The organism is Actinoplanes sp. ATCC 53533, from assembly GCF_003947245.1.
Map to the genome: position 1 here is coordinate 224,647 of NZ_QHHV01000010.1, position 57,671 is coordinate 282,317.

General features: G+C 71.7%; 46 protein-coding genes (1 of these 46 running past the window's edge). 17 read left to right on the forward strand and 29 right to left on the reverse strand.

The window, feature by feature from the left end; translation table 11 throughout:
- The 6 genes from DMB66_RS04150 to DMB66_RS04175 form a co-directional block, all read right to left on the reverse strand.
- A protein-coding gene (locus tag DMB66_RS04150) for a DUF4082 domain-containing protein (RefSeq protein WP_125802639.1) crosses the window boundary here: on the reverse strand, positions 1 to 1,381 show its start. The gene continues 3,092 nt to the left of window position 1, outside the view; 1,381 of the gene's 4,473 nt are visible here — the first part of the coding sequence; the start codon lies at positions 1,379 to 1,381; the stop codon falls past the left edge of the window.
- Between the two features lie 11 nt (positions 1,382 to 1,392).
- Positions 1,393 to 4,590 (reverse strand): N,N-dimethylformamidase beta subunit family domain-containing protein, encoded by a 3,198-nt coding sequence (locus tag DMB66_RS04155; protein WP_199751903.1) that lies wholly within the window; start codon positions 4,588 to 4,590, stop codon positions 1,393 to 1,395.
- A gap of 292 nt (positions 4,591 to 4,882) precedes the next feature.
- The gene (locus DMB66_RS04160; protein WP_125802700.1) at positions 4,883 to 5,551 is read right to left on the reverse strand and encodes a polysaccharide deacetylase family protein; all 669 of its coding nucleotides are present in this window, start codon (positions 5,549 to 5,551) and stop codon (positions 4,883 to 4,885) included.
- 6 nt (positions 5,552 to 5,557) lie between these two features.
- On the reverse strand, positions 5,558 to 6,439 hold the full coding sequence (locus DMB66_RS04165) for a glycosyltransferase (RefSeq protein WP_125802640.1): 882 nt from the start codon (positions 6,437 to 6,439) through the stop codon (positions 5,558 to 5,560).
- Positions 6,439 to 7,707, reverse strand: coding sequence for a glycosyltransferase family 4 protein (locus tag DMB66_RS04170; RefSeq protein WP_125802641.1), 1,269 nt, complete (start codon positions 7,705 to 7,707; stop codon positions 6,439 to 6,441). The genes DMB66_RS04165 and DMB66_RS04170 overlap by 1 nt, the downstream gene beginning before the upstream one ends.
- A gap of 438 nt (positions 7,708 to 8,145) precedes the next feature.
- Positions 8,146 to 9,210, reverse strand: a complete 1,065-nt coding sequence (locus tag DMB66_RS04175) for a glycosyltransferase (RefSeq protein ID WP_125802642.1) — start codon at positions 9,208 to 9,210, stop codon at positions 8,146 to 8,148.
- A gap of 440 nt (positions 9,211 to 9,650) precedes the next feature.
- Between DMB66_RS04175 and DMB66_RS04180 the strand changes: the two genes are divergently transcribed.
- The 5 genes from DMB66_RS04180 (at position 9,651) to DMB66_RS04200 (ending at position 18,715) form a co-directional block, all read left to right on the forward strand.
- Positions 9,651 to 10,607: a hypothetical protein gene (locus DMB66_RS04180; protein ID WP_125802643.1), complete on the forward strand. Its 957-nt coding sequence runs from the start codon at positions 9,651 to 9,653 to the stop codon at positions 10,605 to 10,607.
- Positions 10,604 to 11,989, forward strand: a complete 1,386-nt coding sequence (locus DMB66_RS04185; RefSeq protein ID WP_125802644.1) for an O-antigen ligase — start codon at positions 10,604 to 10,606, stop codon at positions 11,987 to 11,989. The genes DMB66_RS04180 and DMB66_RS04185 overlap by 4 nt, the downstream gene beginning before the upstream one ends.
- A 286-nt stretch (positions 11,990 to 12,275) precedes the next feature.
- Complete coding sequence (locus tag DMB66_RS04190) at positions 12,276 to 15,968, forward strand: DUF4082 domain-containing protein (RefSeq protein ID WP_233624295.1); 3,693 nt, start codon at positions 12,276 to 12,278, stop codon at positions 15,966 to 15,968.
- A gap of 57 nt (positions 15,969 to 16,025) precedes the next feature.
- Positions 16,026 to 17,249: a glycosyltransferase family 4 protein gene (locus DMB66_RS04195; RefSeq protein WP_125802645.1), complete on the forward strand. Its 1,224-nt coding sequence runs from the start codon at positions 16,026 to 16,028 to the stop codon at positions 17,247 to 17,249.
- A complete protein-coding gene (locus DMB66_RS04200) occupies positions 17,246 to 18,715 on the forward strand; it encodes a lipopolysaccharide biosynthesis protein (protein ID WP_125802646.1) in 1,470 nt (489 codons plus the stop codon). The genes DMB66_RS04195 and DMB66_RS04200 overlap by 4 nt, the downstream gene beginning before the upstream one ends.
- Positions 18,716 to 18,852: 137 nt before the next feature.
- On the opposite strand, the gene DMB66_RS04205 is transcribed toward DMB66_RS04200, so the two are convergent.
- Positions 18,853 to 19,998, reverse strand: a complete 1,146-nt coding sequence (locus tag DMB66_RS04205; protein WP_125802647.1) for a right-handed parallel beta-helix repeat-containing protein — start codon at positions 19,996 to 19,998, stop codon at positions 18,853 to 18,855.
- A gap of 429 nt (positions 19,999 to 20,427) precedes the next feature.
- On the opposite strand from DMB66_RS04205, the gene DMB66_RS04210 reads away from it, so the two are divergent.
- The 5 genes from DMB66_RS04210 to DMB66_RS04230 are packed head-to-tail and all read left to right on the forward strand — an operon-like array spanning position 20,428 to position 25,487.
- Positions 20,428 to 21,288, forward strand: a complete 861-nt coding sequence (locus DMB66_RS04210) for a hypothetical protein (RefSeq protein WP_125802648.1) — start codon at positions 20,428 to 20,430, stop codon at positions 21,286 to 21,288.
- 37 nt (positions 21,289 to 21,325) lie between these two features.
- Positions 21,326 to 22,894, forward strand: coding sequence for an acyl-CoA ligase (AMP-forming), exosortase A system-associated (locus DMB66_RS04215; RefSeq protein ID WP_125802649.1), 1,569 nt, complete (start codon positions 21,326 to 21,328; stop codon positions 22,892 to 22,894).
- The gene (locus DMB66_RS04220; RefSeq protein ID WP_125802650.1) at positions 22,891 to 24,117 is read left to right on the forward strand and encodes a pyridoxal-dependent decarboxylase, exosortase A system-associated; all 1,227 of its coding nucleotides are present in this window, start codon (positions 22,891 to 22,893) and stop codon (positions 24,115 to 24,117) included. The genes DMB66_RS04215 and DMB66_RS04220 overlap by 4 nt, the downstream gene beginning before the upstream one ends.
- 25 nt (positions 24,118 to 24,142) lie before the next feature.
- The gene (locus DMB66_RS04225) at positions 24,143 to 24,406 is read left to right on the forward strand and encodes a phosphopantetheine-binding protein (protein ID WP_125802651.1); all 264 of its coding nucleotides are present in this window, start codon (positions 24,143 to 24,145) and stop codon (positions 24,404 to 24,406) included.
- Positions 24,407 to 24,413: 7 nt separating this feature from the next.
- Complete coding sequence (locus DMB66_RS04230) at positions 24,414 to 25,487, forward strand: hypothetical protein (protein ID WP_125802652.1); 1,074 nt, start codon at positions 24,414 to 24,416, stop codon at positions 25,485 to 25,487.
- 3 nt (positions 25,488 to 25,490) lie between these two features.
- Here the strand turns inward: DMB66_RS04230 and DMB66_RS04235 are convergent, their stop codons facing one another.
- From DMB66_RS04235 to DMB66_RS04275, 9 genes are all read right to left on the reverse strand, one after another.
- Positions 25,491 to 26,507 (reverse strand): PD40 domain-containing protein, encoded by a 1,017-nt coding sequence (locus DMB66_RS04235; RefSeq protein WP_199751906.1) that lies wholly within the window; start codon positions 26,505 to 26,507, stop codon positions 25,491 to 25,493.
- Between the two features lie 85 nt (positions 26,508 to 26,592).
- Positions 26,593 to 27,840: an MFS transporter gene (locus DMB66_RS04240; protein WP_125802653.1), complete on the reverse strand. Its 1,248-nt coding sequence runs from the start codon at positions 27,838 to 27,840 to the stop codon at positions 26,593 to 26,595.
- A gap of 320 nt (positions 27,841 to 28,160) precedes the next feature.
- Positions 28,161 to 29,273, reverse strand: a complete 1,113-nt coding sequence (locus DMB66_RS04245) for a DegT/DnrJ/EryC1/StrS aminotransferase family protein (RefSeq protein ID WP_125802654.1) — start codon at positions 29,271 to 29,273, stop codon at positions 28,161 to 28,163.
- A gap of 85 nt (positions 29,274 to 29,358) precedes the next feature.
- The gene (locus tag DMB66_RS04250) at positions 29,359 to 30,393 is read right to left on the reverse strand and encodes a methionyl-tRNA formyltransferase (RefSeq protein WP_125802655.1); all 1,035 of its coding nucleotides are present in this window, start codon (positions 30,391 to 30,393) and stop codon (positions 29,359 to 29,361) included.
- Positions 30,380 to 31,417, reverse strand: coding sequence for a hypothetical protein (locus tag DMB66_RS04255; RefSeq protein ID WP_199751909.1), 1,038 nt, complete (start codon positions 31,415 to 31,417; stop codon positions 30,380 to 30,382). The genes DMB66_RS04250 and DMB66_RS04255 overlap by 14 nt, the downstream gene beginning before the upstream one ends.
- Entirely contained in the window at positions 31,414 to 32,559 is a 1,146-nt protein-coding gene (locus tag DMB66_RS04260) for a DegT/DnrJ/EryC1/StrS aminotransferase family protein (protein ID WP_233624283.1), read from the reverse strand. The genes DMB66_RS04255 and DMB66_RS04260 overlap by 4 nt, the downstream gene beginning before the upstream one ends.
- Positions 32,556 to 33,521, reverse strand: coding sequence for an NAD-dependent epimerase/dehydratase family protein (locus tag DMB66_RS04265; protein ID WP_199751912.1), 966 nt, complete (start codon positions 33,519 to 33,521; stop codon positions 32,556 to 32,558). Before DMB66_RS04265 ends, DMB66_RS04260 begins: the two co-directional genes overlap by 4 nt.
- Complete coding sequence (locus tag DMB66_RS04270; protein WP_125802656.1) at positions 33,518 to 34,594, reverse strand: Gfo/Idh/MocA family protein; 1,077 nt, start codon at positions 34,592 to 34,594, stop codon at positions 33,518 to 33,520. Before DMB66_RS04270 ends, DMB66_RS04265 begins: the two co-directional genes overlap by 4 nt.
- A 358-nt stretch (positions 34,595 to 34,952) precedes the next feature.
- Entirely contained in the window at positions 34,953 to 36,146 is a 1,194-nt protein-coding gene (locus tag DMB66_RS04275; RefSeq protein ID WP_125802657.1) for an RNA-guided endonuclease TnpB family protein, read from the reverse strand.
- Positions 36,147 to 36,267: 121 nt separating this feature from the next.
- Here DMB66_RS04275 and DMB66_RS04280 point away from each other — a divergent pair, with 121 nt between their 5' ends.
- The 3 genes from DMB66_RS04280 (at position 36,268) to DMB66_RS04290 (ending at position 38,883) form a co-directional block, all read left to right on the forward strand.
- Complete coding sequence (locus DMB66_RS04280) at positions 36,268 to 36,882, forward strand: acyltransferase (RefSeq protein WP_125802658.1); 615 nt, start codon at positions 36,268 to 36,270, stop codon at positions 36,880 to 36,882.
- 114 nt (positions 36,883 to 36,996) lie between these two features.
- Positions 36,997 to 37,647: an adenylate kinase gene (locus DMB66_RS04285; protein WP_125802659.1), complete on the forward strand. Its 651-nt coding sequence runs from the start codon at positions 36,997 to 36,999 to the stop codon at positions 37,645 to 37,647.
- A gap of 93 nt (positions 37,648 to 37,740) precedes the next feature.
- Positions 37,741 to 38,883 (forward strand): LacI family DNA-binding transcriptional regulator, encoded by a 1,143-nt coding sequence (locus DMB66_RS04290; protein WP_158647140.1) that lies wholly within the window; start codon positions 37,741 to 37,743, stop codon positions 38,881 to 38,883.
- A 44-nt stretch (positions 38,884 to 38,927) separates the two neighbouring features.
- Here DMB66_RS04290 and DMB66_RS04295 read toward each other — a convergent pair whose 3' ends face one another.
- Genes DMB66_RS04295 through DMB66_RS04310 form a run of 4 tightly spaced genes read right to left on the reverse strand, consistent with a single transcriptional unit; the run spans position 38,928 to position 43,917 of the window.
- Positions 38,928 to 40,808 carry a glycoside hydrolase family 127 protein gene (locus tag DMB66_RS04295; protein WP_125802661.1) on the reverse strand — a complete coding sequence of 627 codons (1,881 nt, stop codon included), beginning with the start codon at positions 40,806 to 40,808 and terminating at the stop codon, positions 38,928 to 38,930.
- A complete protein-coding gene (locus DMB66_RS04300) occupies positions 40,805 to 41,713 on the reverse strand; it encodes a carbohydrate ABC transporter permease (RefSeq protein WP_125802662.1) in 909 nt (302 codons plus the stop codon). Before DMB66_RS04300 ends, DMB66_RS04295 begins: the two co-directional genes overlap by 4 nt.
- A complete protein-coding gene (locus tag DMB66_RS04305) occupies positions 41,710 to 42,552 on the reverse strand; it encodes a carbohydrate ABC transporter permease (protein ID WP_233624284.1) in 843 nt (280 codons plus the stop codon). The genes DMB66_RS04300 and DMB66_RS04305 overlap by 4 nt, the downstream gene beginning before the upstream one ends.
- A 51-nt stretch (positions 42,553 to 42,603) precedes the next feature.
- The gene (locus DMB66_RS04310) at positions 42,604 to 43,917 is read right to left on the reverse strand and encodes an ABC transporter substrate-binding protein (RefSeq protein ID WP_233624285.1); all 1,314 of its coding nucleotides are present in this window, start codon (positions 43,915 to 43,917) and stop codon (positions 42,604 to 42,606) included.
- Between the two features lie 382 nt (positions 43,918 to 44,299).
- Between DMB66_RS04310 and DMB66_RS04315 the strand changes: the two genes are divergently transcribed.
- From DMB66_RS04315 to DMB66_RS04325, 3 genes are read left to right on the forward strand one after another with little or no spacing between them, the layout of a single operon-like run.
- Positions 44,300 to 45,433: a sugar ABC transporter substrate-binding protein gene (locus DMB66_RS04315; protein ID WP_125802664.1), complete on the forward strand. Its 1,134-nt coding sequence runs from the start codon at positions 44,300 to 44,302 to the stop codon at positions 45,431 to 45,433.
- Positions 45,434 to 45,466: 33 nt separating this feature from the next.
- A complete protein-coding gene (locus tag DMB66_RS04320) occupies positions 45,467 to 46,486 on the forward strand; it encodes an ABC transporter permease (RefSeq protein WP_125802665.1) in 1,020 nt (339 codons plus the stop codon).
- A 1-nt stretch (position 46,487) separates the two neighbouring features.
- Complete coding sequence (locus tag DMB66_RS04325; protein WP_125802666.1) at positions 46,488 to 47,252, forward strand: ATP-binding cassette domain-containing protein; 765 nt, start codon at positions 46,488 to 46,490, stop codon at positions 47,250 to 47,252.
- On the opposite strand, the gene DMB66_RS04330 is transcribed toward DMB66_RS04325, so the two are convergent.
- Both DMB66_RS04330 and DMB66_RS04335 read right to left on the reverse strand, forming a co-directional pair.
- A complete protein-coding gene (locus tag DMB66_RS04330; protein ID WP_125802667.1) occupies positions 47,236 to 47,682 on the reverse strand; it encodes a MarR family winged helix-turn-helix transcriptional regulator in 447 nt (148 codons plus the stop codon). The two genes, DMB66_RS04325 and DMB66_RS04330, sit on opposite strands and share 17 nt — an antisense overlap.
- A 4-nt stretch (positions 47,683 to 47,686) precedes the next feature.
- Positions 47,687 to 48,388, reverse strand: a complete 702-nt coding sequence (locus DMB66_RS04335; protein WP_125802668.1) for an alpha/beta fold hydrolase — start codon at positions 48,386 to 48,388, stop codon at positions 47,687 to 47,689.
- Positions 48,389 to 48,507: 119 nt separating this feature from the next.
- On the opposite strand from DMB66_RS04335, the gene DMB66_RS04340 reads away from it, so the two are divergent.
- Complete coding sequence (locus tag DMB66_RS04340) at positions 48,508 to 49,023, forward strand: VOC family protein (RefSeq protein WP_125802669.1); 516 nt, start codon at positions 48,508 to 48,510, stop codon at positions 49,021 to 49,023.
- Here the strand turns inward: DMB66_RS04340 and DMB66_RS04345 are convergent, their stop codons facing one another.
- From DMB66_RS04345 to DMB66_RS04375, 7 genes are all read right to left on the reverse strand, one after another.
- Positions 49,024 to 51,072: an ATP-binding protein gene (locus tag DMB66_RS04345; protein ID WP_125802670.1), complete on the reverse strand. Its 2,049-nt coding sequence runs from the start codon at positions 51,070 to 51,072 to the stop codon at positions 49,024 to 49,026.
- Between the two features lie 44 nt (positions 51,073 to 51,116).
- A complete protein-coding gene (locus DMB66_RS04350; RefSeq protein ID WP_125802671.1) occupies positions 51,117 to 51,650 on the reverse strand; it encodes a hypothetical protein in 534 nt (177 codons plus the stop codon).
- A gap of 139 nt (positions 51,651 to 51,789) precedes the next feature.
- Positions 51,790 to 53,094 (reverse strand): hypothetical protein, encoded by a 1,305-nt coding sequence (locus DMB66_RS04355; RefSeq protein ID WP_125802672.1) that lies wholly within the window; start codon positions 53,092 to 53,094, stop codon positions 51,790 to 51,792.
- On the reverse strand, positions 53,091 to 53,888 hold the full coding sequence (locus DMB66_RS04360) for an ABC transporter ATP-binding protein (RefSeq protein WP_125802673.1): 798 nt from the start codon (positions 53,886 to 53,888) through the stop codon (positions 53,091 to 53,093). The genes DMB66_RS04355 and DMB66_RS04360 overlap by 4 nt, the downstream gene beginning before the upstream one ends.
- A complete protein-coding gene (locus DMB66_RS04365) occupies positions 53,885 to 54,928 on the reverse strand; it encodes a zf-HC2 domain-containing protein (RefSeq protein ID WP_125802674.1) in 1,044 nt (347 codons plus the stop codon). Before DMB66_RS04365 ends, DMB66_RS04360 begins: the two co-directional genes overlap by 4 nt.
- Complete coding sequence (locus DMB66_RS04370; RefSeq protein ID WP_125802675.1) at positions 54,925 to 55,464, reverse strand: RNA polymerase sigma factor; 540 nt, start codon at positions 55,462 to 55,464, stop codon at positions 54,925 to 54,927. Before DMB66_RS04370 ends, DMB66_RS04365 begins: the two co-directional genes overlap by 4 nt.
- A 112-nt stretch (positions 55,465 to 55,576) precedes the next feature.
- Positions 55,577 to 57,628 (reverse strand): AAA family ATPase, encoded by a 2,052-nt coding sequence (locus DMB66_RS04375; RefSeq protein ID WP_125802676.1) that lies wholly within the window; start codon positions 57,626 to 57,628, stop codon positions 55,577 to 55,579.
- Between the last annotated feature and the right edge of the window lie 43 nt (positions 57,629 to 57,671).

The window sequence follows — 57,671 nt, forward strand, 5'->3', positions numbered from 1 at the left end:
AGTTGCTCGCCTGGTACGAGTTGGTGGGGAACGCGCTGGCGCCGTACCGGTAGATGCCGTTGGCGCCGTTGCCGCCACCGTTGGCCAGGGCGGTCAGCGGGCCGCGGGAGACGGCCGAGGCCAGGCCGCTGCCGGTGAGTGAGTAGAAGCCGGCGTCGGTGTGGTATGACGCCACGTAGGTGGTGTTCGCCGCCACGGCTACCGGGCTGGGCAGCGTGGCGGCCTGCCAGCCGGAGCCGCTCTCGCCGGTGAACGTCACGGTCGCGAGCCGGGTGCCGGTGTTCGTCCAGAGCGACCCGGTGTGCGTACCGGTGTTGCTCGCGCCCTTGTAGAACCGCAGGCCGCTGATGAATCCCGCCGTGCTGGTGCGGAAGCGCACCCCGACCTCGACCGCGGAGTCGTCGTTGACCGAGGCGGTGGCCGGCGCGGCGGTGGCCGGCCAGATCGTGCACGGGCAGCCGGATCCGCCGGCCGCCGCGGTGGTGAACGACCAGGAGACCGGGGTCATCGTGTTGCCGGCGGTATCTCGCGCGCCGCTGACGGTGACGGTGTGCGCCGTCGAGGCGGCCAGCGCGCTCGCCGGGCTGAAGGTCAGCGTGCGGGTGCCGGCGTCGTACGCGGTCGCGCCGGCCACCGCGCTGCCGCCGGCCGTGACGGCGATGGCCGGGGTGCCGGCCTGCACGGCCTCGCTGAGCGTGGCGCTGACCGCCGTCGTGGTGGGCACGCCGGTCGCGCCCGCGGCCGGGTTGGTGGCGGTGACGGTGGGCGGCGTGGTGTCGGACGCGGAGGTGGTGTACACCACGTCGACCCAGTAGTTGGCCGCCTGCCAGGTGTTGGTGGGGAAGCCGCCGCCGGTGCCGTACCGGTAGATGCCGTTGGCCCCGTCGACGCCGTCGCGCAGGGCGTGCAGGGGGTCGTTGTCGACTCCGCCGTTCTCGAAGGCACCTTCGTCGTAGGCGTATCGGCCGTTGGGTGCGTAGTACGAGGCGACGTACGTGGTGTCGGCGCTGATCGGGATGGGACTGGCGAACGTGGCGGTCTGCCAGCCGGTGGCGGACTCGCCGGTGAAGGTCACGGTGCCGAGGTTGGTCCCGGTCGCGCTCCACAGATGCCCGACGTGCGTGCCGGAGTTGCCGCTGCCCTTGTAGAACCGGATCGCGGTGATCTGGCCGGCCGCGTCGGCACGGAACTTGACCCCGACCTCGACGGCCGCGGTGTCGGGATCCGCCGGGGTGCCCGGTACGGCCGTCGCGGGCCAGATCGAGCACGGGCAGGTGGCCGCCGAGGCCGGCTGGGCCGGGCTGAGCAGGGCGGCCACCAGGGCCAGGCACATCACAAGCGGCAACAGGACACGCCGCGACCACTTGTTCGATCCGTACACGGGCGTACTCCTCAGCTGGCGGGGGTGAACACGACGTCGACCCAGTAGTTGGTCGACTCCCAGGTGTTGCTCGGGAAACCGCCGCCGGTCCCGTACCGGTAGATGCCGTTGGGCCCGTCGACGCCGTTCTGCAGGGCGTGCAGCGGCCCGTTGTCGACACCCGACGCGAAGTAACCGCTGTCGCCCGCATAGCGTCCGGCCGGCGCGTAGTACGACACGACATAGGTGGTGCCGGCGGCCACCGGCACCGGGGTGGCGAACGTGGCGGTCTGCCAGCCGGTGGCGGTCTCACCGCTGAACGTGACCGTGCCGAGCAGCGTGCCGGTCGCGCTCCACAGGTGCCCGACGTGCGTGCCGCTATTGCCGCTGCCCTTGTAGAACCGGACCGCGGTGACCTGGCCGGCGACGTCGGCACGGAACTTCATGCCCACCTCCACGGCCGCGGTGTCCGAGTCGGCCGGGGTGCCCGGTATCACCGAGGTGGCCCAGACCGAGCAGGGGCAGCCGGTCGGCGGCGTGGTGCCGGCCGCGGTGGTGAACGACCAGGACGCGGCGGTCATGACGTTGCCGGCGAGGTCGGCCGCGCCGCTGGCCGTGACGGTGTACGTGGTGCTCGCGGCCAGCGCGGCGGTGGGCGTGAGCGTGGCCTTCCTGGTGGCGGCGTCGTAGGCCACGCTGGCGGGCACCGTCGTGCCGCCGGCGTCCTTGAGCACCAGGGCGACCGTGCTGCTCTGCACCGGTTCGCTGAACGTGGCGGTGGCCGTGGTCGCGGCCGGCACCCCGGTGGCGCCGGCCGCCGGGGTCCGTGCGGTCACCGTCGGTGCGGTCGTGTCCGGTGTGCCGCCGCCCGGCGCGAAGACCACATCCACCCAGTAGTTGGCCGACTCCCAGGCCAGGGTCGGGTAGCCGGTGCCGAAGCGGTAGACGCCGTTGACGCCGTCGATCCCGTCGCGCAGGGCGTGCAGCGGCTCGCTGTCGACCCCCTCGGTGGCGAAGTAGCCCGGATCGGCCGCATAACGGCCGTTCGGGGCGTAGTACGACACCACGTACGTGGTCCCGGCGGTCAGCGCCACGGGGGTGGACAGATTCGCCTGCTGCCAGCCGGTGGCCGACTCGCCGGAGAAGGTGACCGCGGCTAGTTGGGTGCCCGAGGCCGTCCACAGGTGCCCGACGTGCGTGCCGGTGTTGGGGCTGCCCTTGTAGAACCGGATCGCGGTGACCTGGCCCGCGACGTCGGCCCGGAACTTCGTGCCGACCTCGGTGCCGGTGCTGTCGGGATCGGCGGGGATCGCGGGAGTGGCGCCCGCGTCCCAGATGGTGCACGGGCAGCTGCGCGCGCCGACGGTGACCGCGACCGTCGCGTCCGCGCCGACGTTGGCGCTGTCGTCGGTGGCCCGGACGCGCACGGTGGTGCCGCCGGAGCCCCGCGCGGTCCAGGTGTAGGTCCAGGTGGCGCGCCCGGTGGCCGGGTGCCAGGTGGCGCCGTTGTCGGTGCTCACCTCGACCCCGCCCACGACGCCGCCGCCGCTGTCCGCGGCGGTGCCGGCGATGGTGACCGGCGCACCGGCCGGCACGGTCGCACCGGCCGCCGGGGCGGTGATGGTGGCGGCCGGGCCGACGGTGTCGGTGGAGGCGGTGGCCGCGGTCAGGCCGGACTGCAGGGTGGCCGGCTGCGCGCCCATGTCCGCGAACAGGTTGACGGTGGCCTGGCGCATCGGGACGCTGGCCGCGCCCGACCCGCGGTCGTGGTCGCTGTCGAGTCCCCACGACCACTGCACGGTGCCGGCGCCGAACACCAGGGCGCCGCTCGGGGCGCGGTACAGCGTCAGGCGGTGGGTGGCGCTGCCCGAGGCGTACTGCGAGCCGTAGTCCTGCAGCACCTCGACGCCGGTCGCAGTCGTGGTGGACAGGCCGATCAGGCCGCGGGGCCGGGCGCCGTTGTCGGCGTCCTCGTCCCACTCGTAGCCGACGGTGCCGGTGCCCAGGGTCGCCGTGGCGCCGGCGGCCTGGGTGGCCACCGTGGTGCCGCGCCAGAACCGCATCTTGCCGTCGGCGGCCGGCACCTTCAGGCTCACCGTGCCGGAGTTGACCTCGAAGGCGGTGCCGGTCAAGCCGTTCTCCGGGCGCCCGCCGTCGGCCGGCGGGCTGAACCGCGGGTCCCGCCAGGTGCCCGTCCAGGCGCTCGTCGGGTCGCTCTTGGCGTTCGCGTGCGTTTCCTTGTAGCAGACCAGGGTGCGGTACGCGGTGCCGGAGCCGTCGATGGCGTTCTCCCACCGGGTCTTCCAGAACACCTCGTTGCCGCTGAAGAAGGCGAGGCTGACCCCGGCGTCCCGGGCGGCCTCCACGTTGGCCCGCTGGCCGCCGGACCAGTACTCGTCGTGACCGACCGACAGGAACGACTTGTGGTTCTTCAGCAGCGCGCCCCGGGCGTCGGTGTCGACCCCGGAGATGTAGCTGACGTCGTAGCCGTTGGCCTCCAGGAAACGGACCATCGGGTATTCGGCGTTGAAGACGGCGTCCTCGGCGCCCGTGCCCCGGGTGGTGACCGGGCGGTTGTAGCTCACCTTGTACGCGCGCCCGGCCGGCGAACCGGTGTACAGGCTGTTGCCGCCGTAGGAGTTGTACGCCTGCCAGGTCGTGTCGGAGGTCTGCATGACCAGGTCCGAGTGGCTGGCGTCGTCGCGCACCACGAAGACGACGTGGCTGGCCCCGGCGGTGCTGTCGGTCCGGACGAGCCGGGCGAAGTAGATGCCGGAGACCGCGGTGGCGGGCACGGCCCACGACGCCGAGACCGCCCAGTTGCCGCAGTCGACCAGGCCGGTGCCGGCGTTCGACAGGCAGGCGGGCTGGGTCTGCCGGCCGACCGGGTTGACGGTGGCCACCAGCCGCGCGCCGTTGCCCCCGTAGTAGCCCATCCGGTAGACGTCGAGGCGGTACGAGGTCGCGGTGGATTTGATCTTGAAGTTGACCGTCTCGCCGACGTTGACGCTCATCTGCGTGGCGAAGCCCTGCAGCGCCGCGCTGCCGGAGCCGGAGACATCCCAGGTGCTGCGGGGGGTGCCCGCCTTCGTGTTCTCGCAGGCGACCGGGTTGAGCGGCGGCGTGCACGCGTCGGCGGCGGCCGCACCGGCGGCCGGCACCGGCAGGGTCGCCGCGATCAGGGTCAGCACCAGCAGCGACCGCCACCGGAATGCCTTGAGATTACGCACTGGAATCCCTCCCCGCCGCCCGCACCCGCGTGACGACACGTCGGTTGAATCGAGGTCGGATCACGATCATGCGGGCAGGCTATGGGACGGAACTGTCCGCGAACCGACACCAGCGCCGCTCGGCACGGCCGGCGGGGCTATTCGATCCCGTCGGGGGACGCGGCGCCGCCCGACCCGGGCTCTTCGCATCGCCGATCAGCGCACCGTTCAATCCATTCGGCCACTTCGCGGCCCTGCCACCAGATTGGACAGTCAGGCGACCGCGCACAGTGCACAAAAGGGATCGAGCCGGTCAGCGGAGGCGTTTGACGACGCCGACCGCTTCCAGCTTCAGCCGGCCCAGCGTGCCCGGCCCGCCGAGCGCCTCGGCGCGCAGCGATTCCGGGGTGTCGTCGCGCCGCACGCTGTATCGCGGCTGCAGCCAGGAACCCGCGCGGGCGCGCCGGCGGTCGCTGGTGAACACCCGGGTGTAGCCGAGCCGGCGCATCCGGCCGAGCAGCTGCCGGTCGTACCGGCCGAGCGGGCAGGCGGCGGTCTCCACCTCGGCGCCGACGACCGCCGCGATCCGATCGCGGGCCGTCACCAGCTCGGACTCGGTGGTCGCCAGGTCCATCCCCCGCCACGGCCGGTGCCACATGCCGTGGCTGCCGATCCGCATGCCCTCGCCGTGCAGCTTCCGCACCGCCTGCTCGCTCAGGCTGCCCGGCGCGTCGAACCGGGCGGCCAGCACGAAGAAGTCGGCGGTCAGCTCACGCTCGCGCAGCGCGGGCAGGCCCAGCTCGATGTCCGAGGCGTTGCCGTCGTCGAAGCTGAGCCGGACGGCGGGCCAGGTGCGGACCTCGTCGAGGACCGCGAGGAACAGATCCTCACTGATCCAGTAGCGGTCCTCGCCCGGCTCCAGCTCGCGCTCCGGCGTGCCGATGCCGTGGAAACAGATGTTGATGACCGTCTCGTTACGCATTGCCACCTATCGCCTCGTCGCTGGTTCGGTGTCCGTTGTGGTCTCCGCGCCCGGCTGCCGGGAGGACTCGTCGCGTCCCCACGCGGCGCCGCCGTCGGCCGCCCGCCGGGCGGCGACGGCCGCCGCGACCGTGATCGCCACGTAACACACCGCGGCCGGCGCCAGCCAGGGCCGTGGCAGCACCACGTCCCGCAGCCAGGACATCCGTGCCGCCGAGCGTACCGGGGCAGCCACCTCTCCGTTCGCCGACGCCGCGCGCATCGCGGCGTTGCCGCCCCGCACCCGGACCAGCCGGCGCACCAGGTCGCCGGTGCGCCGGGGGGTGGCGACCCGGGCGGCGTACGACGTGACGTGCCGCTTCTCCGCCTGGGTGAACAGGGAGTCGAGGAAGAGGTCGTCGGCCACAAGTTCGGGGAAGCGGTCGAAGCGCGCCCGCCCGGCCTCGGACAGCGCCACGACGCCCCGGCCGAACAACCCGTCGCGGAAGACCGGCAGCCGGCCGTGCACCGCGAAATAGGCCCGGACCAGCAGCGGCCGCCCGGTGAGGTCGAGCTGACGGCCCACGGTCGCCGCGCGGGCGGCGCCGCCGAGAGCCTCGGCCAGCGAGCGGACCGCCGCGGTGGTCAGGACGATGTCGGCGTCCAGATAGACCCGGGGAAAGCCCACCGAGGCCGCGTCGCCCGCGTTGAGCGCCGCCGCCTTGCCGGCGGTCGCCAGCTCCACCACCCGTACGCCGGGACGGGCAGCCACGGCGGCGGTGTCGTCGGTGCAGCCGTTGGCGACGACCGTGACGTCGAACTCGCCGGGCGCGGCCTCGCCCAGCAGGGCGTCCAGGCAGCGCCCGATGACCGCGGCCTCGTTGTGGGCCGCGATGACGACGCTCGTCATCACTTGTCCGCCGTGGTCGTGCTGTCGTGGGCGCCGGAGCGGGGCGCCGGGATGCGGACGGACGCGGCGGGCAGCCGCCGGGCCAGCAGCCGCTGGAACACCGCGGCGTACGCGCCGGCCTGGTGCTCCCAGGACAGCAGGCTCAGGAACCGTTCGCGGCCCAGCTTGCGCATCTGCCGGCGCCGGTCCGGGTCGTCGAGCAGGGCGTCGATCGCCTCCGCGAACTCGGCCGGGGTGCCGTTGGGCACGTAGGCACCGGCCTCGCCGAGGGTGGCTCGGGTCTCGGTCAGGTCGGCCGCGACGACCGGAACGCCCCGGCCGACGTACTCGACGGTCTTCGCCATCGTCGACAGGTGGTTCATCCGGGTGGGCAGATCCGGCTGGATGGCGACGGTCGCCTCGCGCAGGATCTCGTCGACCGCCGCGCCGTCGAGCCAGCCGGTGAACGTCACGACGTCGTCGAGCCCCCGCTCGGTGGCCAGCTTCCGCAGCGCGGGCATGCTCTCGCCGTCGCCGGCCAGGATCATCCGCCAGCCGGTGCGGCCGCGGCGGCGGGTCAGCTCCTCGGCGGCCAGGACCGCGCCCTCGACGTTGTCCTGCGGCCCGAACACGCCGAGGTAGACGACCTTGTGCACGCCGTCCGCGGGCTCGACGCCGTCGTCGTCGCCGGTCGCCGCGATCTCGGCGGTCGCCGGGCCGTTGCGGACCACCGTCACCTTGTCCGGGTTCACCCCGCGCCGGGCCGCGTTGTCCTTGAAGGACTGATTCGTGGCCACCACCTCGGTGGCGGTGCGCAGCGTCAGCCACTCAAGCACCGAAAGGGTGCGGAAGACCCATTTGTTGGGGGTGCCGACCCGCGCCGCGTAAACCTCCGGGCACAGATCGTGGTGGTCGAACACCCAGGGCCGGCCGATCGCGCGCAGCAGCAGCGCCAGCGGCCAATAGACGTCCGGCGGATTGCAGACCTGGACGGCATGGGCCCGACCAGCGAATACCTCGCCGATAAGACGAATGGCGATGCACAGGAAAGACCAGCCGAATTCAAACGCGAACGAGAATACACCGCCACCATAAACCACGACCGGATAGGGCTTGAGCCGAGTGTTCCGGCTGCCCGGCAGCGTGCGCAGACTCCGGTCGCCGCGCGGCGCGATGACCGTCACGTCGAAGCCCTTCGCCTCCAGCGTAAGGCATTCGCGGATGACCCGGCGGTCGCGTTCGGCCGGCAGGTTGGCAATAAGAATGGTGACATGCGGATTTCTCGCCATCGTCTGGTCCGTCTCCCCCTGGCTCGCTTCGACTCGGAGGAAACAGTGCTGGATCAGGAGAGCGCGGAGCAACCGGCTGTCCGGGCGGGATCCAGTCATCCGTTTCAACTAGACGAGCATCTTGATCAAGTTTCGGATGTAATGCCCGATTAGTGCGTCTTATCGGCTCCGCAGAGAATACCCGGTAATTCGCAGGGACATTGACCCTTATGGTCGGTATCACGCTTGTTGCCGCGACATCGCAGGCGTAGTGCGGAGTTGTCGGCTTGGCGACACCGGCGAGCCCGGCGGCAGGGGACCCACCGGCGCGGGGCACAGTGGACGTCCACAAGGGGCCGCGGCCACCGCCGCAGCGGGCAGGGCTACGCAGCGGCAGCGGCAGGGCTACGCAGCGGCAGCAGGCAGCAGGCAGGGCTACCGCAGCAGCGGGCGGCAGCGCTACCGCAGTGCGGAGAAGAACTCCAGGAGATCGGCCCGCAGCCCGGCCTCGTGGTAGTGCGCCAGAATCTGTTTGGCCGCCGCCCGGCCCGCGGTGGCCAGCACTTCCGGGTCCTTGCGGTGCTGCTCCAGGACCTGCTCCACGGCGACGGCGAAGGCCAGCAGGTCGGCCTCGGCGACCGGCGTGCAGAAGCCGGGGTCGAAGTAGTCACGGCCGGCCAGCCCGGTGAAGCCCACGACGTAGGCGCCGCTGGCCATCGCCTCGGCGGGCGGCAGGCCGAAGCCCTCGCGCTCGCTGAAGCTGAGGAAGACCGCGCAGCCGCGCAGCGCCTCGGCGGTCTGCGCCTCGGTGAGCCCGTCGATGGCGACCAGCTCCCAGCCGTCGAGGCAGCCCCGTCCCCGCAGCAGGTGGAGCAACTGCTCCTGCTCGTCCGCCCGGCGGCGGGGCATGTAGCCGATGCGCCGGCCGGCCGGGCCGTCGGCGGGGTGGAACACGCGTTCGTCGACCACCACCCGGGCGATGTGCACGGCGATGTCGGGAAAGGCATACCGCAACAGGGCGGCGTTGTCCTGCGACACCGTCAGCAGCGCCTCGACACCGCCCACCCCGGCGTAGGGCGCGCCGGGCACGGTCGTCGCGAAGGGCACCCGGGCGAAGGTGTGGTAGGCGTTCTGGTTGAAGACGACCTTCCGGCACCCCGGCGGCAGGGCACCCAGCCCGGGACCGTAGAACTCCGGGACCACGAGGAGGTCGCTCCGCCCGAGGGTCACCTCCCGGGCCGCGACCACCCGGGTGCGGTTGGCGAACCAGTCGACCCGGAAGCCGGGCCGGGCGTGCAGCACCGCCGCCTCGACGCCGGCCTCGTTGAGCAGGTCGACGTGCCGGTAGAGGTTGCGGATGCCACCGGCCGGCGAATTGTCGTCCGGGCTGAGGTAGTAGATGGTGTTCGCGCCCGATGCGCCCGGATCATGCCGGATCGCCGGCGGGGTGCGCCGGCGGAGGTCCCGGCTGCCGACCGCCCGTTGCACAGCGTCGCGGACCGGCCGCACTATGGCATTGCTCATGACAGCACCGCATCCCGGACAGCCCCGACCATCGTGGACTCACGCCCCGCCAACCAGGACGATTCGCCCTGTTTCGCTTGGGGTTCCAGCTCTGCCCTGCGCGGCGACGCCACGAATGCCCCCTTCTGAGCGACATGAGGTACTACAAGATGGCCGGTGTCGGCCGCCCGCAACCTTTCCGGGGCCGTACGGCGGATGACAACCTCCGTTGGTACCGCGGCACACGTCTTAATGCTGACATCGGCTGATGCGTTCGGTGAGCGAAACTTACTCTATTCTCAGACCCAACCCGTCGATGGCGAAGATCGTCGGTTGCCAAGGCCAGGCATCCCTGGGGACACTGGCCACGTCCGGCGGCGCACTGCGGGTTTCCACCCGACCAGACGCCGCCGGGACGGGCCTTCGTACGTACAGACATTCGGTAAGGGCAAGGGGAACGTGTGGACCTCTGGGACATGACCAAGCTGCTCTTTCGGCGTTGGTATTTCTCGCTGCCCATGTTGCTGGTCACTCTCGCGCTCGTCGCGGTGGCCAGCGTGACGGTCGAGCCGGATTACAGCGCCAAGGGCCACATCCAGCTCATTCCACCGGCCGGCACCACCGCCAGCGACGGCGAGAAGAATCCGATCAAGAACCCCTGGTTCGACCTGGGGTACGAGGCGCTGGGCAACGCCACGATGATCGACGTGAACAAGAAGTCGGTGCTCGAGCAGATGGTCGCCGACGGGCTCACCGACAACATCACGGTCACCATGGAGCAGGTGCCGCTGTTCGAGATCGAGGCGGTGGGCACGTCGTCCGCCCAGGCGACGGCCAGCGTGCAGCGGGTGATGGATGCCATCGCCGCGGCCGTCCAGGAGCGTCAGCAGACGCTGCGGGTGGCCAAGACCGAGACCATCACCACGCTGAAGCTCGACGACGGCAGCGAGGTCGAGGTCAAGAACTCCAAGACGATGCGCGTGATGGTGGTGGCGGCGGGCCTCGGCCTGCTGCTGACGGCCGGCTTCACGATCGGTCTCGACGCGCTGCTCCGCTTCCGGGCGTCCCGCCGCCGCGGCGATGACGACGACGGCGCCGGAGACGGCCCGGCCATCGGCTCCGTCCATCCGGAGAAGCGCGATGAGGCCGCGCCGCCCAAGGCCAGTTTCGAATCGACCCAGGTCGTCACGCCACACCGCCCCGGCGGCCGCGGCGAGCGCGCCAACGGGGCGCCCGAGCAGCCCGCGGCCCGGCAGGGCAACGGCGCGCCGCAGCGCTCCCGGGCCTCCGACGGCACGGAATACCGCTCGAAGCAGGTTCCCACCATCGAGCCGGAGCAGGCGCCCATCGACGCCACGATCGTCCTGCCGATCACTCCCACGCGGTGGAAGCGGGACGAAAAGGCCGACTACCATTGAGTTCCGACACCGTCTCACACCCGGTCGACCTTGAACCGTCGCTGCTAGACAGGCACATCTACAGCTCGCGGCGATACCGGGCCCCGCTCGACGTCGTCACCGTGCTCACCATCACGGTGGTGCTGCTCTACGTCCTGCCGGGGACGCTGATCGTGCCCAACCTGACCTACGCGGGACGGCCGGCTCTCCTGCTCGCCCTGCTGATGTTCGCGTGGTGGTGCCTCGCCCGGCTCAGCCCGCGGTTGCTCATGGTGGGCCCGCAACCGATCCGCTGGTTCCTCGGCTGCTATCTGGTCGCCAACCTGTTGTCCTATATCGCCGGACTGCTGCGCGGCCTGCCCACCCAGGAGGCCAACGCCCAGAATTTCGCGATGCTCCAGCTCGCCGAGTTCCTCGGCGCGGCGCTCATCGTCGCGGACGGCGTCCAGAACTGGGACAGGCTCAACCGGCTGCTGCGCGTCATGGTGTATTGCGGCGGGTTCATGGCGGTGGTGGGCATCGCCCAGGCGACCCTGAAGATGGACGTCTCGCAATACCTGGTGATCCCCGGGCTGGAGGTCAAGGGCGGGCTCGCGGGCTTCGGCCTGCGCGGCGACGAGGGACAGTTCCGGGTCGCCGGCACCACCACGCACTACATCGAGTTCAGCGCGGTGGTGGCGATGATGGTGCCGTTCGCCATCCACGTGGCCCGCTTCGCGGCGAAGAAGTCGCAGCGGATAGCGGCCGCGGGGTGCGCGTTCCTGCTGGCCATCGCCAACCCGATGTCCATCTCCCGGACCGGCATCGTGGCGCTCGCCCTGGCCCTGCTGATCATGGTGCCGATCTGGTCGTGGCGGCTGCGCTACACCTTCATGTACCTGGGCGTCAGCGCAGTGGTGGCGATCATGATGATCAAGCCGGGCGTGCTGGGCACCATCAAGGCGATGTTCCTCAACGTCGGGGTCGACCCGAGCATCGAGGGGCGGACCAACGACTACGCCCTGGTCGAACACTTCTTCAACCAGCGGCCCTGGCTGGGCCGGGGGCCCCGGACGCTGCTGGCCGACCCGGTGCGCGACACCATCCTCGACAACCAGTGGCTCTACACCCTGGTGTCCGGCGGGATCATCGGAGTGGTCGCGTTGCTGCTGCTGCACGTGGCCGCGATCACCCTCGCCTCCATCGCGCTGCGCCGCTCGCGCCGCGAGGAGGACAGGCACCTCTGCGTCGCACTGATCTCGGCGCAGGTGGTCGCCGTCGTGGTCGGCGGCACGTTCGACTCGCTGTACTACACGACGTTCACCATCACGCTGGCGCTGTTCGTCGGCATGTGCGGCACGTTGTGGCGCTTCACCCACCCGGCCCGGACCATCAGAACGGCCACAGCCCGCAGCGCGAGCTGACATTCCGCGCATTCTTCCCGGCCGGCGCACGGAGCACGACAACGCCCGCCCGGCTGCGGACCGGCGAGGCCGGACACGCCAAGATCAGTCGAGTCGCTGCCCGGCTGAGCGACCCGGTCGACGGCGCGCCGCGACCGGCGGCCCGGCCTGGCCGGTCGTACACAGAAACTGGCCGAAGCTGCGGTCCGTGGCCCCGCCACCCGGCGCTACGCTCCCGCTGAATTCGCGAGCGCGCCGAGGTGGACAATACAGGCCGCACAGTCCAAAGGGGGCAGACGTCTTGACCATGCTGAAGGCGTTGTACGTGGCCGGCACGACCCGGGACCGGCGAAGCCGGCCCATACGCCGCCTGGTGGGCGGTATCGCGGTGATCGCGACCGCGGTGGCCGCCGGCGTCCTGGTGGCGCCGCTCGCGGCCTCGGCCGATCCGTGCGACCCGGTGGTCAACGCCATCGTCTGCGAGAACACCAAGGAGGGCACGCCGAAGTCGGTGTGGGACATCGACGGCAGCGGCGACGCCGCCCTCCAGGGCTTCTCGACCGATATCAGCGTGAACGCCGGCCAGCGCGTCGACTTCAAGATCAAGACTGACGCGGCCGCGTACACCGTCGACATCTACCGGCTCGGCTACTACGGCGGCGACGGCGCTCGCAAGGTCACCAGTGTCACCCCGTCGGCCTCGCTGCCGCAGACCCAGCCCGACTGCATCACCGAGACGGCCACGGAGCTCTACGACTGCGGCAACTGGGACGTCTCCGCCTCGTGGGACGTGCCGGCCACCGCCGTGTCCGGTGTCTACCTCGCCCGCCTGCACCGCGCCGACACCGGCGGCTCCAGCCACATCACGTTCATCGTCCGGCAGGACAGCAGCACCTCCGACGTCCTGCTGCAGACGTCCGACTCGACCTGGCACGCCTACAACCTGTACGGCGGCTCGGACTTCTACACCGGCGGGGCCAACGGGCGCGCGTACAAGCTGAGCTACAACCGGCCGTTCGCCGACCGCAACAGCGTCGAGCGGCGCGACTTCCTCTTCGGGGCCGAATACCCGATGATCCGGTTCCTCGAGCGCAACGGCTACGACGTCAGCTACACCACCGACATCGACAGCGACCGCCGCGGCCAGCTCATCAAGAACCACAACATCTTCCTCTCGGTCGGCCACGACGAATACTGGTCCGAAGCCCAGCGGGCCCACGTCGAGGCCGCCCGGGACTCCGGCACCCACCTGGGCTTCTTCGGCGGCAACTCGGTCTACTGGAAGACCCGCTACGAGCCCAGCACGGACGGGACGGACACTCCGTACCGGACGCTGGTCACCTACAAGGAGACCTGGGCCAGCGCCAAGATCGACCCGTCCAGCGAGTGGACCGGCACCTGGCGCGACGCCCGGTTCAGCCCGCCGGCCGACGGCGGCCGGCCGGAGAACCAGCTCATGGGCACCATGTTCATGGTCAACGATGGCGACCTGCCGCTGACCGTCAAGTCCGAGGAAGGCAAGTACCGGCTCTGGCGGCAGACGAACCTGACCGCTATCCCGTCCGGCCAGTCGGTCGAGCTGTCGCCGCACACCGTCGGGTACGAATCCGACGAGGACACCGACAACGGCTTCCGGCCGCCGGGCATGATCCGCCTGTCCACCACCACCGGCGCCGTCGGGCAGCGGCTGCAGGACGACTTCGGCATCAAGGTGGCACCGGGGCAGACCACCCACCACCTGACGCTCTACCGGGCCGAAAGCGGTGCGCTGGTCTTCGGCGCCGGCACCATCCAGTTCACCTGGGGTCTCGACGAAGTGCACGACGGCGAGACGACGCCCGTCGACAGCCGCATGCAGCAGGCCGTGGTAAACCTGTTCGCCGACATGGGCGTGCAGCCGTCCACCCTGATGAGCGGGCTCGCCGCCGTCACCGCGTCCGTCGACGGCACCGCCCCGACCGTCGCGATCACCGCGCCGGCCGACGGCGCCACCGTCGCTCGGGGCACCGAGGTGACGCTGCAGGGCACCGCCGCCGACATCGGCGGCCGGGTCGCCGGGGTCGAGGTGTCGACCGACGACGGCGCCACCTGGCACCCCGCCACCGGCACGAACTCGTGGTCGTACAAGTTCATCGCGGCCGGCCTGAGCACCCAGGAGGTGCGCGTCCGGGCCACCGACGACAGCGTCAACATGGGTCAGTCGCCGACCACCCGCGTGTTCGCGCTGTCCGGTCCGAACACTCTGTTCGGCGACCGGGTGCCGAGCGACCCGGCGGTCGAGGACGGCAGCGCCGTCGAGCTGGGGGTGCGCTTCAAGCCCGCCGTCGACGGTTACGTCACCGGCGTGCGCTTCTACAAGGGCACCGGGAATTCCGGCACGCACACCGGCTCGCTGTGGTCCACCGGCGGCACCCGCCTGGCCACCGGGACCTTCAGCGACGAGTCGGCGTCCGGCTGGCAGAAGCTCACGTTCTCCAGCCCGGTAGCGGTCGACGCGGGCACCACCTACATCGCCTCGTACTTCGCGCCCAGCGGGAACTACGCGACCGACGACTGGTGGTTCACGCGCGACTGGACCAGCGGCCCGCTCACCGCACCGCGCTCGACGAGCGAGGCCCGAAACGGGGTCTTCCGCTACGGCTCCTCCGGCGGCTTCCCCAACGAGTCGTTCAACGCCGGTAACTACTACGTCGACGTCACCTTCGCGGTCAGCGGCGACCTGCCGCCGGCCGTGACCACCACGACGCCGGTCGACGACGCCGGCTCGGTGCCGACCGACATCGCCCCGGCGGCGGTGTTCTCGAAGGCGCTCAACCCGTCGTCGGTGCAGTTCACCCTCGCCAGGAGCGACGGTAGCGGCACGGTCGCCGGCACGGAGGCATACGACAGCGGTCTCAAGAAGGCGACCTTCACCCCGTCGGCGCCCCTGACCCCGGGGACCTCCTACACCGCAATCGTCTCCGGCTCGGACCCGCAGGGCCGTCCGGGCGGCGCGACGTGGTCGTTCTACACCGCCATCGACGGCACGGTGCACTCGCTGTTCCCCACCGACGCCGTGCCCTCGACGGTGGCGCAGGACGACTCGGCCGCGGTGGAACTGGGCCTGAAGTTCAAGGCGAACACGCCCGGCCGGGTGGTCGGAGTCCGGTTCTACCAGGGGCCCGGCAACAGCGGTCCGCACGAGGTGAGCCTGTGGAGCACCGGCGGCGCGAAGCTCGAGTCGACCACGCTGCCCTCCTCGACCGAGACGGGCTGGCGCACCGCGTACTTCGCCACCCCGGTCACCACCACCTCCGGCACCACCTACGTCGCGTCGTACCACGCGCCGAACGGCAACTACGCCATCGACGGCGGCTACTTCGCCAGCACCCGGACCAACGGGCCGCTGAGCGCACCGAGCGGCGCCAACGGCATGTACGGTTACGGCGCCGGCGGGTTCCCGACGCAGTCGTACAACTCGGCGAACTACTGGGTCGACCCGCTGTTCGTGGCCGACGGCACCGGACCCACGCCCGGCACTCCCCCGGTCGGCGCGTACGGATTGTTCACCGGTGCGGACACCCCCGCCGCGGCGAACTGGGACGACCCGGACGCCGTGGAGCTGGGTATGAAGGTCACCCCGGCGGTCGACGGCATGGTCTACGGAGTGAAGTTCTACAAGGGCCCGACCAACACCGGGACGCACACCGGCACGCTCTGGTCGGCGGGCGGCACGCAGCTGGCGACGGTCACCTTCGCCAACGAGACCGCGTCCGGCTGGCAGACAGCGCTCTTCTCGGAGCCGGTAGCGGTCACCGCCGGGCAGCAGTACGTGGTGTCGTACCACACCGAGGTCGGACGCTACGCCGTGACCGGCGGCGGCCTTTCGGCCCCGCGTACAGTCTCGGACCTGACGGTGCCGGCGGCCGGAGCCACCTACCGTTACGGGACGGGCGGGACGATGCCGGTCTCGTCCTCGAGCGGCAACTACTGGGTGGACCTGGTGTTCGCGCCGAGCTGACGCACAAACGACTGCGGCGGACCGTCCGCCGGATCGCGATCGACTGGGGGAGACAGGGTGCGACTGATCGTCGGCCTGCATCATCTGGAACTCGGCGGCAGCCAGCTGAACGCCTTGGATTTGGCCGTCAGCATGCGCGACTACGGGCACGAGGTCGCGGTGTTCGGTAACTACACCGACCGGCCCGGGCCGGTCGCCGATCTGGTCCGCGACGCCGGGCTGCCGCTGATCGCCGAGCGGCACCCGGCGGAACGGCTGGCCCGGACGATGCCCGCCCGCCCGGCGCTGTCCCGGGCGCTCGCCCGGGCGGCCCGCGGGTTCCGGGCCGACCTGCTGCACGTCTACGAATTCTCGGTGGCGCTGGACGCGTTCTACGGCACGCACCTGCGCCGGGGCCTGCCGGTGGTGACCACCATCTACGGCATGCGGGTGCCCCGGTGGATGCCCCGCTACGGCGAGATCGTCGTGGGCACCCAGCAGATCGTCGACCAGGCGGCGGCGTTCCGGGCCCGGCCCACGCTCATCGAGCCGCCGGTGAACACCGACACCGACGACCCGGCGGCGGTCGACGGGCGGGAGTTCCGGGCCCGGCACGGCATCGCCGACGACGAGGTGCTGCTGGTCGTCGTGTCCCGGCTGGAGCCGGACATGAAGGCCGAGGGCATCCTGCGCACGGTCCGCGCCGTCGGGCTGCTCGACGACCCGCGGTTGCGCTTCGTGGTGGTCGGCGACGGGCCCTCGTACGCCGACGTCGCGGCCGAGGCCGCCCGGGTGAACGCCGCCGCGGGCCGCCCCGTGGTGGTCATGGCCGGCGCCATGGAGGATCCGCGGACGGCGTACGCCGGCGCGGATCTCATGGTCGGGATGGGCGGCTCCGCGCTGCGGTCGCTGGCGTTCGGCCAGCCGCTCGTGGTCCTCGGCATCAAGGGCTTCTTCCTCAGTGCCACGCCGGAGACGGTCGAGCACTTCCTCCGGGAGGGCTTCTACGGCGTCGGCACGGGCGACGTCGACCCGGCCCCGCTCGCCGCGGACCTGCGCGAGCTGCTCGACGATCCGGGCCGGCGGGCCGAGCTGGGCCGCTGGGGCCGCAAGCTCGTGCTCGACCGCTTCAGCCTCAAGACCGCCGCACAGACCCTCGACGGGGTGTACAAACGCGCCCTCGCCCACCCGGTCACCCCGACCCGGCGGCTCACCGAGGGCGCGCGCGTCGCGGGCCACAAGGCCGTCGCCGACCTGCTGTCGGAGGGCGCTCGCCGACGGGTGCGGCGGATTCTCGGATGACCGTGCAGGATCCGTCCGCCCCGCCGGCCGATCCCGGCTTGTTCCACAAGGCGTCGCGGGCCCTGGGCTGGAGCCTGGCCAGCACGATTCTCAGCCGGCTGAGCACCCTGGTCATCGGCATCGCGCTGGCCCGCATCCTGGGGCCGGAGTCGTTCGGCACGTTCGCCGTCGCCCTCGTGGTGCTGCTGGCCGTGCTGAGCTTCAACGAGCTGGGCGTGAGCCTGGCGATCGTGCGGTGGCCGGACGATCCCGAGGAGATCGCCCCCACGGTGGCCACCCTGTCGGTGCTGTGCAGCCTGGTGGTGTACGCCGGCTGCTACCTCGGCGCGCCGGCCTTCGCGCAGGCGCTCGGCGACCCCAGCGCGGTGCCGGTCATCCGGGTGCTGGCCCTCAGCGTGATCGTCAGCGGCATGGTGGCGACCCCGGTCGGCCTGCTGCAGCGTGCCTTCCGGCAGAAGCGCAAGACCGTCGTCGACCTGGTCACCAACTGGGTGAGCGCGCTGGTGTCGATCGGGCTGGCGCTGACCGGCGCCGGGGCGATGAGCCTGGCGGTCGGCCAGCTGAGCGGCTCGCTGGCCGGCGCGATCCTGTTCTTCGTCTTCGCGCCGCAGGGCCTGCGCCTCGGCTTCGACCCGCGCAAGGCGCGGGCGCTGCTCCGCTTCGGGCTGCCGCTGGCCGGTTCGAGCATCATCGTCTTCGCCACGACCAACGTCGACCGCATCGTCGTCGGCGCCGTCCTCGGGCCCACCGCGCTCGGCTACTACATGCTCGCGCTCAACCTGGCCAACTGGCCCATCACGATCTTCTCCCAGCCGGTACGCGCGGTGGTGCCCGCCGCGCTGGCCCGGCTGCAGCACGACCGGCCGGCGATGCGCTCGGCCTTCCTGTCGGCCGGCGGGCTGCTGGCGGCCATCTCGCTGCCCGCCTGCCTGCTCCTGGCCGGCGCGGCGGGGCCGCTGATCCGGTTCCTCTACGGCGACGTGTGGGGGCCGGCGGCCACGGTGCTGGCGTGGCTCGGCCCGCTGGCGGCCCTGCGCATCCTGTTCGAGCTGTTCTACGACTACTTCGTGGTGATCGCCAGCACCCGGGTGGTGTTCACGGTGCAGGTGATCTGGTTCGTCGCCCTCGTGCCGACGCTCTACCTGGCCAGTCAGCAGGCCGGGCTGTGGGCCGCGGGTGCCGCCCAGTTCGGGGTCGCCCTCCTGGTGGTGCTCCCGCTGTATCTCTACGAGCTGCGCCGGACGGAGATCTCGCTGGCCTCGATGGGCTCGCGGGTGGCCCCGGCGATCCTCGGCGCGGCCGCGGTCGCCGCGGTGGCGTTGCTGGCGGCCCGGACGGGCTGGGCCGACCTGGTGGTCCTGGCGGTCGCCGGGGTGGCCGCGGTGGCCACCATGGCGCTGCTCGGCTACCGGTTGCGGCATGCGGTTCGCGCCCTGCGCTCGGCGGGCGCCGCCGCGGCCGAGTGATCCGACATGGGTACGGAATTCCGGGCCGGATCGTTCAGGAATTAAGGAAGACGTAAGACATCTCCCGAGACTCCTTAAGGTTCCGCCGATGGAGAAGGGCCCCGGTCACAGCCGACCGGGGCCCTTCGCATAACCGGCTATCGGCAGCTGTCGAATGCCTTGACCTGGCCGGTGACCTTGCCGGTCGCCCAGTCGTAGGTGACGGTGGCATTGCCCTTCCACTGGGCGATGAGCGAGCAGGTGACCTCGAGCGGGCCGTACCCGAAACTGCCCTGCACGATCTTGTTACCCGTGACGGCGGGGAACTTGCCGCCGGTCAGCCGGAGCGTGTAGCCGCCGCCGGCCAGCAGGTTGTCCTGCACCGTGGCGCCGTCGTTGCCCTGGTCCGGGATGAAGATCGGCGCCGTCGGGCAGTCGTCGAGGCGCTGGTCGATGGTGTTGTGCCGGATGGTGACCGTGGGGCCGCCGTACCCCTGGATGCCGTCGCCGTGCGGGTCGGCGGACTCGCACATGCCCGGCGGGACCGCCAGCTGGGCGAAGGAATCCTCGATGAGGACCGGGCCGGCACCGGCGTAGTCGGCGGCGCCGACGCGCCACCCCTCCATCCGGTTGATGACCTTGCAGCGCCGGCAGGTGTAGTCGGCCACGCCGAAGGCGTACTGCCCGTTCTTGGAGAACTCCTGGCCCGGCGGGTTGACCACCTCGGTGTCCTCGATGAGCAGGTGACCGTAGACGCGGTTGCCGATGAAGTTGTCGATCGTGCCGTAGACCCGGGTGTTGCGGATCGTCACGTCGGGCGCCTTGACGTAGATGCTGCCGGTCACCAGCTGGTCCTCGACCACGGTGCCCGCCTTGGTGATGGTCAGGTCGCCGTCCTTGGTCGCCTTCGGCTTCCAGCCGGCCGGCACTCCGGTGCAGCGCGGCGTGGGGTAGCCCGGCAGCGCGCAGGCGCCGCTGCCGGCCGGTGGTGGGACGGGTGTGCTGCTGGTCGCCGGGGGCGACGTGGGTGGCGTCGTCGGCGGCTTGGACGACGGCTTGGCCGACGACGGGCGGGGCCAGCGGGGCGTCTTGGTCGGCCTGGGCGAGTGCCGGTTCCGCCAGTCCGCCGGCGGCTGCCGCTTCGCCACCGTCTCGGCCGGGCGGGCCGCTGACTTCTCCCCGTTGCTGCCGGCGTACGCCTGGAGCGCGAGACCGCCGGATGCCGAGAGGACGACAAAGGTGGAAAGAATGATCGCGATGCTCTTCGAACGGCGGCTCGTGGGGAAACTGCGACGATGTTTCATCTGGTGCGATCTCCTCATGATGGCCCGTTCCGGGCGCTCATCGAGAGTAATCGTGCATCGGGCAATGCGAGCACATTAGAACGCCGGGACCGATGGCCGGGCGCGGCGAAAAAGACCACTTAAGGAATCCCCAAGGTAGCAATTGATCAATTGATCTCAATTGTTGCGGGACGCTTCGTCCGGTTCGCGGCGCTCAGGCGGTATCTCCCGGAAGCAATCCTCCGTACGTCGGAGTACCCACCCTCCAGAGTGGTGATGTCGGCGATCCGGAGTGACGGAAATCCGGCTGTGCGGCGGCGGGGCTTCGCCGTGCCACGGTAAGGTCGTCGCGACGAGCGAACGGAAGGCACAGACATGGATTCCACCACCGGACGCCGCGTGCGCGGCGGTGCCGGAAGCAGTCGTCGGCCCAGTGGAGCGGCGAGCTAGATGGGAGTCCGGGTCAGCCCTATCACCGACTCGGACGTGCCCGCGGTGGCGGAGTTCCTGCACCGGAACCTCAACGACCGGGTGCCCGCCGAGGCGTGGGCACGCGCGGTCGACGTCCCGTGGAAGGTGGAAGCGCCCAACCACGGCTTCCAGCTGCGCACCGACGACGGCGCCGTCGTGGGCGTATACCTCGCCTTCTACTCCGATCGGACGATAGGCGACGAGGTTCGCCGTTTCTGCAACCTCGGCGCCTGGTGCGTCCTGCCCGAGCACCGTTTCCACAGCCTGCGGTTGCTCAAGGCGCTGCTGGCCCAGGAATGCGACGTCTATACCGATCTGTCACCCAGCGGCAATGTCGTCCCGGTCAATACCCGCCTCGGTTTCCGGTTCCTCGACACCGCCACCACCCTGGTGCCCAACCTGCCCTGGCCGCCGTGGCCGGGCGGCGGCGCCGTGACCGGCGACCGGCGGGTCATCGAGCGCTCCCTGTCCGGCGGCGAGCTGCAGATCTACCAGGACCACGCCGACTGCGCGGCGGCCCGGCATCTGCTGCTGACCCGCGGCGACGAGACCTGCCACGTGGTTTTCCGCAAGGACCGGCGCAAGGGCCTGCCGGTCTTCGCCTCGATTCTGTACGTGAGCAACCCCGCCCTGTTCCGGCGGATGGCGCGGCAGGTGTCACGCCATCTGGTGCTGCGCCACGGCGCGCTGGCGACGCTGGCCGAGCTCAGAGTCGTCGGCGGGCCGCTGCCCGGTGGGCGGCTGCTGTCGGCCCCCCGCCGCAAGATGCTGCACGGCGCCGGGATCGCCGACCACCACATCGATTACCTCTACAGCGAGCTCGCGTGCGTCAGCTGGTGACCGCCGGGTGCCCGTCATAAGGAAGAAGCAACCGCACATGCGTATCCGTCTCCACGATCTGCTGTCCGGCACGGCTTCCCGCCTGCCCGACGCTGCCGCGCTGACCTTCAAAGAGCAGACGCTGAGCTATGCCGCGCTCTGGGAACGCACGCTGAGCGCCGCCCGGGGGCTGCGCCGCCTCGGCGTCGAGCGCGACGACCGGGTGGCGGTGTGGCTCGACAAGCGGGTCGAGACCGTGGTGTCGATCTTCGGCACGTCGGCCGCGGGTGGCGTCTTCGTGCCGGTCAACCCGGTGCTGCGGCCGCGGCAGGTGGCCCACATCCTCGCCGACTGCGACGTGCGGGTGCTGGTGACCACGCCGGAGCGGCTGCGGCTGCTGCACGACGAGCTCGAGAGCATCAAGTCGGTCGAGCACGTCGTGCTGGTCGGCGGCACCGGCGCCGAGGCGCCGGCCGGGGCCGGGTATGCCGTCTCCGCCTGGGACGCGCTGGCGGTGGCCGACGGGGCGGCTCCCGACGCCGGGGGCATCGACGTCGACATCGCCGCGATCCTCTACACCTCGGGCAGCACCGGCCGGCCCAAGGGCGTGGTGCTGTCGCACCGCAACCTGATCGTCGGCGGCGAGAGCGTCAGCGACTATCTGGGCAACACCGCCGACGATGTGATCCTCAGCGTCCTGCCGCTCAGCTTCGACGCCGGCTTCAGTCAGCTCACCACCGCGTTCGCCGTCGGCGCCCACGTGGTGCTGACAAATTACCTCCTGCCCGGCGACGTCGTGCGCCTGTGCGCTCGCCACGGCGTCACCGGGCTGACCTGTGTGCCGCCGCTGTGGGTCCAGCTGGTCGAACAGAAGTGGCCGGCCGACGCCACCAGGTCGTTGCGATACTTCGCGAACACCGGCGGCCGGATGCCGCGGACCACCCTCGACCGGCTGCGGGCCATCTTCCCCGCGGCCCGGCCGTTCCTGATGTACGGGCTGACCGAGGCGTTCCGGTCCACCTACCTCGACCCCGATCTGGTCGACAGCCGCCCCGACTCGATCGGCAAGGCGATCCCGAACGCCGAGATCCTGGTCGTCCGCCCCGACGGCACCCCGTGCGAGCCCGGCGAGGAGGGCGAGTTGGTGCACCGCGGCGCGCTGGTCGCGCTCGGCTACTGGAACGACCCGGAACGCACCGCCGAGCGCTTCCGCCCGCTGCCCGGCCGCGGCGGCGCGCTCGCCACGGAGCTGGCGGTCTGGTCCGGCGACACCGTGGTCCGCGACGAGGAGGGCTTCCTCTACTTCGTCGGCCGGACCGACGAGATGATCAAGACATCCGGATACCGGGTCAGCCCCACCGAGATCGAAGAGGTCGCCTACGGCACCGGCCTGCTGCGGGACGCCGTGGCGCTCGGGCTGCCCGACGCCAAGCTGGGCCAGCGGATCGTGCTGGTGGTCAGCCCGGCCGACGGCGCCGACCTCGACCAGGCCGCGCTGGCCGAACGGCTCAAGGACGAGCTGCCGCTCTACATGCGGCCCCGGCAGATCGAGGTGCGCCCGGAGCTGCCCCGCTCACCCAACGGCAAGTTCGACCGCAACCTCATCCGCCAGGAGCTGACCTCGTGACCGAGCACCCCACCGTGGCCGCCTTCGGGCGCACCGACGGCCGGCTGACCGTCGGTGGCGTCCCCGCCGACCGGCTGGCCGAGCGGGCCGGCAGCACCCCGTACTTCGCCTACGACCGGGCGCTGCTCACCGACCGGATCCGGCTCCTGCGCGCCACGCTGCCCGACGGGATCCAGCTGAGCTACGCGGTCAAGGCCAACCCGATGCCCGCGGTCGTGCAACATCTCAGCGGCCTCGTCGACTCGTTCGACGTGGCCTCGGCCGCCGAGATGCACGTCGCGCTCGACACCCCGACCTCCGCGCAGCGGATCAGCTTCGCCGGTCCGGGCAAGACCGACGCCGAGCTCCGCCAGGCGGTGGCCGCGGGCGTGACCATCGAGATGGAGTCCGAGACCGAGGCCGAGCGGGTCGCCGCGATCGGTGAGCTGCTCGGCATCCGCCCCCGGGTGGCCGTACGCGTCAATCCGGACTTCGCCGTCAAGGGCTCCGGCATGCGGATGAGCGGCGGCCCGCAGCAGTTCGGGGTGGATTCCGAGCGCGTGCCGGCGCTGCTCAAGCAACTGGGCGACACCGACCTGGAGTTCCTGGGCTTCCACGTGTTCGCCGGCTCGCAGAACCTGCGCGCCGAGAGCCTGTGCGAGGCGCAGCGGCTCACCGTCGACCTGGTGCTGCGCCTGGCGGAGGAGGCGCCCGCCCCGGTGCGCTATCTCAACCTCGGCGGCGGCTTCGGCATCCCCTACCTCGAGCGCGACCAGCCGCTGGACCTGCCCGCGGTGGGCGCGAATCTGGCCGAGCTGATGAGCGAGCGGGTCCGGCCGCGGCTGCCCGAGGCGCGGGTCGTGGTCGAGCTGGGCCGCTACATCGTCGGCGAGTGCGGGGTCTACGTCACCCGGGTCGTCGACCGCAAGCAGTCCCGCGGCAAGACCTTCCTCGTCGTCGACGGCGGCCTGCACCACCAGCTCGCGGCGTCGGGCAACTTCGGCCAGGTCATCCGCCGCAACTACCCGCTGGCGGTCGCCACCCACTTCGGCGAGGAGCCCACCGAGACCGTCACGGTGGTCGGTTCGCTGTGCACCCCGCTGGACCTGCTCGGCGACAGTGTTAACCTGCCCCGCGCCGACGTCGGCGACCTGATCGTGCTCTTCCAGGCCGGCGCCTACGGGCTCACCGCGAGCCCGTCGGCCTTCCTGAGCCACCCGCCCGCCGCCGAGATACTCGTGTGAACCGCCAACCCACCGGAGGACAACGATGGACCTGACCAGCCCGACCCTGCTCGACGAGGTGAAGGTGGTGCTGGTCGACACGCTCGGCATCGCCGACCGTGCCGCGTCGATCGACGCCACCACCGAGTTGCTGGGCAGCCTGCCGGAGCTCGACTCCATGGCCGTGCTCGAGCTCGTCGCCGCGCTGGAGCAGCGGTTCGCCATCGCCGTCGATGACGACGACGTGACCGCTGAAGTGTTCGAGACCCTCGGCAGCCTCACGGCTTTCGTGGCCGCGAAGCGGAGCTGACCGGCTCGTGGCCGGAAGCCGTCGCCTGCCGCGCGATCGCCGGATCCTGTACGTCCTGGCGGCTCTCACGGCCGTCCTGGCCGTGGGCGCCGGCGCGGTGTTCTTCCAGCAGCGCACACCGGATCAGAAGACCGTCGCCGCCGACGGCGGCGACGTTTCTTCCCCAGCCGCCGCGTCCGCGTTGCCTTCGGCGCGTCCGGGGACGCCGATTCCGTCCCCGAGCGTCAGCGGCAAGCCGAGCGCCCGCCCGTCCGCCTCGGCGATAACGTCGGCCGGGCGGACCCCGGTGCCCGCCGCCGCGTTCCCCACCGCCGGCTCCACCGGCGTGCCGGACAAGGTCGCGCTGCGGACCTACAAGGGGTCGTGCACCATCACCAAGGCCGGCACCGTCATCGAGGCCAGCGACGTGCGCTGCTCGCTGGTGGTCAAGGCGGCCCGCGTGGTGATCCGCAAGAGCCGGATCACCGGCACGGTCAAGGTCGAGGGCGACGCCAACTCGCTGCGGATCGAGGACTCCGACATCAACGGCGGGCAGGCGTTCGAGCACACCGTCGGCTTCGAGAACCTCACCGTGCTGCGTTCCGACATCTCCGGCGGGCAGACCAGCGTCAACTGCTACCGCAACTGCCTGATCCAGGATTCCTACCTGCACGGCCAGTACGTCCCCGAGGGCGAGGACTGGCACCTCAACGCCTTCCTGTCCAACGGCGGCAGCGACATCCGGCTCATCGGCAACACGCTGGCCTGCGACCGGCCCACCAACAGCGCCGGCGGCGGGTGCACCGGAAACGCGTCGATCTTCGGTGACTTCGCCCCCAACACGAACTACACCATCGAGCGCAACCTGTTCGTCGCCTCGCAGGAGTTCTCGTACTGCCTGTACGGCGGCTACGACGCCAAGAAGGAGTTCGGCACGTCCGTCCGGCAGATCGTGGTGGTCGACAACGTCTTCCAGCGGGGCGCCAACGGCAAGTGCGGTTCCTTCGGGGCGGTCACCTCGTACGACGCCGGCGCGAGCGGCAGCCGGTGGCAGGGCAACGCCTGGGACGACGGCAAACCGGTGCCGCCCGACAAGGGCTGACGGTCAGCGGACCACCGCGGGTGACCACGCGTCGCTCACCAGCACGCGTGGTGCGCCCGTGCCGTCCGCCGGCACGGCCCACACATCGCTCGACGCGGAGCCCGCCTCCTCGCGCGGCAGGCCGTAGATGACCGTGGCGTCGTCGAGCCACTCGACCTGGTCGTCGACGCTGTGCTCCTCCGCCAGCACGACCTCCGTTCGCGTCCGCAGGTCGTACACCGCCAGCCGCCACTTGCCCGGCGACAGGTCGCCGTGCTTCTTGAACGCGATCCGGGTGCCGTCCGGCGACAGCGACGGGCACTCCACGTCGCTGCGCGACGCGGTGACCGTACGCCCGGAGAGGCTGCCCTCGACGAGCCAGGTCTTCCCGCCGGAGGCCGCGGTCGCGTAGAACCGGTTGTCGTCGACGAAGGTGACGCCCCAGAGGTTCTTGTCCGCGGCCTTGACCACCTTGCCGCCGACGATCAGCCGGAACTTCTCGATGTCGCCGACGACCTCGCCGTCGGTGGCGGCGACGATGGTGCGGGTGGAGAACTGGCCGGGATTGGCATAGGAATCGCCGAAGACGAAGGTCGTGGTGGCGACCAGCGACCCGTCCCGCGACAGCCGGGCCCGGCTCGGGACGCCGGTCAGCGGAAGGTCACGCAACGGCGCCCAGGCGGCGTCCAGCAGCTGCGCCTTGTACGTCGTGACGATGCCGCGGTCCGCGGACAGGCAGATGGCGTCGTCGGCCGTGGCGTAGACCCGCTCGCAGGACGCCGGCGTGAACGTCCGGGGGCCGCCCGGCGCGGCCAGCGGCACCATCGCCACCTGGCCGTAGCCCTGGCCCAGGGCGGTGCTGCGAAAGACCAGGCGCGGCTGGGCGCGCAGGGTGGCGAGGTCGCCGCCCACCGCGACGACCGGGGCGTTGGCCCGGGTGGTGGCCTGGCTCTGCCGCACCTGCCACACGTATCCCCCGGCGCCGAGCAGAACGACGACCAGGATCCCGGCCAGCAGAGCGATCCGCAGCCGAATAGTCACGCCGAGCCCACCTTTCGCATGCCCTTCCGACCCTCTCGGCCACGACCGTCGGCAGCTCCCGCGAGGCGACGCTCGGTGCAGGCGGTCATGCGGGAGCCTCCGTCCGGTCGACGCCGCGCAGCAGCCAGGCCGCCACCGGCACCGCCGCGAACAGCAGGCCCGCGAACAGCAGCAGCGACCGGCTCGGCCCCTGCAGGCTCCACAGCAGACCGAACATCACCGACGAGGCGAACCGGGCCAGCGCCACGACGGTCTGCGCCGCCGCGATGCCGCTGCCCCGCGTCTCGGCCGGCACCAGCCGGCTCACCAGGGCGGGCAGCACGCCGTCGGTCGCCGCGTAGAAGACGCCGAGCAGCAGCAGGACGCCGAGCGTCAGCCCCACCCCGCCGGCCGGCAGCGCCGCGAGCAGATAGCACGCGAGCAGCGCGCCGTGCCCGGCCACCAGGACGCGGCCGCGGCCGACGCGGTCGGCCAGCCGGCCCAGCGGTACGGCGAGCGCCAGGTACGCGACGTTGGTGCCCACGTACAGCAGCGGGAAGTACCCGGCGGCGAAGTTGTCGCGTTCCTGCAGCGACAGGTAGAGGAAGCCGTCGCCGACGGTCAGCACACCCAGCACCCCGGCGGCGAGCAGGGGACGGCGCAGCTTCCGGCCGCCGACCTCCCGCAACGCCCGGCGCAGCCCGATCCGCGCGGCCCCCGCGGTGGTGCGCAGGTTCGGCACGAACAGCACGAGGACCGCCAGCCCGACCAGCGCGAAGCCGAAGGACACCACGAAGATCGAGTCGTAGCTGCCCGGCACGGTGGCCAGCAGCGCGAACGCCACCAGCGGGCCGAGCGCGGCACCGAACGTGTCGAGCGCGCGGTGCACGCCGAACGAGCGGCCCAGCATGCTCGGCTCGGACGCCTCGGCGATGAGCGCGTCGCGGGGCGCGGTGCGCAGGCCCTTGCCGAGCCGGTCGGCGGTCACCACCGCGGTGATGGCGGCGAAACCCGCGGCGGGCAGCATCGCGAGGCGGCTGAGCGCCGAAGCGCCGTACCCGAGCACGGCCACCCACTTGGGCTGCCCGCCGCGGTCCCCCGCGTAGCCGCCGGCGATCCGCACGAACGCGCTGACGCCCTGGTAGGTCCCGTCCAGGAAGCCGTAGGCGACCGGGCTCAGCCCGACCGCCGCGGTGAGATACAGCGGCAGGACCGACGCCACCATCTCCGAGGAGACGTCGGTGAGCAGGCTGACCACTCCGAGCAGGAACACTGTCGACGAGACCCGCCGGACGGTGCTGCCGGCTCCCGGCGCCGCGTCGGCCCCGGGCTGGTCCCGCAGCGACACGTACACGTTGCTCGCCCACCCTTCCGCGCCCGCTCCCCTGAGCGGTCGGCCCAAAAGTACCGGTTCACCGAGCGCCGGCTCGCGGCCCGTTCCGCCTGAACTGGCGGCAGTTCGGGCCGTGCGGCCGCGACGTTCAGCCACCCGCCGCGGCGGCCCGCGCCCCGGCGTGCAGTGCACTCACCCCTGCCGACTGCTCTGGCTTGCTCACCCGCTCAGCCGGCCGGCTGCTCCGGCATGCTCCGCGCACAGCCGGCCCGACTGCTCACCGCACAGCCGGCCCGACTGCTCACCGCACAGCCGGCCGGCTGCTACGGCGTGCTCCGCGTTCAGCCGGCCAGCGCGGCGGCCAGGGCCTCGGCCACCCGGGCCTGCTGCTCCGGCGTGATCTGCGGGTAGATCGGCAGTGACAGGATCTGCGGCCCGGCGGCCTCGGCGTGCGGGAAGGACCCGCCCAGGTCGGCGAACGCGCCCGTGCGATGCACCGGCACCGGGTAGTGGATCGCGGCGCCCACTCCGGCGGCGTTGAGCCGCGACAGCACCTCGTCGCGCCGGGCGCCGGAGGTGTCACCGGGCACCCGTACGCAGTAGATGTGCCACACGTGCTCGTTGCCGTCGAGCGTCACCGGGCGCACCACGTCGAGGCCGGCCAGCAGCTCGTCGTAGCGGGCGGCGGCGGCGCGGCGGCGCTCGTTCCAGCCGGCCAGCCGGGCCAGCTTGGCGCGCAGCACGACGGCCTGCAGACCGTCGAGGCGGCTGTTCACGCCGACCAGGTCGTGCGTGTATTTCTTGAGGCCGCCGTGGCTGCCCAGCGTCCGTACCGTGGTGGCGAGCTCCTCCGACGCGGTGACGACCGCGCCGGCGTCGCCGTAGGCACCGAGGTTCTTGCCGGGGTAGAAGCTGGTGGCCGCGATGCCGTCCGCGCCGGCGCCGCGGCCGTGGCGGGTGGCGCCCTGGCACTGGGCGGCGTCCTCGACGACGGCCACGTCGCGGCCGGCCAGGCCGGCCCGCAGCTGCTCGACCGGCGCGAGCTGGCCGTACAGGTGGACCGGCGCGATGGCCCGGGTGGCCGGGGTGACGGCGGCGAGCGCGGCCTCGACGTCGATGAGGTACGTGCGCGGGTCGCAGTCGACCAGCACCACCCGGCCGCCGGCGCGGGCGACCGCCTCGGCGGTGGCGATGAACGTGTTGGCCGGCAGGATCACCTCGGCGCCCGGCCCGACACCGACGGCGCGCAGGGCGAGCTCGAGGGCGTCGGTGCCGTTGGCCACGCCGACGCAGTGCGGCAGGCCGGAGAACGCGGCATATTCCTGCTCGAAGGCGGCCACCTCGGCGCCGCCGATGAACGCCGTCTCGGCGATGATGCGCTTGAAGCCGGTTTCGACCTCTTCGGCCACCTCCGCGTGGGCGGCGGCCAGGTCGACGAGCGGGATGCGGGTCATGGCTGAGTCTCCTTTGGCATGCCCTCGTGGCCCTCGTCGTCACGGTTGTGCGCCGCTCGCGCTGAGCGAGGCTCGGTGCGATCGGTCATACCGGGGCAACTCCTGCCGGGTCGGGGGTGAGCATCGCGAGCCGGGTCTCGAGGTCGGCGATCTTCATGAGGAGGTCCTGGGTCCGCAGGCCGAGCGTCTGCTTGACCGAGCGGATCACGTCGGCGGCCGGCGCCGGCGGCTCCCCGTCGAGCTGGACGGTGTGCAGCCTGAGCACGCCGTCGCCGGTGAGCACGTCGACCCAGCCCGCGGCCGCGGACCGGCCGACCGGGCGGCCGGGCACCCGGCCGTCGTAGCGGGGCGCGTCGTGACGCACCTCGGCGCGGTGCACCAGCAGCCGGCGCAGCCCCAGGTAGGTGTAGGCGCCCGGAAACGGCGGGGTGAGCGACCGCACCAGGCGGTCGACGCCGGCCGTCGGGTCGGCCCAGCGGATCTCGCCGTCCTCCGGCAGCCGGGTGCAGCTGTAACTGGCCGCGCCCTCGTCCTGCGGCTCGCCGAGATCGCCACCGAGCCGGCGGCGGACCGCGCCGGCGAGGTGGTCGCGCTGGAGGCCGTTGAGCCGCTCGTACAGCTCCGACACCGTGTCGGCCGGCCCGATGGGCACGCTGCCGGCGAACAGCACGCCACCGGCGTCCAGCTCGGGCTCCAGGCAGTGGATCGAGATGTGGGCGTCCGGCTCGCCGTTGATGATCGCCCAGTTGACCGTGGCCCGCCCCCGGTAGCGGGGCAGGGGCGCGTAGTGCACGTTGACGAACGGGCGCCCGGCCACCAGGTCGGCCGGCAGGATGCGGTCGTAGGAGGAGACCACGACCGCGTCGGGCCGCTCGCGTTCCACGACAGCGCGCAGCGACGCGACGGACGTGTCGCCGACCACGGGCACGCCGTGGCGCGCGGCCAGGGCCGTCACGTCGTCCTCGCCGGCCCGCAGCAGCGCCACGACGGTGAACCCGTCGAGCAGCCCGGCCAGCGCGGTTGCCGTGGTGGGCCCGATACCGACCAGGACGACGCGGGGTCGCTCATATGACGAACTTGCCTGGGTTTTCCGCCGCGGATGGGAATCAGCCGAGCTCATCCACGAACTCCAGGTCTCGGGCCGTGCGCCGGGCGACCGGCCGGAGCAGCACCTCGGCCACCTTCAGGCCGCCGGTCTGCAGGCGGACGATCGGGTCCGGGCCGACGGCCGACGGGAGGACACCCATGTGGCCGGCGCCCGGCGCGGCGGCCGGCCAGACCGGCAGCCGGTGGGCGGCGAGGCCGGCCCGGTCGAGGTCGCCCCAGTACTGCGCGACGAGGCAGCCGGGCCAGCGCGCGGCCAGCGCCGCCACCTCGGCGGGGCCGAGGACCGGGGCGCCGGTCGGCCGCAGGGCCACGAGCAGCGCGTCGGGCTGCGGACCGTCGAGCAGCTCCGCCAGGGACGCCGCGGCCGCCACCTCGGCGCCGGCGCTCGTCAGCCCCCGCACGACGAAGTCGAGGAACGGGTTGTCGCAGAGCACGGCGACCCGGCTCCGGTAGGCCGGCACCTCCGCGTCGAGCAGCAGCTTGACGGCCATCAGCCCGAGGTAGGAGAAGACGTCGACGGCCGGGTGCCGTTCGTTGGTGCCCGCCACCGCGATCCCCCGCGCGCGCAGCGCCGGGATGTCGAGGTCGGAACGCCCGGCCTCGGCCTCCCACGCCTCGAACATCAGGGGCACGACCGCCGTCGGCTTCATGAGGGAGATCATCGCCTCGTCGATGGGACGGACGTGGCCGCTGTTGGTCACCACGTCGGCCCGGGAGATGTCCTCCGGGCGCCGGGTGGTGGTGACGGTGACCCGGCCGGCCACCCCGGCCGCCTCGGCCAGCGCGAGCGTCTGCCGGGTCACCTCCGCGGCGGTGCCGTAGCGGGTGTCCCGGGTCAGCGCGACGACGTCGGCGGCGCCCGCCATCGCCGCCAGCACCGGCGTGACCGCGTACGGGCCGGTGGCCGCCTCGGTCAGCACCACCGCTCCGGACAGGTCGAGCCGGCACTCCTCGACGGCACCGCGCATCAGCCGCAGCAGCCGGTCGGTGCGCAGGCCGGGCCGGACGGCCGGCTCGGCGGACGCGACCGCCGTCACGCCCGGCCGCCGGCGAGCTCGCGCAGGATGCCGACGATGTAGTCCTGGTCGTCGGCGGTCAGCGCGTGGTGCAGGGGCAGGATCAGCGAGTCGCGGGTCAGCCGCTCGGTCACCGGCAGCGGGCCCGGGGTGACGTCGGCGTACGCCGGCTCCAGGTGCGCGGCCATGATGCCGCGCCGGGCGGACACGCCCCGGGCGGCCAGCGCGGCCAGGGCCTCGTCGCGGCCGGTGCCGTACTCCGGGTTGAGCAGCACCCAGAACGACTGGTAGTTGGTCTGCCCGTAGGCCGGGTCCCGGACCGGGACCAGCCCGTCGATGCCGGCCAGCAGCTCCTGGTATCGAGCGGCCAGCTCGCGGCGCTGCGCGACCAGCCCGGCCAGCCGGCCGAGCTGCACGAGCCCGACCGCCGCCTGGATGTCGGTCATCCGGTAGTTGTAGGCGGTCTCCAGGTAGGCCTCCAGGACCGGCTGCGCGCTGGCGTGCCGGTCGGCGGCGGAGACGTTCATGCCGTGCTCGCGCAGCCGCCGCAGGCGCCCCGCCCGCTCGGCGTCGTCGACGGTGACCATGCCACCCTCGCCGGTGGTGATGAGCTTGCGGGGGTGGAACGACCACGCGGCGATCGCCGCGCCGGTGCCGGCCGGCTGGCCGTACGCGGTGGAGCCGGCCGCGCACGCGGCGTCCTCGACCAGGCCGACGCCCCAGCCGTCGGCGGCCTTGCGCAGCGCGGCGGTGTCGAACGGGACGCCGCCCTGGTGCACGGCGATGACCGCCCGGGTGCGCGGGGTGCGCACCGCGTCGATGGTCTCGACGGTGAGGTTGCCGGTCGCCAGGTCGACATCGGCGAAGATCGGCGTCGCCCCGACGTAGCGGACCGCGTTGGCGGTGGCGATGAACGACAGCGACGGCACGATCACCTCGTCGCCCGGACCGACTTCCAACACCACCAGCGCCAGGTGCAGCCCGGTGGTGCAGGAGCTGACCGCGACGCCGTGGACGGCACCGACCGTCGCCGCGAACTCCTGCTCGAAGCGGGCGACGCGGGGACCCTGGGCGACCCAGCCGGAGCGGACGGCGTCGGCCGCGGCCAGCGCCTCCTCCTCGCCCAGCAGGGGGATCATGACCGGGATCTTGCGCTGGCTCATCGGGACTCCCGCCACCACTCCACCAGGCCCCGCAGGCCCTCGTGCAGACCCAGCTCGGCCCGGAAGCCGAGCTTTTCCGCCGCGTAGCCGGTCTCGGCCAGGCGGCGGGTGACCCCGTTGACCGCGCGGGCCGGGCCGTGCTCGGGGGCGAGGTCGGACTTCATGACCTCGCTGAGCGCCTCCGCCAGCTCCTTGAGGCTGGTCTCGGTGCCGCTGGCGATGTTGAACACGTCGTCGGTGACGTCGGCGCGGGCCGCCAGGATGTTGGCGCGGGCGATGTCGGCGACGTGCACGAAGTCCATCGTCTGCAGGCCGTCGCCGAGGATCAGCGGCGGGGTGCCCGACTCGATGCGCTCCATCCAGCGGATCAGCACCTCGGTGTACAGGCCGAAGATGTCCATCCGGGGGCCGTACACGTTGAAGTACCGCAGGGCGACGTAGTCGAGCCCGTGCATGCTGTGGAAGCTGCGGAGAGTGGCCTCGTTGAAGGCCTTGGCGGCGCCGTAGAACGTGTCGTTGTTGTACGGGTGGTGCCGCTCGGTGGTGGGGAACTGCTCGGCCAGGCCGTACACCGACGCCGACGAGGACGCGATGAGCTTCTTGACGCCCTCGGCGGCCGCCGCCTCCACGACGTTGAAGGTGCCGTCCACCAGCACCTCGTTGGCCAGCCGCGGCTCCTCCGCGCACTGGGTGATGCGGATGGCCGCCAGGTGGAAGACCAGGTCCTTGCCCGCGGTGACCTCGCGGACCAGCGCCTGGTCGCGGATGTCGCCCTCGACCAGCCGCAACGGGCCGTTCGCCGTCGCCCAGGCGAGATTCTCCCGCCGGCCCCGCACGAAGTTGTCGAGAACGACGATCTCGGCGGCCCCGCCGCGGATGAGTTCGTCGACGACGTGTGACCCGATCGTGCCTGCCCCGCCGGTGACGAGGGCGCGCGCGCCCTCGATCTGTACGCCCGTCACGCCATGTGCCCTTCGTCCAGCTTGATCATTGTTCCGCCCTCGGCCAGGCTGAGCGAGGCGGCCTGCAGAATCTCCAGTACGCGCAGCCCGGAACGGCCGTCGGTCAGCGCGGGCGAGCCGGTGGTGATGGCCCTCGCGTACTCGTCCACCATCGTGCGCAGCGCCTCCCGCTCGACCAGCGCCGGCGCGACCATGTCGCCGGAGCGGTAGGAGACGAGGATGTCATGCCGCTGTTCGTCGCCGAGCTCCGGCGACGACACGTCGACACCCCGGTCGTAGATGGCCAGCCGCTGGCTCGGGTTGAGGTCGTCCCACACCAGGGTCCGCTTCGACCCGCCGAAGATCGCCGTGCGAATCTTGACGGGAGACAACCAGTTGACGTGGATATGCGCGATCGCGCCCGTATTGAGCTGCAGGGTCAGATAAGCCACGCACGCCCGGCCGGCGCCGATGCCGTCGGCGCCGTGCGCGGCGACCGCGACGGGGGCGACGCCCGGTGGGAGCACGAAGTCGAGGATGGACAAATCGTGCGGCGCGAGATCCCAGACCACGTCGATGTCGCGCTGCACCAGCCCGAGGTTGATCCGCACCGAGTCGAGGAAGTGCAGCTCGCCCAGCTCGCCGGAGTGCAGCAGCTCCCGGATGCGCAGCACCGCGGGGGTGTAGCAGTAGGTGTGGTCGCACATCAGCGTCAGGCCGCGCCGGTCCGCCTCCTCGACGAGCTGGCGGCCCTCCTCGTAGGTGGCGGCGAGCGGCTTCTCCACGAGCACGTGCTTGCCTGCGCGCAGCGCGGCCATCGCGACCGGCAGATGCGTGCCGGCCGGGGTCGCGATGGCGACGGCCCGCACCTCGGGATCGGCGAGGACCTCGTCGAGGTCGGCGGAGACCCGCACGGTCGAATAGTCGCCGAGGACCCGCCGGGCCCGGTCGACGTCGAGGTCACACAGCCAGCGCAGCCGGAAGGTGCGGGACGCCTGGAAGTTGCGGACGAGGTTGGGGCCCCAGTAGCCGGCCCCGACGACAGCGATCCCGATCGGGTCGTCGGACACGGAAGGCGGAGGAGTCACAGACATCCGTTCGTTCTGGAAGCCGAGGGCTTCGTCGAAATAGCGGTGAGGCGTCGGTGCGTGCCTGACAGTGAGCGGTGGGACGGGCACGCCGACGCTAGCCCGACGGCAAGTTACCGATCCCGTCGGGCCCGGCGCCAGATCATTGACGGATATCGGCGGGGCCGGGGAACAAGCCGGTACCTTCGGGTATCGCGGCAGCGACTGTCGGTCAGCGGAAACGCCGACCTTCGGTCAGATTGACCGCTAGCGCGGGTATTTCGCGTCACTGGGCCCGCGCCGCCACTACCCTGACCCGGTCGGCCGACCGGTGGCCGGCGTGTGTGTGTGTCTGGAAAGGACCCACTTGACTTCCTCCACCCGCCTAAAGGCGGGGGATTCCAGCGGTCACCCGCCGGGTTTCCTGCTTCACCGGCGACTGCCCCGTCCGGGAGGACTCCCGTTGAGGTCTTACACCGCCTCCACAGGCAATCACGGAGAGCCCCTCCGCGAGAATGTTCCGCGCCGCGTTCACGTCACGGTCATGGACAACGCCGCACCGACAGGTCCACTGGCGTATGTTCAGCGGCATCTTCTCGGCCTGCGCACCGCACGCCGAACACAGCTTGGACGACGGGAACCAGCGGTCTACCGTGACCACGTCCCGGCCGTGCCACTCGGCCTTGTACTTCAGCATCGTGCGGAACTGCCGCCAGGCCGCATCGCTGATGGCCCTGGCCAGGGTGTGGTTTTTGACCATGTTGCGGACGGTCAGGTCCTCGATCACGATCGTTTGGTTGTCACGAACGAGCCGAGTCGTCAGCTTGTGCAGGTGATCGCGGCGGCGATCGGCTATCCGGGTATGGATACGGGCGACCTTGAGCCGGGCCTTGGCCCGGTTGTCGGAACCTTTCTCCTTGCGGGCCAGGTTCCGCTGGGCGCGGGCCAGCCGTGCCCGGTCGGCGCGTTCATGCTGCGGATTGGCCATCTTCTCCCCGGTACTCAAGGTGAACAGGTGGGCCAAACCGGCGTCGATCCCGACTGCCCCAGTCGCAGTGGTTTCCGGGATCACATCGTTACAGAGCAACGACACGAACCACCGATCGGCCGAGTCACGGCTGACGGTCACCGTCGACGGCGACGCACCCTCGGGCAACGGCCGGGACCACACAATGTCCAGCGGTTCGGTCATTTTCGCCAGGGTCAGCCGCCCGTCGCGGTAGCGAAACGCGCTGTTCGTGTACTCCGCCGACCGGCGCGACCGCTTCTTGCTCTTGAAGCGCGGATACCGGGACCGCTTGGCGAAGAAGTTCGTGAACGCCGCCTGCAGATGCCGCAGGCCCTGCTGCAGCGGTACGCAGGAGACCTCGTTGAGGAACGCCAACTCCTCGGTCTTCTTCCAGCCGGTCAGCAAGGCCGAGGTCGCGTTGTAGGTGACCCGTTCCTGGCGCAGCGTCCACGCCTCGGTGCGGGCAGCCAACGCCAGGTTGTAGACCTTGCGGACGCAGCCAAAGGTGCGGGACAGCTCTACTGCCTGGGTATCGGTCGGGTAGAACCGGTACTTGAACACCCGTTTCACAACCCTGACCTCGACTCAAATCCTAGACCCATGACTAGTCCAGAACGAGGCGACGTGCTACTCGGCCGTTGCTAACTTACCTCCCCGCCTGAAGGCGCGGGTATCCACGAAAGAAGATCTGATGACCGAGGCATCCCCGACCCGTGACGGCGTGACCGTCGCACCGAGCGCTGACGTCGACCCGCGCGCTGAGATCGGCGCCGGCACCCGGATCTGGCACCTCGCCCAGATCCGGGAGGACGCGTCCCTCGGCCGGAACTGCACCATCGGCCGTGGCGCCTACGTCGGCCCCGGCGTCGTCGCCGGCGACAACGTCAAGCTGCAGAACCACGCGCTGGTCTACGAGCCCGCCCGCCTCGGCGACGGCGTGTTCATCGGCCCCGCGGCGGTGCTGACCAACGACGAGTATCCGCGCGCGGTCACCCCGGAGGGCCGGCTGAAGTCCGGCGCCGACTGGACCGCCGTCGGCGTGACAATCGGTGAGGGCGCGGCCATCGGCGCGCGCGCCGTGTGCGTCGCCCCGGTCACCGTGGGCAGCTGGGCGCTGGTCGCCGCGGGCGCGGTCGTCACCAAGGACGTAGCCGACTTCGCGCTCGTTGTCGGCGTTCCCGCCCGCCGGATCGGCTGGGTGGGCCGCGCGGGGCGCCCGCTGGTCGCCAAGGGCGACGGCACCTGGGTCTGCCCGGAAACCGGCGCCGAATACACCGAGACCGAGGGTCGCCTGGCCGAGGGCTAGCATCGTCTTGATCTTCACAGCGGCGCCGGCCCGGTCGAACCGGGATGACCGGCGATCGCTCGGCCGGCGCCGTATGCTTCTACGGTCGTCGAGACAGACAGCGGAGGGACTGCTATGCGGGTCTTGCTGGTCGCCCCTCCCGGAGCGGGCAAGGGCACCCAGGGTGCGTTGATCGCCACGCATTTCGACGTTCCCCACATCGCCACCGGCGACCTGCTCCGCGACCACGTGGCCCGGCAGACCGAGTTGGGTGTCGCCGTCCAGGACCACCTCAACCGGGGCGAGCTGGTCCCGGACGCGATCGTCCTGGACATGGTGCGCTCGGCGTTCCTCGAAGCGAAGCAGCGCGGCGGCGGATACGTCCTGGACGGCATGCCGCGCAACATGACGCAGGCGCGGGCGCTGTATCAGGTCGGGCAGAGCCTGGACATGACCGCGAACGTCGCCCTGCACCTGAAGGCCGACGACGACGAGCTGACCCGCCGCCTGCTCGCCCGCGCTGCCCTGGAGCACCGCTCCGACGACTCCGAGGACGTCATCCGGCGGCGGCTCGCGCTCTACCACGAGGTGACGCATCCGATCGTGGACTGGTACGGCTCGCGGGGCATCCTGGTGTCCGTGGACGCCATGCGGCCCGTCGAGCGGGTGGCCCGTCAGATCCTCACCGCCCTCGAGGCCATGCGCTCGCTGGTCGATCTCGTTCCCGAGAACGCCCGGCGCTCGGTCGACCTCACCGGGCTCGGCGCCGCGTTCGGCGACGCCTGACCACACCCTTTCCCGACCGCGCGACGCGGTATTTCGGCACCCTCGTGCTATGCATGCAATCGTATGACCGCATCGGCGGAGTACCATGCGGGTATGTCGCAGTCTCGGCGGCGCCGTCCGGTGGCCGACGGCGAAACGATCCCGCCCGGCGACACCCCACCGCCCGCCGGCGGCCCACAGGCAGCGCCGGCGGTGCCGCGGCGCCGGGCCCCCACCATGCGGGACATCGCCGCCGCGGCCGACGTCTCGCAGAGCACCGTCTCGCGGGTGCTCAGCGGCGTCGAGACGCGGGTGCCGATCGCGGCCGAGACCCGCGAGCGGGTCATCGAGGCGTCGCGCCGGCTCGCCTACCGTCCCAATCCGCTGGCCCGCGGCCTGCGGGGTGCCTCGACGAACCTGATCGGCGCCGTGGTCCGCGACTTCAGCGACCCGTTCTTCGCCGAGGCCATCGAGGCCCTGGTCAAGGAGTCGATGGCGCACGGCTACAACGTCGTGCTCGGGCACGTCTCCCCCCGGCTCGACGAGGCGGTCCCGCTGACCGCGGTGCTCGAGACCCGGCACACCGACGCCATCGTGCTGCTCGGCGACGTCCGGGTCCATCCGCGGCTCCTGGAGGACCTGCGCGTCTCGCGGGTGCCGGTGGTGGCCCTCTGGCAGGGCACCAGCCCGCTCGAGTTCCCGACCGCCGACACCGACGACCGCGCCGGCATCCAGGCGGGCCTGGAGCACCTGGCCTCGCTCGGTCATCGCCGCATCGCGTTCGTGAATGCCGAACTACCCGGCGACTTCTCGGTCCGGGAGGCCGCGTACGTCGAGTTCATGCGGGCGCGGTTCGGCGGCGTGCCGGACGGCTACGTCGAGCGCTGCCCCAACACGATGGCCGGTGGCGACGCGGCCGTGCGCCGGCTGCTGGCGCTGCCCGATCCGCCGAGCGCGGTGGCGACCTCGACGGATCTGATCGCCGTCGGGGTCCTGCACGCGGCGCACAGCCTCGGCGCCACCGTCCCCGACCGGCTGTCGGTCGTCGGCTTCGACGACATCGAGATCTCCAGCCACACCGTGCCCGCGCTGACGACCTCCCGGATGCCGACCGCCAAGATCGTCAGCTACGCCATCAACCTGGCGGTCAGCCTGGCCCGGAATCCGGAGGCCGGGCACGAGCCGAGCATCGAGATCTTCGCCCCGGAGCTCGTCGTCCGGGAGTCGACCGCGCGCCCGGCCCGTCGCCGGCGCTGAGGCCGGGCCGGCCCGCGGTGCTCGGGCCGGGCCCGCCGCGCCGGTCAGCGCGGCAGCCATACCCGCATGCCGCCGGCGCCGCGGTTGGCCCAGGCGTGGTAGGGCACCGCGGGCACGGTGCCGTCGCCCGCCGCCAGGCCCGTGACGGGCAGGCCCACCCCGATCACACCGTCGGGAAGATCTGGCCGGGCCGCGGCGACGGCTTCGCGCGAGGGATCCCACCGGATGTCCTCGAGCACGGCGTCCGCCGGCAGGTCGGCCGACTCGACGCAGTACACCAGCGGGCCGCGTTCGAAGGCCACGCAGCCGCGCACCGCGTCGACCCGCGGGTCCGGTTCGATCCGGCGTACGGGCATCTCCAGCCGCAGTATCACCTCGTCGCCGGGGTGCCAGTCGCGCCGGCGCTCGACGACGCCCGGCCCCACCGGGGCCGGGGCCTCGCCGGCGACCGACAGCGTCGCCGACCCGCACCACTCCGGCACCCGCAGCGACAGCGTCCACGGGTGGGCGGGCGTGCGTTCGACCCGGACGGCGACGCGGCCGTCCCAGGGGTATGCGGTGCGGACCGCGACCTCCGCCTCCTGGTCACCGATCCGCGTGCGGATGTCCGCCGCGGCGTACTGGTGCAGCTGAATGCCGGTTTCGTCGGCGGTCGCCAGATATTGCTGCCACGAGCTCAGCAGCCGCATCAGGTTGGGCGGGCAGCAGGCGCAGGACTGCCACGGCATGCGCCGCCCGCTGCCGTCCTCCTCGAAGGTGCGGTGGGTCCGCCGCTGCAGCGGGTTGACGTAGAAGAATTCCGTGCCCGACTGCGACACGCAGGAGAGCACGCCGTTGTAGACGGCCCGCTCGATGGCGTCGGCGTAGCCGGGTTCGCCGGTCGCCAACAGCAGGCGCCAGGCCAGCATGACGCTCGCGATGGCCGCGCAGGTCTCCGCGTACGCGCGGTCGGGCGGCAGCTCGTACGGATCGCCGAAGGCCTCGTCGCGGTGCCGGCTGCCCACGCCGCCGGTCAGGTAGCGGCGGGTGCGCACCATGTCGTGCCAGCGGCGCTGCACGGCCGCGAGCAGGTCCTCGTCGCCGGACTCGACCGCGACGTCGACCGCACCGCAGTCGAGGTAGAGCTGCCGGACGCTGTGCCCGGCCACCTCCGCGGCCTGCCGGACGGGCTCGTGGTCCTGCCAGTAGGCCGCGCCGAACCGCCCGCCGCCGAGCGAGCCGTGCCCGCGCCGGTCGAGCATCCGGGCGGCCAGCGCCAGGTAGCGTTGCTCGCCGGTGGTCCGGGCGAGCTCGACCAGCGCCATCTCGATGATGGGATGCCCGTCGATCCCGTCCGGGCCGTCGGCGCCGAACTCGCGGTCGATGTGGTCGACCGCGCGGACCGCGATCGCCAGCAGGCGGTCGTCGCCGAGGGCCCGGTGCCAGGCGACGGCGGCCTGCACGAGGTGACCCGTGCAGTAGAACTCGTGCCCCCACGGCAGATCGGCGTAGGGCCGCCCGTCCCCGATGACCGCGACGAAGCTGTTGAGGTAGCCGTCCGGGCGCTGGGCGCGCGCCACGACCGCGATCGTCTCGTCCGCCGCCGCCCGCAGCCAGGGGTCCTCGGCACGGCCCAGCTCCCAGCCGGCCGCTTCGAGCCATTTGTAGACGTCCGAGTCGAGGAACGGCAGCAGCGATCCCCCCGAGTCGGCGGCGGCCCGGTAGGTCCCCGCGGAGCCGGCGGCCAGCCGGAGGTTGTCCAGGGTTCCGGCCCGGCGCAGTTGGGCATAGCCGTGCGGGATCGTGCGGTCGCGGTTGACCCGGAGCCGCTCCTCCCAGAATCCATTCCGGACAGAGACCCCGCCGGAGTCGATCGGCCGCAACGGGGACTTCGCCGTCGGCGACGGCTGGACACAGTGGGCGCCGGTCACTCCACCCAGATTCATTTCACCGCTCCGCTCATCAGGCCTGAGACGTAGTAACGCTGCAGGAGGAGATAGACAGCCACACAGGGAACGATCGAGATCGTGATGCCCGCTTGCAACATGCCCCAGTCGGTGCCGCCGAGGCTCGTCTCGGTGCGGGCGGCCGCGAGAACGAGCGGAAGGGTGAACTTCGAGCCCTTGCTCATCATCACGAGAGCGCCGAGGAACTCGTTCCACGACATGATGAAGGCGAACAGCGCGACCGTCACGACGGCCGGGAACGCGGCGGGCAGGAAGACCTTCCGGAGCGCCTGGAACGAGTTGGCACCGTCCACGACGGCGGCCTCCTCCAGCTCGCGCGGCACCGCGGCGAAGCTGTTGCGCAGCACATAGACGCTGAACGGCAACTGGATGGCGGTGTGCACGATGGCCAGGCCCACCAGCGAGTTGGTGAGGCCCACCTTGGCGAAGGTCAGGAACATCGGCGTCAGCAGCGCCTGGTAGGGCACGATCAGGGCGAGCAGCAGGACGACGAAGACGAATTCCTTGGCCGGCACCCGGAACCGAGCCAGCGCGTACGCGGCGGGCACGGTCAGCAACAGCGTGAAGGCGATCGTCAGCATCGCCGTGCCGAAGCTGTTGAACAGGTAGGTCAGCAGCCCCTGCTGATAACTCCACAGCCGCTCGTAGCTGTCCAGGCTCACCGCGTGCGGCAGGTAGGTCGGCGGTGTCGCGGCGGCCTCCTCGGTCGGCTTCACCGAGGCGAGCACGGACGCGAGCAGGGGCAGGAGCATCACCGTGCACAGGGCGACGCACAGCGCGCCGACCAGATAGCCACGCCGGCCCGGCCCCCGGCGGCGGATGCGGCCGGCGCGCACCGCGGTCCGCCGCGCAGCGACGCCGGCGGTCTTGGTCGCTTGGCTCATGCGTGGCTCCGGCGGGTGAGAAGGAGTTGGACCACGGTGAAGGCCAGGATCGTCAGCGCCAGAATCATCGACAGGGCCGCGCCGTAGCCGAGCTTGAGGTAGGGGAACGAGTTCAGGTAGACGAAGAACACCGAGGTCGACGTCTGGTTCTGCGGTTGGCCCGCGGTCATGATGTAGAACTGGTCGAACGCCAGCAGCGACCCGACGACGCTGAGCAGCGTCACCAGCAGCACGGTGCGCAGCGTCAGCGGCAGGATGATCCGGGTGACCCGCTGCCAGAAGCCGGCGCCGTCGACCACGCTCGCCTCGGAGACCTCGGTCGGTATCGCCTGGATGGCGCCGATGAACAGCACCATGCCGAAGCCGATGACCTTCCAGACCACCGAGGCGATGATCGCGAGGTTGGAGCGGTCGGCGTCGACACCGAGCCAGACGATCGGCTCGGCGATGACGCCGAGGTCCCCCAGGGCCGCGTTGACGAGCCCGAAGTCGGTGCTGAACAGCCAGTACCACAACAGGCTCGACACGCCGAGCCCGATGACGACCGGGGTGAACAGCACCGTCCTCGTGACCCGGCGCAGCCGGCTGCCGCCCGAGGTGAGCAACGCGAGCAGGTAGCCGCCGATGATGAGAATCGGCGTGATGATGAGCGTGTACTTGAGCGTGAACCCGAACGACACCCAGAACTGCCGATCGTGCAGCGCCCGGGTGTAGTTGTCCAGGCCCACCCACGTCGGCGGGCTGATCAGCGACCAGTTGTGCAGCGACATCCACGCCATCCGCAGCAACGGCCACACGGTGAACGCGAACACGAACAGCAGTGCCGGGCTCAGGTACAACAGCCCGAGCCACCTTCGTCTCCAGCCCCGGTACACGCCGGCCCTCCTCGCCTAGCCCTGACTGGCAACGTCCTTCATCGCCTTCTTCGCGTCGGCGATGACGGTGTCGAGGTTGTCGTCGGTGTAGTACGCCCGTTGCAGCATCTGCAGCCACGGACCCTGTGGTGAGTTGATCTGCTCGAAGAAGGTCGTCGTGTACGGCGTCTTCCCGACCGTGAGGGCCTTGGCCACGTCCCGCACCAGCGGCTCGGCGGTGAAGTACTTGTTGTCCACCATGTCCTCACGCGTGGTGAGGTTGAGCGCCTTGGCGTACACGTCGACCTGGACCTCGTCGGAGAGCAGGAACTTCATGAAGTTCACGGCGTCGGCCACGCGCTTGCTGCCCTTCGGCACCACCACGAGGTCGCCGCCGATGAACGAGGCGGACGAGTTCGGCGCTGCCCCCGGCAACAGCGCGATCCCGAACTTCATCTTCGGGTTCTGCTGGCGGGCCAGCGTGATGTTGAAGTTGCCGGTGCCCATCATGCCGACCTTGCCCGAGCCGAACTGCAGGTGGAAGGTCTCGCCGTTCTCGGCCCGGTCGCCCTGGTGCACGTTGCCGGCCTTGACCATGTCACGGGTGAACTGGAGCACCTGCTTGACGCCCTCGCCGGTGAGCGGCTCGTCGCTCGGGCCGGTCGCCTCGATCTTCGCCCCGGACGCCCACATGAGCGGCCCGACGGTGAAGATGTTGCAGCCGGCGCAGTTTCCGGGCAGGTAGTAGCCCTTGACGTCGCCGCCGAGCGCGGTGATCTTGTCCGCGTACGATCGCAGCTCCGCCAGGCTGGTCGGCGGCTTCGCCGGGTCCAGCCCCGCCTTGGTGAAGAGGTCCTTGTTGTAGAACAGGGCCGACACGTCGGCGTAGAGCGGCACGCCGTACAGCTTGTCCTCGTAGGTCGCCACGGTCATGTGGCCCTTGCTCGCGGTCTTCAGCTCCGGCCAGTCGCGGACCCGGTCGGTGAGGTCGACGAGCTGCTGCGCCTTGGAGAACTGGGGCGCGTAGATGAGATCCATGCCCATCAGGTCGGGCACCTCGCCGGAGGCGATGCCCTGGGCGATCTTCCCGACCATCTCCGTGTGCGGGATATAGGTGAGATTGATCTTGCAGGTGGGATTCTTGGTGTTCCATGCCGCGACGAGCATGTCCACCATCTGCTTGTTGCCGCCCGAGCGCTCCCACATGGTGAGGTCGCCGGTGCCGGCACAGGACGTCGTCGCGGGGGCGACGGTTTCGTTCGCCGCTTGATCGTCGTCGGAGCTGCACGCCCCGAGGAGCACCATGGCGGTCGCGGTGGCTAGGACGGCCCGCCAGGAACGGGTCCTCATCTCGTGCCTCCTCCTGCTTGAGGGGAACCCGGACGACCCTGACGATGCGGACGACCACCCTTGGGTCTCCGGGTAACCAGGCACGCTACACCGCACTGCATACGATTGCACTCATTCGTTTTCATGATGCTGAATCGCACTTCGTGCCTGCCTCTTGACGCAGCGCGACGCCCGTGCCTACCGTGTGGACGATCAGCGGCGGACGACCGCGCACCGCACCACGACCCGACCTGGCAGCACCCCCCAGGTCCGGCAATCGCGCACTCTGCTCGAGCCGTCCGCCCGCATCTCTTCGCGCCCGGTCGGCGTCGTCACGTGAGCAGCGCTGCCCGTCGCGCCGTTGGCGGCTGCCGACGGCCTCCGCCACCGAAGGAGGTTCCCGATGAATAAAGACGTCCATCCCGTCGTTGAACAGGCACTCGACACCCTCCCGCTCAGCCGGCTGACCCGGCGCCGGCTGCTCCGCGGCACCGGGCTGGCCAGCGCGTCGCTCGCCGCTTCCGCACTGATCACCGGCTGCACCAACGAACCGAGCACCTCGGCCTCGGGCGCGGTCGGCAACTTCCCGAAGACCCCCTCCTGGAAGTACGTCTTCGTCTGCCACGTGACGACCAACCCGTTCTTCACGCCCACCCAGTACGGCGCCGAGGACGCCTGCAAGCTGCTCGGCATGCAGTACCAGTGGACCGGCTCGGTCAACTCGGTGGTCGCGGAGATGGTCGACGCCACGAACACCGCGGTCAGCGCCAAGGCCGACGGCATCGCCCTCGCCGTCGTCGACAAGGCGGCCTTCCGGGCGCCGGTGGACAAGGCGCTGGACGCCGGCATCCCGGTCGTCTCGTTCAACGCCGACGGCGCCCGCGACGATCCCGGCACCAACCGGCTCGCCTACATCGGGCAGGGCCTCTACGAATCCGGGTACGAACTGGGCCGGCAGGCGCTCACCAAGATCGACTCCGGCGACGTGGCCGCCTTCATCGCGACGCCGGGCCAGCTGAACATCCAGCCCCGCATCGACGGTGCCCAGCAGGCCTTCAAGGACTCCGGCAAGCCGGTGACCTTCACTCCGGTGGCGACCAACGCCGACATCACCCAGGGACTGTCCATCATCGACGCCTACTCCCAGGGCCACCCCAACCTGGCGGGGCTGCTGGCGGTGGACGCCGGATCCACGCAGAGCGTGGGCCAGACCGTCGCCAAGTACAAGCTGCGGGACAAGGGCCTCAAGGTGGCCGGCGGCTTCGACCTGGTGCCCGAGACGCTCGCCGCGATCAAGAGCGGCGACCTCGACTACACCATCGACCAGCAGCCGTACCTGCAGGGCTTCCTGCCCGTGCTCGCGCTCTACCTGTACAAGCTCACCGGCGGGCTGATCTTCCCGACCCAGACGAACACCGGGCTGCTCTTCGTCACCAAGGACAACGTGGGCCCGTACCAGGACACCAAGACGAGATATCAGGGCTCGGACACCGCGGTGAAGCTGGTCGAACGCTCGGGCGCCATCCCCCACAACTGAGCAATCACTCGAGCGTCAAGAGAGGAACCGCTGATGAGCGACGTCGCCGTGCGGGAGGCCCCGGCCCGGCCCGCGAGCGCGCGACTGCGGCGAGCCCGGGACGCCTTCCTGCACCGGCGGGAGGCGAGCGTGCTCATAGTGGCGATCGGCCTGGTGGTGTACTTCCAGGTCGCCACGCCGATCTTCCTGACCTCCGACAACCTGCGCAACGTCGCCCAGGCCACGGCGCCCACCGCGATCGTCGCGGTGGGCATCGTCTTCCTGCTGGTCAGCGGGGAGATCGACATCTCCGTCGGAATGGTGGCGGCGCTGGCTCCGTACCTGATGCATTACGCCATCGATTTCTACGGCGTGGCGGCGGTGCCGGCCATCATCCTGGCGCTCGCGATCGCGGCCGTCGTCGGCCTGGCGAACGGGCTCATCACCACCCGGTTGGGGGTGCCGTCGTTCGTCACCACGCTCGGCATGTTCTATCTGCTCTACGGCATCCTGCTGACCACCTCGAAGGCCTACCCGGTGGCCATCCCCGAGGCGGTCAAGGGCACCCTGCAGGCCGGGCTGGGCGGCGCGGACTGGGCGACGCTCTGCTGGTGCCTGGCGATCGTGGCGTTGTTCCACGTCGTGCTGACCCGCACCCGGTGGGGCCTGCACACCATCTCGGTCGGCGGCAACCTGCACGGCGCCACCGAGGCGGGCATCCGGGTCAACCGGATCAAGGTGGGCAACTTCATGCTCGTCAGCGTGCTCGGCGCGCTCGCGGGCCTGATGGAGGCGTTCCGGATCAACTCGATCGACCCGAACATCGGCGGCGGCACCCGGATCACCTTCACCGCGATCGCCGCCGCCGTCATCGGCGGCACGGCGCTGGCCGGCGGGTCGGGCACTGTGCTGGGCGCGCTGATCGGCATGTTCGTGCTCGCCGTGCTGCAGAACGGTTTCAACCTCATCGGCATCAGCGCGAACCCGTTCTTCCTGATCCAGGGCGCGGCCATCCTGATCTCCATGATCGCGAACCAGTACCTGTCACGTCTGCGCCGCACGGGAGGGAGATGACATGGCCGACGAGGCGCTCCGGGTCGAGAACGTGGAAAAGCGGTTCGGTGCCCAGACGGTGCTGCGCGGCGTGGACCTGCGGGTCGACCGCGGCGAGGTGCTCGGGCTGCTCGGCGACAACGGCGCCGGGAAGTCGACGCTCGTCAACATCGTCTGCGGCTTCCACCAGCCCGACGCCGGCCGGCTGCTCGTCGACGGCACGGAGGTGACGCTGCGCAACGTCGACCACGCCCGCGCGCTGGGCATCGACACCGTCTACCAGGACCTGGCCCTGATCAACGAGCTCAGCGTCTACCACAACATGTTCCTCAACCGGGAGCGCCGGATCGGGCCGCTGCTCAACAACCGGCTGATGCGCCGGCTGGCCACCGACCACCTGCGCGAGATGGGCCTGGACATTCCCGACGTCACCGTCGACGCGGCGAAACTCTCCGGCGGGCAACGCCAGGCCATCGCCGTCGCCCGGTCCGTCTACTCCGACGCGCACATCCTGCTGCTGGACGAGCCGCTCGCGGCGATGGGCGCCAAGGAGGCGGCGATCATCCTCGACCTGATCAGCGACCTCAAGGCCCGCGGAAACGTCGCCATCGTCATCATCGCCCACAACTACGCCCAGGCGCTGCAGATCTGCGACCGGATCAACGTCCTGCAACAGGGAAAGATCACCTTCGACCGGCCGGCGGCCGAGACCTCGGTGACCGAACTGACCGAGCTGATGGTCTCCAGCTACCGCACGCGCCGCCGCGCCGTCACGGAGGAGACGTAGCCGGCCCGCTGATGGCTTCCACGAGGCGGCGCAACACCTCCCGCAGGTGGCGCACGTCCTCATCCGGCAGCCCGACGCGGCCGGCGACCGTCCCGGGGATCGTCGATGCCGCGTCCCGCAACGCCCGGCCCGCGCCGGTCACCGTCACCATCACCATCCGCTCGTCATCCCCGGCGCGCCGCCGGTGCACCAGGCCCATGGCGTCGAGACGTTTGAGCAGCGGCGACAGGGTCGCGGAATCCAGGTGCAGCAGGCGGCCCAACGCCTTCACCGACAGCGATCCGTGCTGCCACAGCCCCACCATCACCAGATACTGCGGGTGGGTCAGCCCCAGCGGTTCGAGCAGGGGCCGGTAGACGGCCAGCACGTTCCGGGTGGCGAGCACGAGCGCGAAGCCGACCTGGTGCTCCAGGGTGAGGGATTCCGCCATGACGTCAGATGAAGTCGACAACCGCGAGAATGAACTCGGCGACGGTCTCCGGCTGGGACACCGCGATGGCGTGCGAGGCGCCCGGCAGCGCGATGCTGGCGCACGCGCCGGCCCGTTCCGCCATGAACCGGTGCGCCTCCACCGGGATGTTGCGGTCCAGCTCGGGATAGATGAACCAGGACGGGATCGTCTTCCAGGCCGGCTCGCCGGAACCCTCGTTGAGCGCCACGGTGTTCAGCGGCCGCTGCGCCGCGGCGTCCAGCGCGGCCCGCTCGGCCGGGACATCGGCGGCGAACTGCTGGTGGAACTTGTCCTGCTGGATGTAGAGGTCTACGGTGCCGTCGGCGAGCGGGACCTCGTGCAGGGTCTGCCCGAGGGTGCCACCCGGGAATTTCCCGGACAGCTCAGCGATGTTCTCGCCCAGGTCCGGGGCGAACGCGGCGACGTACACCAGGGCCTTGACGTGGTCGTGGCCGACCGCGGCGTTGGTGGCGACCGCACCGCCGTAGGAGTGTCCGACCAGCACGACCGGGCCCTCGACGCTCGCCAGGAGGTCGGCGACCACCGCGGCGTCACCGGAGAGGCTCCGCAACGGATTCGCGGCCGCGACCACCGGGTGGCCGGCGGCCCGCAGCCGCCGGATAACATCGTTCCAGCTCGCGGACTCGGCGAAGGCGCCATGGATGAGGACGATGGTGGGCTTCATGAGCCGACCGTATGCGCGCGCGATGATCAGAAAACAGCTCACCTGGTGCTCAGTCCTGTCCAGCCGCGGCTCATCCGTCGCAGAATGGTGGCCAGTTGTGCCGCCCGAAGGAGATCGTGATGCCGCAGCCCGAAGGTCCGGAGTTGGAAGCCGTCCGTGCCCGCCGCGCCCAGCTGCGTGACAAACACCTCCGCCCGCCGCAGACCCGCCCGGCCACGAGCGCGCGGGGCCTGCACCACGCCGCGCTGATCTGCCGAGACGTGGAGGAGACCATCCGCTTCTATCAGGAGGTGCTCGGCTTCCCGCTGGTCGAGCTGGTGGAGAACCGGGACTATGCCGGGTCGAGCCACTTCTTCTTCGACATCGGTAACGGCAACCTGCTCGGGTTCTTCGACTTCCCCGGGCACGACCACCCGCCGTTCAGCGAGACGATCGGCGGGGTCCAGCACCTGGCGATCTCGGTGACCGCCGAGCGCTTCGCGGCGGCGAAGGCGACGTTCGAGGCGGCCGGCATCGACTATCTCGGCCCCGACCGCGGGGTGGAGGACAGCCTCTATGTCCGCGACCCCAACGGCGTGGGCATCGAGCTGTACAACGAGGAGCTCGGCGTCTTCGAGGGCGAACGACTGCTCTGACTAGCGGCAGCCGGGTTCCATCTCGCGGCGCCACAGGTCGTCGATGACGAGGTCCATGCCCGCGGCGAGGCGGTGGCGGTAGGTGCCGAAGGGTATGCCGATGCGTTCCGCCGCCGCTTCCTGGGTCGGCGCCCCGTGGAAGAACGTCACCGCCAGCACCCGGTGCAGTTTCTCCAGGCGGGGCCCGGCCCGCAGGGCGTCGACGGCCTGCTCGACCGCGTTCCGGAGACGGTCGGCGCGGTCCGCCGGCTCTCCCGGACCGCCCAGCCGGGTGGAGCTGAGCGGATTGTGCTCCACCGACGACTGGTGCCGCCAGTTGCGCAGCAGATCGCGCACCGCGACGCCGAATTCGTCCCGCGTCAGCGGGGCGGGCCGCCGGGGCGCCGGAGCGCCGGGCAGGAGGTCGCCGTGCTGGGGGTCGCCGTGCTGGGGGTCGCCGTGCTGGAGGTCCAGCCAGGCGCGCACCGGCGTCGCCCACCAGTCGTGCGCGAAGACGGCCGCGAGCTCCCCGGTCAGCCTGGCGTGGCCGCTGTGTTCGAGCGCCGGGGCCCAGAAGTCCGGGTCGGGCGTGACGAGGAAGGTCCAGGCCAGGTCGGGTTCGCGCATGCAGGTGGCGACGCCCCGCAGATAGATCAGATCGACCACTTGCGACGGACCGGGCGGACCACCGTCGACCGCGAGAAAACGCTGCACGGCCAGCTTTCGGCCCGGGCGGGGCGGACCGGCCTGCCGCGCGTGTGACCACAGCGCGGCCACCAGGCCGTCGGCCTCGTTCTCCTCCTCGTCCGGTGCGGTGAGGCGGAGCCAGGCCACGAAGGCGGCGACCGTGCCGCCGCCGGGACGGCGGTAGACACCGAAGCCCTCCGGCTGCCGGTCGAGCCAGAACGCGACCAACCGCGCGTGGGCCGCACCCTGCGACTGCTCGGCCAGCTTCAGCACGACGTCGCGGTCCGCGGGCCGGTAGCTGTCCTCGTAGACCTCGCCGTGCTCGCGCCAGGTGAGGAACTTCGCCAGCACCGGTCCGTGGCGATGCAGGTAGCTGAGCGCCATCTGGGCCGGGATGACCTGGTCACCGACGGCGCCGAGCGCCCGTTCGATGAAGTAGGGGCGCACCTGGCGGTGCATCGCCTCCCAGCCGGCCGGATCGCGCCACCGCAGGTCGGCGCCGAGCAGGTCACGCACCAGGTCGTGCGGACGCAGCCCGTGCGGCCCGGCCTCGATGAACGGCTGGCCGCGCAGCCAGGCGAAGAGCTCGCCACCCCGCTCCCCGAAGACCGTCCGCAGCAGGTCCTCGCGCGTGGCGAACACGTGCGCGCAGATCTCCAGCGCCCGCAGATGCTCCGCCGAGGGCAGCTTCCCCACCAGCCGGTCGAGCAGGACCTTGATCACCCCGTCGTGCGGCAGCCACCGCTCGGCGCCCCGCGGATCCCGGGCCGCGACCTCGGCGGCCAGGACCAGCGCGAGCGGATGGCCCCCGGTCAGTGCGTGCAGAGGCTGGTGGAGTCGCTCGGGCACGCCACGGGAGCGCAGCAACGCGGCCGCGTCGCCGGGTGCCAAGCCGTCGACGGCGAGCACGCGCACGGCCGCGGACCAGACCGGATCGACGCGGTGCCGCGGGTCCGGGGGCTGCCGGCCGGCGATGACCACCAGGGCGTCCGCCGGCAGTTCCGGCAGGAAACTCTCCCAGAACCAGTTCTCCAGGCCCTGGTACGCCTCGAAGGTGTCGAGGAGCAGCACGCGCCGCTCGTGGTGCGCGCCGGAGGCCGCGGCGGCGAACCCGGCAGGCGAGCGCTCGACCGTGCGGGCGTCGACCGACACCACTGTGCGCCCGGCCGCCTCCGCCTCGGCGGCGAACCGGCGCAGCAGCGCCGACTTGCCGGCACCGCCCGGTCCGTGGAGGTAGAGCACCACAAAGCCGTCGCGGTCGGCGCGCCGGTCCAGCATCGACCGGAAGGCGGCGGTCTCCACGGTACGGCCGACGAAAGCCGAGTCCCGGGCCTGCCGGAGGCGGTCGATGAGCCGGCCGCAGCGGTGGGGGGTGTCGGACACCGGAGGCCTCGCTTCGCTCGCGCGTTGACGTTGGTGGTGAGCAGTCACTCGGCCGGCCCGCGGCGCCCGTACACCGCCACCCCGGCCACGGCCAGGACCCCCGCCACGATCCAGGAGACGTTCGGCAGGCCGGGCTGGACCGTCCACGCCCACCAGGCCGCGCCCCGCGAGGTGTCGCGGGGTGCCGTCGCCAGCGCCAGCAGGCCGTAGCCGAACACGGGCAGCCACCCGGCCCGGACGCCGGCCACCGTGGCGGCCAGCAGCATCATCCCCAGCAGGCCCAGCACGTTGCGCACCATGGCCGCCGTGGCCGCCGCGTCGAGCGTCGCGGCACCGGCCAGCGCCAGCGGCACGCAGCACACCGTCAGCACGGCCCCGGCGTGGGCGATCCGCCGGCCGCCGGTCAGCCGGGGCACCGACCGTTCCAGGACCACATCGGTGCCCGCCAGCGAGCGCGCCGCGAAGATGACGGCGAACAGCGGCCCGAGCGCCGCCACCGCGACCCACCAGCCCACCAGCGACTCATGGGACGACAGCTCCGCGGCTACCCCGGCGACCGCGGCCGCCACAATCAGCACGGCGACGAGCGTGGGGGCCGCGCCCCGATCCGCCGCGTACCTGCGGAGCCCGACGCTCATCGGCCGGCCAGCGGGCACTTCGGCCCGATCCGCCGGCTCATCGGCCGGCCAGCGGGCACTTCGGCCCGGCCCACCCGGCTCATCGGCCGACCAGGGCGTTGTAGGTGGCCAGGTCGCAGCGGCGCCCGGCGTCCAGATAGGACGCCAGCCAGGCCCGCCGGGCCGCCGGATCCGCCCGCAGCCGCGCCGAGAGCTGGTCTCCGCCCGGCTCCCCCGCGCCGCGCCCGGCGGGAACCAGGGTGATCGCCAGGTCGTAGGCGCGGTCGACCACCCCGGTCTGATCGGTACACCAGGGGCGCAGGAAGCTCTGCGCCAGCTCGGTACGGAGGCGTTCCGGGTCCCGCAACTCCGCGCTGAACCACGCGGCCCGCCCCTCCAGGAACGGGATCGCCAGCTCGCCGGCGGCGGTGGTCGGTCGTTCGGCGGGATGCTCGACGCCCTGTTCCGCGGCGACGCTGTCCGGCGGCAGCTCGGCGAGGATGGGACGGGCGAGCTCCGTGACGGCCGGCAGCAGCGCGGCGTGTACGGCGTTCAGGCACACCGTCGGGGTGCCGGTGGAACAGACCCGCGCCATCGCGTCCGGGTCCGGCTCGGTCCAGGCGGCGGAGTAGGAGTTGCCGTTCCACCCCACCGGGAGCAGTGCCAGCGGCACCGCGACCAGGATGGCCATCAGGGCGGGCAGGCCGGCCCAGCCCCGGCGCCGCGCGGAGCCGATCAGGAACGCGGTGGCCGACAGCCCGACCAGCCACCCGACGGCGAGCGCCGCCACGGCCAGGCGCAACCGCTGGCCGTCCCCGGCAGGGAGGTTCGAGACCGGTGCCAGTTGCGCCACACCGCTGTCCAGGTACGTCGGCACGCCGCTGAGCAGGTAGACGCCCAGGGCGACCACCGGAGCCGTCCATCGGTGCGGCACCAGCCGGCCGATCCCGAACCCGATGGCCAGGCACGCGACGCAGCCGAGCAGCACGAGCAGCGCCGACAGCGGCCAGCGCCCACCGCCGTACGAGAACGCGGGCAGCACGGTGGCCGCGACCAGCACGGCGACCAGTGCCAGTCCCCCGGCGACCGCGGCACCGAGGGCGCCGAAGCCGGCGAGGTCGCGCCGCCAGCGCGCCTTCGGCACCGCCGCCAGCAACTCCTGCACGCCCAGCCGCCGTTCGCGGCCACCCACCCAGGCGCCCGCGGCGGCGGCGATCGGGCCCAGCAGCAGGCCCGCGGTGTTGAGCCAGGAGACGACACCGGGGCCGCTGCCCGACCACGCGGTCTGCCGGTCGGCGCTGACCGCGGCCATGACGGACATCAGCGACCCGACCGCGGCCAGGGCGGCCAGCAACACCACTCCGGTGCCCCGGCGCAGTTCGAGCAGCACGGCGCGGGCGGTCACTGGCCCGCTCCCGCCGCTACGTCGCGGCCGTGCAGCGCCGCCGTGTAGCCCCGCTCCAGCGCCGACGTCCCGTCCTGCGCGGTTCCGGCGGACTCGCCCAGCTTCTCGAGGTACGAGGGATGACCGCGCAGCACGACGCGGCCCTCGTTGACGAGCACGACCTGGCTGCAGACCGACGCGACGTCGTCCACGATGTGCGTACTGATCAGCACCGTGGTGTCCACGCCGATCTCGCGCAGCAGGCGCCGGAAGCTGATCCGCTGCTCCGGGTCCAGCCCGGCCGTGGGCTCGTCGAGCAGCAGCAACTCCGGGTCGTTGACGAGGGCCTGGGCCAGGCCGGCCCGGCGCAGCATGCCGCCGGAGAGCGACTTCATCCGGCTGCCGGCCCGGTCCGCCAGCCCGACCCGCTCGATCGCCCGGTCCACCGACGCGGCGGCCCGCGCCGAGGGAACCTCCTTCAGCCAGGCGAAGTACTCGACGAACTCGCGCACTGTGAACCGCGGGTACGACCCGAACGCCTGCGGCAGGTAGCCCAGCCGCCGCCTGATCTCCAGCCGGTCGCGTTCCTGCCGCACGTCGCGGCCGAGCAGCGTGACAGTGCCGTGGGTGGCGGGCAGGACCGTGGCGAGCACCCGCATCAGGGTCGTCTTGCCGGCGCCGTTCGGGCCCAGCAGGCCGTGCACCCCGGTGTGCAGGTCGAGATCGATGCCGTCGAGCGCCGTGCGCAGGGTGCGGCGTCTGCCGTACCGGACGCCGAGCGCTCTCAACCGCACCGTCGGGTCGGACACCGTCATCGGTGACTTCCGTTCTGATAGGTACTGAGTCCGTAACGACCGCGGGTGAGGACCACCGCGCCGACGGAGAGGACGACAACGACTGCCCACACCGGTTGCGCGCCGGCGGTGAACGCGGACGTCTCCGCCAGCGGCGCGGCCGCCAGCCGGATCGCCGCCAGCACGTCACCGCCGGTGCGCAGCAGCGGCGGGCCCAGCGTCGCGGCGCACCACAGCAGCACGACGCCGCGAGCGGCACGCTCCACGCCGACGAACGCACCGGCCGCGAGCGTCAGGGCCGTCAATGCCAGGCAGGGCAACAGCCAGGCGGCGTTCCAGCCGGCCCGGCCACCCGCGGCCGGCTGCAGGATCCCGGCTACCGAGGCCAGCGGTACGGCCAGGGTGAGCACGGCGAGGGTGCGCAGGAGAGTCAGCCGCAGCAGCGCCGACGGTGCGGCGAGCACCGCGTCCCAGCAGGGATCGTCCTCGCCGATGGCGGCCAGCGCCACGCCGAGGACGGGGATCGCCGGCGCCAGCAGCCAGACCATCCCGCCGTCGCGGTCGCCGACGCCGGCGACGAGATCGAGGACCAGCGCACCGAGGACGGCCACCGCCACCGCGATCAACGACCCCGGCCGCACCACCCACCGGAGCCACCCGACGCGGTGCCGGATCCGGGCGGCTCCCCGCCGCGGCAGCCCGGCGATCACGCTGCGCCGGGTCCCGGTGGTTCCCCGCTGCGGCAACCCGGCGATCACGCTGCCCCGGGTCCCGGTGGTTCCCCGCCGCGGCAGCCCGGCGATCACGCTGCGCCGGGTCCGGGTGGTCTTCCGCTGCGGCAGCCCGGCGATGACGCTGTGCCGGAGGCCGCCCAGCAGGTCCCGGTCCGCCGGCGAGAGCGCGTCCATCAGCGCCGTCCGGCACCTCGGGCAGCCCACGAGATGGGCCTCCACCGACCAGGTGTCGGCGTTGCTCGCCCGGCTCTCGGCGTAGGCGGCGAGCAGCGCCGGTGACGCATGCCAGTCCCCGGCGGCCCCGGTGGGATCTCGTCGTGTGTTCATGCCAGCGCCTGCCTCAACACCGAGCGGGCCCGGAAGGCCCGCGCCTTGACCGTTCCTTCGGGAACGCCGAGCAGCACCGCGGCCTCCCGGGTGCTGAGCCCGTCGAGCACCGTGGCCTGCAACACCTCACGCAGCTCCGGCGACAGCCGGCAGAGCGCCGCCTCCAGGCCGCTGCCCAGCAGTTCGTCGAGCACCACCGCCTCGGCCGACGGAGCGACCTCCGCCGTGGTGACTGCCGCGTTACGCTCCGCCGCCGCGGCGCGCACCGCACGCCGCCGGTAGGCGTCCACCAGGCGCCGGGCCGCGATGGTCCAGACCCACCCGGCGACCTCACCACGACCGTCCCACTGGCCGGCCGACTGCCAGACGGCCGCGAACGAGTCCTGCAGCACATCGGCCACCACCTCGGCGTCGGCGCACCTGCCCCGCAACCGGATGAGCACCATCGGCGACAACCGGTCGTACAGGACGCCGAAGGCCGTGGTGTCGCCTCGCGCGACCCGGCGCAGCAGCGTCGCATCGTCGGCTCCGAGCATGTTCCTCACACCCTGATTGACGGCGCTCGTCGCCGAGTGGTTCGCCCGCGCCGTGCCGCCGTTCGTCGCTCCCGCTCGGACGACACCCGGGATGCGGGCGGCGGGGGCACAGTCATGGTGCTCCGTGCAGCTCCCGGTGCCACAGCAGGTCGCCGAGCTGCTCGGTGCCCGACGCGAGATGCCGCCGGTAGGTGCTGAACGGCAGGCCGAGTCTCGCCGCCGCGGCCTCCTGCGTCGGCGAGCCCTTGAGGTAGGTGACGGTGAGCGCCCGGTGCCGCTTCTCGCCGCCTCGCTCCTCCCGCAGCGCCGTCATCGCGCCGGACAGCACCTCGGCCAGGGTCTGTCCGCTCTCCGCGACCAGGCGGCTGCGGTTGAGGGGATTGCCGGCGAGCGCCCGGGGGTGCCGCAGCGAGCGCAGGGCGTCGCGCACCGCCGCGTCGAACTCGGGCCGCGACAGGACGACTAGCTCGCCGCGGTGTGCGCTGACGGCCGCCGTCATCGGAGCTCCCGACACCACGGAGGTGGACTTCTCCCGCAGCCAGGCGTCGGCGGGCTGGGCCCGCCAGTCGTGGCAGAACAGCGCGTACCGGTGGTCTCCGACCGTGGGTGCGGCATCGATCGGCAGCATGTTGATGTCGCGGAGGTGGTCGTTCCAGTAGCCGTCGTCGCGCATCACGATGTGCGAGAAGGCGAGCCGGTCGGCTCGGACCATCTCCCCCGTCGCGCGCCACTGGGTGAGCGTCATGGCCGCCGACGGCCGCTGGTAGGCGGTGGCGGACACCGAGAACCGGGCGACGGCGATGTGCTCACCCGCGCGGACGCCGCCGTTCGCGCGGCCGTGGTGCCAGGCCGCGGCGACGACCGGATCGACCTCGCCGCCCTCCGGCCCGGTCAACCGCAGCCACGCCGAGCAGGCGACGAGGTCGCCGGTCTGGGTCGACCGGTAGACCCGGAACGCGCCGGGCTGCTGATCGAGCCAGTAGGCGGCGATCGCCGCCGACCGCTCCCCCTCGGCCGCCGCGACCAGCTCCAGCACGCGGCCGCGCTGCTCGGGCCGGAACGGCAGGTCCTCGACGAGCCCGGTCTCCGACCAGGTATTGAATTGCGACATCAGGCCGTCGCTGCGGTAGAGGTAGATCAGGGCGCCGGTGGCGGGCAACAACCGCGCTTCGGGCACCGCACGCAGCTGCTCCGCGAAATACTGGTGGACCTGCCGGTGCAGCTCGGCGAACTCCTGGTGATCGCGCCAGCGCAGGTCGCGTTCGAGCGCCTCGCGGATCACGTCGTGCGGGAACAAGCCCGCCGATGTCGCCTCGATGAACGGCTGAACCCGCAGCCAGCCGAACAGCTCGGCGGCGGCGGGGCCCATGACGGCACGCAGCAACGACTCGGTTGTCACGTAGGCGTGCGCACACACCTCCAGGGCGCGACGGTGCGCCGGGCCCGGAACCTCGCCGATGAGGCGCGGCAGCAGGCCGGCGATGACGTCCTGGCGGGGCTCCCAGCTCGACGCGCCCGCGTCGTCCTGCGCCGCCACGGCGGCGGCCAGGGCGAGCGCGAGCGGGTTGCCGCCGGTGAACGCGAGCAGCGCCCGGTGGACGCCGGCCGGCACCCCGAGCGTCCGCAGGAAGTCGGTGGCGTCGTCGGGGGTCAGGTTGCGCAACGATGTCAGCCACAGCAGACCGGCCCAGCCCGGATCGGCGGTCCAGTACGGCTCCGGGGCGGTGCGCCCGGCCACCACCGCGATCGCGCCGGCGGGCAGCTGCGGCAGGAACCTTTCCCACAGCCAGCCCTCGAGCCCCTGGCACCTCTCGAAGGTGTCCACCAGCAGCACCAGCGCCGGGTCGGTCAGCGCCGCCCCGATCGCCTCCTGGAAGCCCTCCGGCGTCGGGTCCACCGTGCGCCCGTCCACCTCCACTACCGTGCGGCCGGCGGCGCGGGCGTCGCGGGCGAACCGGCGCAGCAGCGCCGACTTCCCGATGCCGCCCGGCCCGTGCAGGTAGTGCACGGAGCGGGCGCCGGCGGCGCCGTCGAGCGCGGCCCGGAATCGGGCCAGCTCCGTGGCCCGGCCGACGAAGGCCCGGTCGCGGCTCCGGGTCATGGTGTCGGCGATGGCCCCGCCGGGCGGGCGCGTCGCCGGGTGGGGGTCCACGTTCTCACTCACGGCCGGTGAGGCTACGCGGTGGGTACGACAAGCCCTCGGAGCC

What these genes read in the sequence shown, in the direction of transcription:
- DMB66_RS04160 (WP_125802700.1), bottom strand. Translation starts at nt 5,551, where the DNA reads ATGCGTAACGAGACGGTCATCAACATCTGTTTCCACGGCATCGGCACG.
- DMB66_RS04165 (WP_125802640.1), bottom strand. Translation starts at nt 6,439, where the DNA reads ATGACGAGCGTCGTCATCGCGGCCCACAACGAGGCCGCGGTCATCGGG.
- DMB66_RS04170 (WP_125802641.1), bottom strand. Translation starts at nt 7,707, where the DNA reads ATGGCGAGAAATCCGCATGTCACCATTCTTATTGCCAACCTGCCGGCC.
- DMB66_RS04175 (WP_125802642.1), bottom strand. Translation starts at nt 9,210, where the DNA reads ATGAGCAATGCCATAGTGCGGCCGGTCCGCGACGCTGTGCAACGGGCG.
- DMB66_RS04190 (WP_233624295.1), top strand. Translation starts at nt 12,276, where the DNA reads ATGCTGAAGGCGTTGTACGTGGCCGGCACGACCCGGGACCGGCGAAGC.
- DMB66_RS04200 (WP_125802646.1), top strand. Translation starts at nt 17,246, where the DNA reads ATGACCGTGCAGGATCCGTCCGCCCCGCCGGCCGATCCCGGCTTGTTC.
- DMB66_RS04205 (WP_125802647.1), bottom strand. Translation starts at nt 19,998, where the DNA reads ATGAAACATCGTCGCAGTTTCCCCACGAGCCGCCGTTCGAAGAGCATC.
- DMB66_RS04210 (WP_125802648.1), top strand. Translation starts at nt 20,428, where the DNA reads ATGGGAGTCCGGGTCAGCCCTATCACCGACTCGGACGTGCCCGCGGTG.
- DMB66_RS04215 (WP_125802649.1), top strand. Translation starts at nt 21,326, where the DNA reads ATGCGTATCCGTCTCCACGATCTGCTGTCCGGCACGGCTTCCCGCCTG.
- DMB66_RS04225 (WP_125802651.1), top strand. Translation starts at nt 24,143, where the DNA reads ATGGACCTGACCAGCCCGACCCTGCTCGACGAGGTGAAGGTGGTGCTG.
- DMB66_RS04245 (WP_125802654.1), bottom strand. Translation starts at nt 29,273, where the DNA reads ATGACCCGCATCCCGCTCGTCGACCTGGCCGCCGCCCACGCGGAGGTG.
- DMB66_RS04250 (WP_125802655.1), bottom strand. Translation starts at nt 30,393, where the DNA reads ATGAGCTCGGCTGATTCCCATCCGCGGCGGAAAACCCAGGCAAGTTCG.
- DMB66_RS04260 (WP_233624283.1), bottom strand. Translation starts at nt 32,559, where the DNA reads ATGAGCCAGCGCAAGATCCCGGTCATGATCCCCCTGCTGGGCGAGGAG.
- DMB66_RS04270 (WP_125802656.1), bottom strand. Translation starts at nt 34,594, where the DNA reads ATGTCTGTGACTCCTCCGCCTTCCGTGTCCGACGACCCGATCGGGATC.
- DMB66_RS04280 (WP_125802658.1), top strand. Translation starts at nt 36,268, where the DNA reads ATGACCGAGGCATCCCCGACCCGTGACGGCGTGACCGTCGCACCGAGC.
- DMB66_RS04285 (WP_125802659.1), top strand. Translation starts at nt 36,997, where the DNA reads ATGCGGGTCTTGCTGGTCGCCCCTCCCGGAGCGGGCAAGGGCACCCAG.
- DMB66_RS04290 (WP_158647140.1), top strand. Translation starts at nt 37,741, where the DNA reads ATGTCGCAGTCTCGGCGGCGCCGTCCGGTGGCCGACGGCGAAACGATC.
- DMB66_RS04295 (WP_125802661.1), bottom strand. Translation starts at nt 40,808, where the DNA reads ATGAATCTGGGTGGAGTGACCGGCGCCCACTGTGTCCAGCCGTCGCCG.
- DMB66_RS04300 (WP_125802662.1), bottom strand. Translation starts at nt 41,713, where the DNA reads ATGAGCCAAGCGACCAAGACCGCCGGCGTCGCTGCGCGGCGGACCGCG.
- DMB66_RS04310 (WP_233624285.1), bottom strand. Translation starts at nt 43,917, where the DNA reads ATGAGGACCCGTTCCTGGCGGGCCGTCCTAGCCACCGCGACCGCCATG.
- DMB66_RS04315 (WP_125802664.1), top strand. Translation starts at nt 44,300, where the DNA reads ATGAATAAAGACGTCCATCCCGTCGTTGAACAGGCACTCGACACCCTC.
- DMB66_RS04320 (WP_125802665.1), top strand. Translation starts at nt 45,467, where the DNA reads ATGAGCGACGTCGCCGTGCGGGAGGCCCCGGCCCGGCCCGCGAGCGCG.
- DMB66_RS04325 (WP_125802666.1), top strand. Translation starts at nt 46,488, where the DNA reads ATGGCCGACGAGGCGCTCCGGGTCGAGAACGTGGAAAAGCGGTTCGGT.
- DMB66_RS04330 (WP_125802667.1), bottom strand. Translation starts at nt 47,682, where the DNA reads ATGGCGGAATCCCTCACCCTGGAGCACCAGGTCGGCTTCGCGCTCGTG.
- DMB66_RS04335 (WP_125802668.1), bottom strand. Translation starts at nt 48,388, where the DNA reads ATGAAGCCCACCATCGTCCTCATCCATGGCGCCTTCGCCGAGTCCGCG.
- DMB66_RS04340 (WP_125802669.1), top strand. Translation starts at nt 48,508, where the DNA reads ATGCCGCAGCCCGAAGGTCCGGAGTTGGAAGCCGTCCGTGCCCGCCGC.
- DMB66_RS04360 (WP_125802673.1), bottom strand. Translation starts at nt 53,888, where the DNA reads ATGACGGTGTCCGACCCGACGGTGCGGTTGAGAGCGCTCGGCGTCCGG.
- DMB66_RS04365 (WP_125802674.1), bottom strand. Translation starts at nt 54,928, where the DNA reads ATGAACACACGACGAGATCCCACCGGGGCCGCCGGGGACTGGCATGCG.
- DMB66_RS04370 (WP_125802675.1), bottom strand. Translation starts at nt 55,464, where the DNA reads ATGCTCGGAGCCGACGATGCGACGCTGCTGCGCCGGGTCGCGCGAGGC.